Below are 57,484 nucleotides of genomic sequence, written 5' to 3'. Positions count from 1 at the left end.
CGGCGTGTCTTCGATGTCACGATTGCGACGTTTCGGTCAAATCGGAAAATCGCTGTGCCACAGTCGCTTTGCCGAATACCCCCACCCGAGAGGAGGTCATAGCGGCACGCTACCCTCGTGGCCGATGACACAGAACGGAGCGTTGTGACAACGCGGCCGCCTGCCGCAGAGGGCGACTCGTTCCAGAGCTCGAGGGACGGACGAGGGGTGGATGCACCCAGCGTGGACTCTGCGGTGACGGCGCGCGCAGCCGAAAGTCTCGAACTCGCCGCACTTCTCGAGCGTTGCGGGCAGTCCGATCAGCAGGCCTTCGCCGAGCTGTACGACCGCACCAGCGCGCGAGTGTTCGGCCTGGTCCTACGCGTGCTCCACGATCCGGGATACGCGGAGGAGACCACTCAGGAGGTCTATCTCCAGATCTGGCGCACGGCCGCCAATTTCGATCCCAACAAGGGATCGGCTGTCACCTGGTTGATGACGCTGGCCCATCGCCGCGCGGTCGACCGAGTCCGCGCCGAACAGGCCCACGCCCAGCGTGAGGTCGCGTACGGCACCAGTACCCTCGGTAATGAGTTCGACGAGGTCACCGAAGAGGTAGGGCGGCGGCTGGAACAGCAGGCGGTGCTCGCCGGGCTGGCCACCCTGACCGAGACGCAGCGGGAGGCGATCTCGCTCGCGTACTTCGGCGGTCGGACATACGCCGAGGTGGCGGCCTATCTGGGCGTAGGGTTACCTACCGTTAAGTCCCGTATTCGGGACGGACTGACACGACTCAAGAAAAGTTTGGGAGTGACGTGAGATGAACGAAAGCCAGATCGATCTCGCGCACACTGTCGCGCTCGGATCGATCGGCGACGAAGATCAGCGCGCAGTGGCGGACCTTCTGGATACCGACGACCCCGTACTGTGCGCCGCCTTCACCCTGGAAGTGCAGCAGACCCGAGAAGCGCTCGCGCTGGCCGCGTCCGTGCCGGCCATCCCGCCGCCGCCCGCCCTCCGCGACCGCCTCCTCGCCGCGATAGCCACAGACCCGGCCCCGCCGACCACGATTCACCATTCGCACACCGCTCTCGGCAACGGAAACGGCCGTTCGTCCTTCCCTGTGAGAGATTGACCCAGCGCGCGCCCCGGAGCACTCTCCGGGGCAATCTCCCAATTCCGCCCCGCCCTCACCCTTTCAACTGGTAGGGGCCCCGGGTAACACCCGAACCAAATGGGACGATTCGGACACCGTAACTCCGTCCGCGCCATGAGCATTCATGCCGCCCCTCGAACGGATCCGGCATGTACCTGCTCTCCACCCTCACCCGCGTCACACTCCGCGTCCTCGCGGGCATCGCCGCCGTCGCCCTCATCGGCATCGGCTGCTTCGTGGCCGCTCACTCCCCCGCGGCCGCGCCGGACGAGTACCCGGCCGTTCCACTGCCGCCGATCACCGCGCCACTCGATCCGGCGTCGCCGGTTCCGGCCCCCACGGCGATCCCGCCGTCGAAATGACCTGCCCCACAGCCTGAAACGCCGAGGCCCCCGGACGGAATCCGTCCGGGGGCCTCGGTTCACCGATCGATCAGTGGGAGTGGCCGGCGTGGGCGTCGGCCGCTTCCTCGACGGGCTTGTCGACGATGGCGGACTCGGTGGTCAGCACCATGCGGGCCACCGAGGTGGCGTTCTCGACAGCGGAGCGGGTGACCTTGACCGGGTCGATGACACCCTCGGCGACCAGGTCGCCGTAGGTGAGGGTGGCGGCATTGAAGCCGTTCTCGCCCTCGGTCACCTTGGAGACCACGACCGCGCCGTCGACACCGGCGTTGCTGGCGATCCAGAACAGCGGGGCCAGCAGGGCCTGGCGCACGACGTCGACGCCGACGGCCTCGTCACCGGTCAGGGTGTCGCGCAGGGCGTTCAGGGTCGCCGCGGCCTGGACCAGGGCGGTGCCGCCGCCGGGGACGATGCCCTCGGCGACCGCCGCCTTGGCGGAGGAGACGGCGTCCTCGACGCGGTACTTGCGCTCCTTGAGCTCGGTCTCGGTGGCCGCGCCGACCTTGATGACGGCGACGCCGCCGGCCAGCTTGGCCAGACGCTCTTCCAGCTTCTCGCGGTCCCAGTCGGAGTCGGTGTTCTCGATCTCCTTGCGCAGCTGCGCGACCCGGCCGTCGATGTCGGCCTGCGAGCCGGCGCCCTCCACGATGGTGGTCTCGTCCTTGGTGACCACGACGCGGCGGGCCTTGCCCAGCACGTCCAGGCCGGCCTCACGCAGGGTGATGCCCAGGTCCGGGTTGACCACGGTGCCGCCGGTGACGATGCCCAGGTCGTCCAGGAACGCCTTGCGACGGTCACCGAAGAACGGGGCCTTCACCGCGACCACCTTGAGGGTCTTGCGGATCGCGTTCACCACGAGGGTGGACAGCGCCTCGCCGTCGACGTCCTCGGCGATGATGACGACCGGCTTGCCCGACTCGGCGATCTTCTCCAGCAGCGGGAGCAGGTCCGGCAGCGAGCTGATCTTCTCGCGATTGAGCAGGATCCACGCGTCCTCGTAGACCGCCTGCATGGTCTCCGGGTCGGTGACGAAGTACGGGGACAGGTAGCCCTTGTCGAACTGCACGCCCTCGGTGATGGCGACCTCGGTCTGCAGACCCGAGGACTCCTCGATGGTGACGACGCCGTCCTTGCCGACCTTGGTCAGCGCCTCGGCGACCAGCGCGCCGATCTCCTCGTCCCGCGAGGACACGGTGGCGACCTGCGCGATGGCCTTCTCACCGTTCACCGGGGTGGCGGCGGCGTGCAGGGCGGCGGCGACCGCGTCGGCGGCCTTGCTCATGCCCTTGCCCAGGGTCATCGGGTTGGCGCCGGCGGCGATGTTCTTCAGGCCGCCCTTGATGAGCGCCTGCGCCAGCACGGTGGCGGTGGTGGTGCCGTCGCCGGCGACATCGTTGGTCTTGGTGGCGACGCTCTTGACCAGCTGCGCGCCCAGGTTCTCGAAGGGGTCCTCGAGGTCGATGTCGCGGGCGATGGTCACGCCGTCGTTGGTGACGGTCGGGCCACCGAAGGCCTTGGCCAGCACCACGTGCCGGCCGCGCGGGCCGAGCGTGACCTTGACGGCGTCGGCGAGCTTGTCGACGCCGCGCTCCATAGCGCGACGAGCCTTCTCGTCGAACTCGATCTGCTTTGCCATGTACCTACTCCTGTGAAGGTCGGGGGCGAACGCACTCCGCCCCGGGCCGGTTGCTGTATCGACAGCTGCGACTCCGGGGCGGTGTCTCTCGAAAGGGGTTCAGGGGAAGCCCCCTGGGGCCCCGAGAGTTGGTGCGTCGCTTACTTGGTGACGACGGCCAGCAGGTCGCGGGCCGACAGGATCAGGTACTCCGAGCCGTTGTACTTGATCTCGGTGCCGCCGTACTTGCTGTAGATGACGACGTCGCCTTCCTTGACGTCCAGCGGGATGCGCTTCTCGCCGTCCTCGTCCCAGCGGCCGGGGCCGACGGCGATGACGGTGCCCTCCTGGGGCTTCTCCTTCGCCGTGTCGGGGATGACCAGACCGGAGGCGGTGGTGGTTTCGGCCTCGTTGGCCTGGACGAGGATCTTGTCCTCGAGCGGCTTGATGTTCACGCTCGCCACGTTGAGCCCTCCACTTTCAGGGGATTCTTCTCGTCCGGGGCTGTTCCCCGGACGCACGGTTTCGGTCATGTGCGTGACCCTGTGCAATCAGCCCCGTCGTCGCGGGTGCCGGGACCCCTGCTCAGTAGTCATCAGCTGGCACCTGAGCACAAATACCAGTGCCACCTAGCACTCTATACACGGGAGTGCCAGCGCTCAAGGCAAGGGGCTGCCAGTGCGGCCTCCGGACCCGACTCTGACACGACTCGCCGACCCGACGGCCCGGGAATCTGAGGTCTTCCAAAGAAATCCGAAAATCTGTAACGTTCGGATAACGGATTGTGACACCATTGACGGCGGCCACGCGGCGAGACCGAATCGGTCGAGTCACGCGCGCCGTCGACAGTTACACATCTGCTTCACCCCGCTTTCCGTGCGGCAACCCCGCGCACGGGCTCGAGAAGAGAGCAAGACCGCAAGTGATCAGTGGCAGGTCCGGATGCCCCATCGGACGCGAGCCCGCCACGGTCCGTAGCTCGCCGGAATCGTCTGCTACCCGTTGGGCGCGTCCGGAGTCCGTTCGAGATGGTCGTCTCCACCAGGACCATCCGCTCGAAGGGAGGTGAACATGCGAACATCCCTCGGCATCTCCGCCGGGAGCGAAGTGGTGTGCTCGGCGACAGTCGCCACCGCGCCCAACGGCGCCCAGAGCTTCGACTACCGGGTCGTGACGGCCGATACCGCGCACTCCGACCTCGGCGATCTGGTGGCCTCCTCGATCGAGTTGATGACCACCCAGATCCCCCGTGACACCGTGCATCCGGTCGGCGCGGGCGCCCGGAACAACGGGCACCACGAGCCCGACTCCACCCCGCCCGGCGATATCGCGGTCGCCTACCGCGACCGCGAGCAGGCCCAGATCATCCGCTCCGCCATCGGGCGGCAGCGCCACGGCGTGCAACTGATTCCGGAGACCACCGCGGCCCTCGCCTATCTGCGGCACACCGGCCTGCTGGACCGCTGGGACACGGTGGCGGTCATCGACATCGGGGCCAAGGGCACCACGGTCTCGGTCGCCGACCACGCCGACGACACCGTGCTGCGTTCCGAGCGCATCACCACCATCAGCGGCAACGCCATCGACGAACTGATCCTGCAACACCTGCTGGACTGCCACCTGTCGCGTCGCGGCATCCGCCCGAACCGCGGCATCCTGCTCAATCGCAGTCGCGCCGCCAAGGAGCACCTGTCGGTGGTCCCGGCGGTGACCATCGACCATGTCGCCGGGCAGCCGCTCAAGCTGACCCGGGTGGATTTCGAGGAGATCGTCGCCGACCTGCTGCACGATCTGGCGGTGTTCGCGCGCGGCGTGTTCACGCGGGCCCCGAAGTTCCCGGAGGCGGTCGCGGTGATCGGCGGCGGCGCGAACGTGCCGATCATGGTGGTGGGGCTGGAACGCCAGCTCGACATTCCGGTGGTCACAGTGCCGGAGCCGGAGTCCGCGATCGCGAAAGGCGCGGCGCTGGTGGCGGATTCGACCGTGCCGACCGCCTTCCCGGTGATCGGCCTGGGCGCGGACGCGCCGATCGGCACCTTCACCAAGCTGGCGGGCACCCTCGCCGGGGCGATCGTGGTGGTCGGCCTGATCGTCGGGTACGGGGTCAAGGAGTTCGTGATCGAGGAACCGCAGCCCGCGCACTACTCGCCGACCTCGGCGCAGCAGCCACCGACCACGCCGCCCGTGCCGGCGACCACCGTTCCGGCGCAGGGTTCGGTCAACCCGACCGCGAACCAGAGCCCGAGCCACCGCACCACCGTCGCCGTGCCCCCGGCCCAGACCGGTTCGGCGAACAGCACTCCCGCGGTCCCCAGCGTCACCTCGCAGCAGCCGCCGCTGCGACCGGACCCGGATCTACCCCAGATCCCGTTCCCGGCGGATCTGCCGCGCCTGCTGGGCCCGCTGCTGGGCACCACGCTGCCGCCGATCGATCCGGAGCCGCACGTCTCGCCGGCGCCGCGCGCCGACGCCGATGCCGCCTCCCCGCGATTTCAGCGGCCGGCAATGAGCCGTTGACCGTTGAGCACCCGCGCCGGCGGTCGAGTGCCCGACCGATCCCGGAAGTACCCGACGAGTTGCCCAACCGTCACGAAATCAGTTGTCGCGCTGAATTACGCGGAAATCCACGTCTCCGACCACCGCGGTCGGACTCTCACAGGTAGCTGGTGGAGACCGGCAGACCGGGATCGGTGGCCACGGTCAGTTCGGAAGGCTGTGCGCCGCCCGCGATCACGTGCGCGCCCAGGGTGGCGATCATGACGCCGTTGTCGGTGCACAGGCGCGGCTTGGGGACGCGCAAGGTGATTCCCGCGGCCGTGCACCGCTCTTCGGCCATCGACCGGATGCGGGAGTTGGCGGTGGCGCCGCCGCCCAGCACGAGGGTGTCGACGCCGACATCCTGCGCCGCACGCACCGCCTTCATGGTGAGCACGTCCGCGACGGCCTCCTGGAAGGAGGCGGCGATATCGGGGATGGGCAGGTCGCGGCCTTCCCGTTGCGCCGCTTCGACATAGCGGGCGACGGCCGTCTTGAGGCCGGAGAAGGAGAAGTCGTAGCGGGGGTCACGGGGTCCGGTCATGCCGCGGGGGAAGGCGATGGCCTTCGGATCGCCGTCGGTGGCAATGGAATCCAGGACGGGTCCGCCCGGGTAGCCGAGGCCGAGCAGCCGGGCTACCTTGTCGAAGGCCTCGCCCGCGGCGTCGTCGACGGTGCTGCCGAGTTCGGTGATGGGCTGTCCGAGGTCGGTCACCTGCAGCAGGTGGGTGTGCCCGCCGGAGACGAGCAGAGCGACCGCGGGCGGCATCGGCCCGTGCTCGAGGGTGTCGACGGCGACGTGCCCGCCCAGGTGGTTGAGCGCGTAGAACGGGATATCCCACGCCGCCGCATAGGCTTTCGCCGCCGCCACGCCGACCAGCAGGGCACCGGCGAGACCGGGGCCGATGGTGACGGCGAGCGCGTCGGGCTTGCTGATCCCGGCGGTGGCCAGGGCCCGGCGCATGGCGGGCACGATGGCCTCGAGGTGTGCGCGCGAGGCGATCTCGGGCACCACGCCGCCGAAACGGGCGTGCTGGTCGACGCTGGAGGCGACCTCGTCGGCGAGCAGTTCGCAGCTGCCGTCGGGCAGCCGCCGCACGATGCCGACTCCCGTTTCGTCGCAGGAGCTTTCGATACCCATGACGATCATGACGAGACCTCGGCGTCCTTGGTGAATCCGTCCTGCGGGAATCCGGCCATGGCCGGTCGCCGCATGGTGTACGCGTCGGCCCCGCTGGGCTGGTAGTAGTTCTTGCGCAGCCCGATGATGTGGAAGCCGTGCTTCTCGTAGAGCGTGATCGCGGGCGCGTTGTCGGTGCGGACCTCGAGGAAGACGGGTCCGCCGCGGCGTCCGGCCTCCAGCAGCAGCGCCTCGAGCAGCAGGGTGCCGATGCCGCGCCGATGGTGGTCCGGGTCGACGCCGATGGTGTGGACTTCGGCCTCGGGGTGTTCGGCGGTGCCGAGCAACGCGATTCCGGCGTAACCCACCATGTCCCCGCCGGCGTCGCGGGCGGTGATGTAGCGGTTGTGCGGTCCGGCCAGTTCCGACAGGAACGACACCTCGTGCCAGGGATCGTCCTCGGGGAACAGCACCTGCTCGAGCTGTGCGCAGCGGGTGACGTCGGCGGGCCGCATCGGTTCGATGCGGATGGTCATCGGCCCACCTGCGCGTAACTCTTCTCGACGGCGTCCGGGCGGCGCAGGTACAGCGGCACCAGCGGGGCGGGGACGGCGCCGGACAGGATGTCGGCGGCGGCGCAGCGCACCAGCCCGGCCGGGGACGGCGTCTCGACCGGCAGCACGGGCAGGTCGAAATAGTCGACATGCGAGGCGGATCCGGCGATCAGGGTGGCGGCGGCCTGGTCCAGGTCGCCGGGCTTGCTCACCTCGGGGCCCTCGCAGCGTTCGAGGACGAGGCTGCCGGGGACGGCGCGGTAGCGCGCCCAGTACACCTCGCGACGGCGGGCGTCGGTGACGACCAGCAGTTCGACCGGGTCGGAGCTCTCACGCAGATAGCTCTCGGTGTCGGCGGCGATAGCGTCGAGGCTGCACACCCCGTACACGGGGATGCCGAGGGCGTCGCCGAAGGCGGCGGCGGTGGCCATGCCGACCCGCAGTCCGGTGAACGGCCCCGGCCCGATACCCGCCACGACCGCGGCGATATCCGCCCGCGAGCGGCCCGATTCGGCCAGGCAGGTCAGGATCTGGGGGGTCAGCACCTCGTTGTGCGCGCGTGCGTCCACGGTCACCTCGGCGGTGATCGTGGTGATGCGCGGTGCGTTCGACCCGGGTTGCGCCGGTTCCAGTTCCACCAGTCCCGCTGTGACGGCGGGAGTCGCGGTGTCGACAGCCAATATCAGCATGATTGCCTCAACAATACCGGGTGGTACAGCCCACTCGGCGTGGTGTCTGCCTGCGGGAATCTCGCGCCGGATCAGGTGGCGGCGACCCACTCCCATTCCGCGGTGCGGACATCGGACTCGGGTTCGCGGCGCAGCTGGATCCGCAGGTGGCGGTCGGCCAGGTGTTCGGCCACGCCGAGACCCCATTCCACCACCACGACGGCGTGGTCGAGATCCGTGTCGAGGTCGAGGGCGTCGAGTTCGTCGAGGTCGCCGCCGAGCCGGTAGGCGTCCACGTGCACCAGCGCCACCGCGCCCGGGTGCGCGCCGGCGCGGTGCTGGCGGGCGATGATGAAAGTCGGTGAGCTGACCCGTCCTTGGACGCCCAGCCCGGCGGCGATGCCGCGGGTGAGCGCGGTCTTGCCCGCGCCCAGCGGGCCGTCGAGGATGACCAGGTCCCCGGCCTGCAGCTGTTCGGCGATCTCGCGGCCCAGTGCCTCGGTGTCCTCGACGGTGGCGAGCATGCGATGGTCGTTCATCGGTCACCGCCGATGTGGTCGCGCACCACGCGGCCGCGCGGATTGCACACGATCTCGTAGTTGATGGTGCCGAGCGCGTCGGCCCATTCCTGGGCGCGCGGCTGTCCGGGTTCGCCGCCGAACAGCACCGCGGTGTCGCCCGCCTGGACTCCGGCCTCGTTATCGCCGAGGTTCACCACGATCTGATCCATGCACACCCGTCCGATCTGGGTTCGGCGCGCGCCGCCCAGCCACACCGAGAACTTCCCGCCGAGGGTGCGCGGCACGCCGTCGGCGTATCCGGCGGGCAGCAGCGCGACGGTGGTGTCGTGTTCGGCGATCCAGTCGTGGCCGTAGGAGACGCCTTCCCCGGCGGCGACCCGCTTCACCCGCAGCACGCGGGCGCGGAAGGTCATCGCCGGGCGCAGCCCGAAGTCGGACAGTTCCGGAATCGGTGACAGGCCGTAGACGGCGATGCCGGGGCGGACCATGTCGAAGGCGAGGTCCGGGCGGGTCAGCGCGGCAGCGGAATTCGCGATGTGCACGAGTTCGGGTTCGAGGCCATGTTCCTTGGCGGTGGCGATGAACTCGAGGAAGCGTTCCCGCTGCCGGTCGTTGACCGGGTGCTCGGGCTGGTCGGCGAGCGCCAGGTGCGAGAAGATCGCGCGCAGCCGGGCGGTCCCGTCGTCGACCAGCCGGCGCAGCAGCTCCAGGACCTCCGGGTATTCGGTGGCGGGAATCCCGTTGCGGTTGAGTCCGGTATCCACTTTCAGGCTGACGGTCGCGGTGCGCCCCAGCTGCCGGGCGGCCGCGGCCACCGCCTCCAGCTGCGCGAGCGCCGACACCCCGATCTCGATATCGGCGGCGATGGCGCTGCCGTAGTCGGCGTCGGAGGTGTTGAGCCAGCACAGGATCGGCGCGGTGATCCCGGCGGTCCGCAAGGCCACCGCCTCGGCGACCGTGGTGGTGCCCAGTTCCCGCGCCCCCGCCGCCAGCGCCGCCCGCGCCACCTCGACCGCACCGTGGTTGTACCCGTCGGCCTTCACCACGACCATGACCGCGGCGTCACCGGCGTGCTCGGCCAGAATGCGCACGTTGTGGGCGATGGCGTCCAGGTCGACGAGGGTTTCCACCTGTGGGTCGGGCTGCTTCACACCACCGATCCTGCCATCCGGGCAGGGGCGATTCGCGTCACACCCGAGTGGGGGCGGCCGCCGCGGGGCCGAATCAGATCGCCGCGGCGAGTGCCGCGGGCACGGCGGCCAGGGCTCCGGCGAGGGCTTCGGGGCTCGCCGGCAGCAGCGGCAGCCGCACGTTCGGGGTGGGGATGCGCCCCTGGGCGGCCAGAACCGCTTTCACCACAATGGGATTGGGTTCGCTGAACAGCGCGTCGGCCAGCGGGGCCAGCCGGTTGCCGAGGGCGCGGCCGGTGTCGAGCGCGCCGGTGCGCCAGGCCGCGACCAGGTCGGCGTAGGCCGCAGGTGCGACATTGGCGCACGCGAGAATCGCTCCGGTCGCGCCGAGCGCCAGCAGCGGGGCGGCGAACAGGTCGTCGCCCGCCAGCACCGAGACGTGCTCGGGGACGCGCGCCAGGAAGGCCACCGTGGTCTCGTCGATGCCGCCCGCCGTGTACTTGAAGCCCGCCACGTTCGGCAGTTCGGCCAGTCGGCACAGGGTTTCGGCGCTCAGGGTGCGGGAGGTGCGGTAGGGGATGTGGTAGATCAGCACCGGCACCGGGCTGGCGGCGGCGAGGACCCGGAAGTGTTCCACCACACCGTCTTCCGAGGGCCGGTTGTAGTACGGGACCACGGCGAGGGCGGCGGTGGCGCGCGGGTCGAGCGCGGACAGGGCGCGCGCCGAGTCGTGGGTGGCGTTCGAGCCCGCGCCGACGATCAGAGTGGCGTCGCGGTCGGCGCAGACCCGGGCGCAGACCTCGACGACGCGCCGCTGCTCGTCGCGGGTGAGGGTGGTGGGTTCGCCGGTGGTACCCAGTGCGACGAGGCCCGCCGCGCCGGCGTCGAGGGCTTCGTGGGCGAGCGCCTCCAAGGCGTCCGCGGCCAGTTCGTCGTCGGCGGTGAAGGGTGTGACCAGGGGAACGTAGAGGCCGTTGAATGTCATGGCACCAGCCTGGTCGAGCGGATACGTCAGGTCTATTTCACGTTTCTATCCCCGAGCATAAGATCAACTGATGCTGGATGTCCGTCGCCTGCGTCTGCTCCGCGAACTCGCGCACCGGAAGACCATCGCCGCGGTCGCCGAGGCCCTCACCTACACGCCCTCGGCCGTCTCCCAGCAGCTGACCGCCCTCGAACGCGAAGCCGGGCTCCCGCTCCTGGAACGTACCGGCCGCAGCGTCGTCCTCACCCCCGCCGCGCTGCGTCTGGTCGAGCACACCGAGACCATCCTCGCCGTGCTGGAACAGGCGACCGCCGAACTCGCCTCCGCCCGAACCGAACTCACCGGCACCCTGCGGATCGGCGCCTTCCCCACCGCCGTCCACCACATCCTCTCCCCCGCCCTGATCTCCCTCAGCCGAGACCATCCCCTGCTGGAACTCCTGGTCACCGAACTGGATCCGGCCGCCGCCCCCGCCGCCCTGCGCGCCGAAACCCTCGATGTCGCCTTGCTCCAGGAATACGACTACGTCCCCCTCACCCCCGAACCCGGTCTCGACACCGAACCCCTCTTCGAGGAGACCATCCACCTCGCCGCCCTCAGCCCCGGCCCACTCGCCGTCCACTCCGATTCCCCCTGGATCGCAGGCACCCCCGGCACCCTCTGCTACGAAATGACCGTCCGCGCCTGCCTGGCCGCGGGCTTCACCCCGCGCATCCGCCACCACGCCGACGACTTCGGCACCGTCCTCAACCTGGTCGCCGCCGCCCAGGGCGTAGCCCTGGTCCCCGACCTCGGCACCCATTCCGCCCCCGCCGCCGTCACTCTCACTCCGCTCCCCACCCGCCGCCGCACCCGCCTCGCCTACCGCCGCGGCACCGGCGACCACCCCGTCATCGCCGCCGCCCGCACCGCCCTGCACACCGCCGCCACTACCGGTTGAGGCAGTCCTCGCGCCCGAACATCGCGACTCCGGCAGCGAACATGATGATCCGGAACCACGCGCCCGCCAACAGTCACCCGTCGCCCGCCGAACCGCCGATGTCCGGAGAACCCTCCCCGGCGGGCCGTCAGATCGCGAGTTCCCGCAGCGTGCCGATGGCCTCGCGGACGTGGGAGAGCAAGGGGGAAGCGGAGATCGGGGCGCCCGCGGTGGTGGCGGAGTGGGCGGCGAGATTGGCGGCCAGAGCGTGGGCTCGGGCGGCGGAGGCGGCGGCGACGGCGGGGTGCAGGCCGCGGGCCAGGAGGGCGCCGATGATGCCGGACAGGACATCGCCGGAACCGGCGGTGGCGGCCCAGCTGCCTCCTGCCTCGCTGACCAGCACGGGGTGGCCGGGGCTGGCCACCAGGGTGGCTCGACCCTTCAAAAGGACTGTGACATGCCAGGATTCGGCGAGTTTGCGCACGGCGGCCACTCGGTCGGGTCCCGGTTCGGAGCCGGTGAGGCGGGCGAATTCACCAGCGTGCGGGGTGAGTACCGTCGGGGCGGTACGGCCGGTGATCAGATCGGGATCCGCGGCGAGCAGGGTGAGGCCGTCGGCGTCCACCACCACGGGGAGGTCGGTGGCGAGGATCTCGGCCAAACGGTCGCGGGCGGCGGAATCGGTGCCCCCACCTGGGCCGACCACCCAGGATTGCACCCGCCCGGTGGCGGAAATTGATTCCGCGGCAATCACTTCCGGAAAGTGGGCGAGCACCTGTTCGGCGCCGGCGCCCGCGTAGCGCACCATGCCCGACGTGGCCGCGATCGCCCCGCCGGCGCACAGGACGGCCGCGCCCGGAAAGGTGGCGCTGCCCGCGCACACGCCGGTGACGCCCTGGGTGTACTTGTCGTCGGCGGGCCCCGGCACCGGCCAGACCGCTCCAACCGTCCGTGGCTCCAGCGCGATCATGTTCGCGTCCGGCAGCCTTAATCCGATGGGCACCAGCACGATTCGCCCACAGTACGGCGCGGCCAGCGCGTGCACCGGCTTGAGCGCGCCGAAGGCGACAGTGACATCCGCGCGAACCGCCGGACCGTTCACGGACCCGGTGTCGGGATCGACGCCGCTGGGCAGGTCGGCCGCGATGATCGGACACCGCACGCCCGCCACCAGTCCGGCCGCCACCGGACGCAAGGAGCCGCGTCCGGAAATGCCGACGATGCCGTCGACCACCAGGTCCGGCGTGCCGAGCAGGGCGGCCACGCGGCGGGGCGCGGCGGGAACGCCCGGCCGTAATCCGAGCCGCCGCAGCGTGGTCGCGGCGGCATCGGCTTCCGGCCCCCGCCGCCGCACCGCCTCGTCGGCCGCCCCTTCCCCGGCCTCGTCGACCAACCCTTCCCGCAGCTCCCGAACGGTAGCGGGAGCGGCGGCGATGTCCCCGCCCGCGCCGCGCAGCGCCGCCAGCCCGTCCGCGTGGGCGCGCTCGGGGACGAGCAGGATCGCACGGACCGCGACCCCGCGCCGGCGCAGGAAGGAGCCCGCCCACAGGGCGTCGCCGCCATTGTCGCCGGAGCCGACCAGCAGGGTGACGGCACGGCCCGCCACACCGCCGGTGCGTTCGCGCAGTTCGCGCGCCACCACCTGGGCGAGGCCGAACGCGGCTCGTCGCATGGGCATTCCGGCGGGTACGCGGGTGAAGAGTTCGGCTTCGGCGGCGCGTACCTCGTCGGCCGTGTAGTAGTCGAGCACCGCCGGTGCGGTCATGGGTCGCCTCCCGGATCCGGACTGCCTGCCGTTGTGGAGACTACGCCGGTCGCGGCCCGGCGCGGTGCAGGTCAGGGCGATGCCCGCGAATGGTCCGCTATCGGCGGGTACTAGCCTGGCTGACATGCCGATCCGCCAGTCGTCCTCGTGTGCCCTGCTTCTCGTCGCCGTCGTGGCGGCGCTGGCGGCCGCGGGCTGCTCCTCCTCGGACACCTCGAAGCCCGCCGCCACCTCGACGGCCGCGGCTCCGGCGTCCTCGGCGGCGACCTCGACCGGTCCGGCCGCGCCCGCCGCGGTCACCGTGAACGTCGCGGACATGAAGTTCTCCCCGGCCGACATCACCGTCAAGGCCGGGGACACCGTGACCTGGAAGTTCGACGACAAGGCCCCGCACGCGGTGCAGGGCATCGGGGATGTCGCGCTCGGCATCAACAGTCCGATCATCCGCAAGGGCGAGTGGAGCCACACCTTCACCACGCCCGGCACCTACCGCTACCTGTGCCCGCTGCACCCGGACATGAAAGGCACCGTCACCGTCCAGTGATAGCCCCACTGCGGGCGGTCCCTACTCGACGGTCACCGACTTGGCCAGGTTGCGCGGCTTGTCCACGTCGTAGCCGCGCGCCTGCGCCACCTCGGCGGCGAAGATCTGCAGCGGGACGGTGGACAGCAGCGGCTGGTACAGCGTTGGGGCCGACGGGATTTCGATCAAGAAGTCGGCGAACGGCCGCACCGTGTCGTCGCCCTCCTCGGCGATGACGATGGTGCGCGCGCCGCGGGCCTGGATCTCGCGGATATTGCTGAGCAGCTTGGAGTGCAGCACCGCCCGGCCCTTCGGCGAGGGCATGACCACGAACACCGGCAGACCGTCCTCGATGAGCGCGATCGGGCCGTGCTTGAGCTCGCCCGCGGCGAACCCCTCGGCGTGTATGTACGCCAGTTCCTTGAGCTTGAGCGCGCCTTCGAGGGCGACCGGGTAGCCGACGTGGCGGCCCAGGAACAGCACCGTCGGCACGTGCGCGAACTGGCGGGCGATCCCACGCACCTTCTCGGCCGATTCCAGCACCTGCGCAACGAGTTTCGGCATGGACTCCAGTTCAGCGAACTCGCGCGCCACCTCGTCCGGGTACTTGGTGCCGCGCGCCTGCGCCAGCGCCAGACCGACCAGGTAGTTGGCGGTGATCTGGGCCAGGAACGCCTTGGTCGACGCCACCCCGATCTCCGGGCCGGTGCGGGTGTACAGGACCGCGTCGGCCTCGCGGGGGATCTGCGCGCCGTTGGTGTTGCAGATGGCCAGGACCCGCGCCTTCTGATCCTTGGCGTGGCGCACCGCCTCCAGCGTGTCGGCGGTCTCGCCGGACTGGGAGATGGCGACCACCAGCGTGGAACGGTCCAGAACCGGGTCGCGGTAACGGAATTCGCTGGCCAGCTCCACCTCGACGGGCAGCCGCGTCCAGTGCTCGATGGCGTACTTGGCGAGCAGGCCCGCGTGATACGAACTGCCGCAGGCGACTACGAACACCTTGTCGATCTCACGCAGCTCCTGGTCGTGCAGCCGCTGCTCGTCGAGCACGATGCGGCCGTTCGCGAAGTGGCCGATGAGGGTGTCGGCGACGCCGGTCGGCTGCTCCTCGATCTCCTTGAGCATGAAGTAGTCGTGGCCGCCCTTCTCGGCGGCGGCCAGATCCCAGTCGATGGTGAACGGGCGGGTTCGCGCCTCGTCGGCCGTGCCCGCGAAGTCGGTGACCCGGTAGCTGTCGGCGGTGATGACCACGGCCTGGTCCTGGCCGAGTTCGACTGCCTCCCGGGTGTGTTCGATGAACGCGGTGACGTCGGAGGCGATGAACATCTCGCCCTGCCCGACCCCGACCACCAGCGGGGTGGAGCGACGGGCGGCGACGATGGTGCCGGGGTGGTCGGCATGGGTGAAGACCAGGGTGAACGCGCCCTCCAGGCGGCGCACCACGCTCAGCGCGGAGGCGACGAAATCACCGGCGGTGTCCCCGGCCGCGTAGGCCTGCGACACCAGGTGCACCGCCACCTCGGTATCGGTGTCGCTGCCCAGCTCGACGCCCGCCTCCTCCAGTTCGCGGCGCAGCGGGGCGAAGTTCTCGATGATGCCGTTGTGCACCACCGCGACCCGGCCGGTGCGGTCGCGGTGCGGGTGGGCATTGCGGTCGGTGGGCGCGCCGTGCGTGGCCCAGCGGGTGTGGCCCATGCCGGTCGATCCGGCGTAGCGTTCCGGACCCCGCTCGACCAGTTCGGCCTCCAGGTTGGCGAGACGTCCCGCCTTGCGTTCGACCGCCAAGCCGCCCGACCCGTCCAGAATCGCGACTCCGGCCGAGTCGTAACCCCGATACTCCATGCGGCGCAACGCATCGACCACCACGCCGAGCGCGTCCCGGTACCCCACATACCCCACGATTCCGCACATGGCTCACCAGCCTAGCTGTGTTTTTGGCCTCCGCTACGCTCCGGCTGGTTCGCGGCCCCTGGTCCCGTTTCTTCCCTTCTCCGCTCCTCCGCTTCGCTCCCGCTTCCGCTCCAAACGCGAGGAGGCCGGAGCGCGTCCAGAACCGAGACGGCCGCGAACCTTGTGCGCTGGAGGCATTCGGCCGCCGGACCGACTAAGTTCATCTCCGTGTCGGTGTCTGTGAAATCGCTCCTGAGCACTCTGACCCTGCGTGGCCCGCACGAGGTGCTGCGCGGGAATCTCGGCATCGCCGGGCTGCCCGGGGTGGTGTACACACCCGGCAAGGGGCTGAACCTGCCCGCGGTGGCCTTCGGGCACGGCTGGCTGACCGGGGTCGGCAACTACCGCCGCCTGCTGGAACACCTCGCTTCCTGGGGTTATGTCGCGGCCGCGCCGGACACCGAACGCGGACCCATCCCCTCGCATCTGAACCTGGCCACCGACCTGCTCACCACCCTCGACATCTGCGCCGGGGTACGGCTGGGCACCGGCAATATCAGCGTCCGCCCCGACCGCCTGGCCCTGGCGGGTCACGGCATGGGCGCGGGCGCGGCCGTCATCGCCGCCTCCCAGCGCGAGGTGGCCGCCGTCGCCGCCCTCTTCCCGTCCCCCACCGCACCCTCCGCCGAGGCCCTGGCCACCAAGGTCGACGCCCCCGCCCTCATCCTGGCCGGCGCCGCCGACATCGACTCGGTCAGCTCCGACGCCCTCCCCCTGGCCTCCGCCTGGGGCGAAGGCGCGATCCTCCGCTCCCTCGACAAGGCCACCCACAACGGCATGGTCGAAGGCCGCCGCGCCCTCGCCGCCCTCGGTGCGGGCAAGCACGAGCCCAAGACCGAACGCCTCACCCGCGCCCTCCTGGTCGGCTACCTCAACTACACCCTCCTCGGCGACAAGAAGTACAAGCCCTTCGCCGACCCCGAAGCCCTCATCCCCCACACCCAGGTCGTCGACCCCGACGCCGTCGAGGACGAGCCGGAGCAGCCCCAGAAGCTCCCCGTCCTCCAACTCATCCAGGCCCTCCGCAAGTAACCCGACTCCCGGCGACGGTCAAGGGATCTCCACACCTGCCTCCGGAATCTCCAGCGGCACATCGGGACTCCCGAGCCCCACGCCAGGATCGGCGGGTGACACAGACACCGACGGGTCATCAGGCTGCGCCCCTCCGTCCCGTGGCAACTCGCCGCCGCCCAGCGGTGCGGTCGGCCCCGGGGTTTCGGGCACCGCCGGACAGACGGTGGACCCACCCTGCCCGACGCCGCCCAACCCATCGCACCCGGACAGGTCGCCGCCGTTCGGGAACTTTCCGGCGTCCAGCTCAGGAGTTCCGGCGCACGTGGGCGGTTCGTGCCCGCCGGAAGGCGCTGCCGGAGTGGGCGATTCAGCTGATGGCGGAGCCGTGCAGGGGACCTGAACCGGAGTGAACCCGGTCGGGACCTCCGGGGCGCACGGTGAACCTGGCGGCGTGGCAGCCTCGACCGAGGGCGAATTACCCGGTGGGCGCGGGTCTGGCGCGGCAGTCGCCGGCTCGCGGTTATCGGCAGCGGGGATGGACGAGTGTCCGACTGCGTTGTCCGGAGCGAGCGCGGGTTTGCCGGACTCGTCGATTGTCAGGCTCCAGACCTGCGTCCGGCCGGATTCGTCGGCCACCGAGATGGACATGTCACCCGTTGGTTCGCGGTCGACTACGAAATGCCGTCCAGCGAGGTCGAATTCGAGATGGCCGGACGGAAGGTTCGATGTCCCTGGGCCGCGCGGTGGTTCGGCAGGCCGGTCCGCACCTGTTGGCTTATCCGCGTCGGCGTGCGCATTCGGGTCGGCCGGCTTGTCAGGGTAGGCAGACTTCTCCTGTCCTGCAGGCGTGTCTACGTCGCCCGGGGTATCGGATGCGGGGTCGGACAGGGAGCCGAGCTGTTCGAGGACGGTGGATAAGCCCTGCCGCAAACCGGTTTCGAGCTTGCCGATGAGGCCCTCCAGCGCCTGCGCGAGCATTTCAGTCTGGGACTGGGCCTGTTTCGGCACGGCGCCGGACCCCGAATCGGACGGGGTGGGCGCACCGGGGACCGGCGGCTCCACGGCGGTAACCGATCCGACAGAGGCGGGTTCGGTGGCCTCGGCCGGACGGGTGGGCGCCACCTTCGCACACGCGTGGTCACATGGTTGCCCGGTTGCGGTGCCGGGCCGACCGGATCCCTCCTGCGTAGGTTGGGGCGCGCCCGAATCGCCCGGCCCGCAGCAGTCCCGCGACCGCGCGGACCCGGCGTCGGCCTGTGGGCATTGGCCACGGCCCACCGTCGGCGGCGAGGATTCCGGCTCGGACGGCGCGGGAGCCACGCTGGGCTGCGCCCCAGCAGGATTGGCCTGTTCCTCGGTCGAGTCTGGCTGCGCCCCACCGTGGCTGCCGAGCAGAGCTGCGGAATTCGTCTCCGATTGGGGCAGCAGGTCTTGGGACGGTTGTGGATAAGTGTGGTCGATGACCTGCTCGAAGGCCGTGATGATGGTGCGGTAATGGGATTCGACGGTGTCGGCGGTGGCCGCGCAGGTGGCGGTGAAGGCGGCCAGTTGCCGGTCGACCTCGGGCCGGAATGTGGCTGTGAGCCAAGGGTCCGCTTTCGCGAGGGCGCCGATGGCGTCGGGGGTCCTGCCGTCGATGGTGGTGTGGGCTTCGCCATCGGGGTGGGGCTCGAGGAGGCCGCGGGTTCGTTCCGCTTTGGTGAGGATGGCGGCGCGGATCGGGTCGAGGGCGGCGGCGATCGCGATGGCGGCGGTGCGGATGGTGTCGAGGTCTTCGCGGGCTTGGCGCAGTTGGGAATTCAGGAGGGCGAGGGCCTCGGTGCCGGTTGCGCCCGTCCAGGCCGCCGGAAGCGAGCTCGCTACCGAGTGGTGGGAGGTGAAGCGGGATTCGGCGTCGGCGAGCGCCTTGTCCAGTTCGGTTCGAGCGGTGTCGAATTCGTCGAGATTCAGACCGCGTTGTTCGTCGTAGCGGGCATAGAGCTCGGTCACGTTCACACCGGCCGGTTCACCGAATGCCTTGGTGTACAAGGGCAGGAACTGTTCCCAATAGCGCAGGCCGGGCGCTCCGTGGTCGAGGATCTGCTCGACGGTCTTGCCGGTGGGGTCGAAGGTCATCGGCCGACCTGGTGGAGAGCGGTGGCGCGGTCGTGGTCCAGGCGGGCGTATTCGGAGGCGGCGCGGTCGAAGACGTCGGCGGTGGCGGCGGCCGCGGCAGCCCAATGCCGGAGGCAGCCTGCCGCGCGCTCGAATCCGCGATGGATGGCGGCGCCCTGGGCGGAGTAGTCGCGTCCCGCCACGTCATTGCCGAGACCGAAGGCGTGGTCGCCGATCGCGTGGGCGTGCTGCCCCAATGCCTCGGCGTTGTCCCGCAGGGTGGTGGCCGCGGTGTGCAGGGCGGTGACGCGCACGCCGAAGTCGCCGGATTCACCCATCGATCCCCCCTCGAATCCCCACGGGCCATGGCCCGTGGCGTGAAATCCCCCGTCAGCCCCGGCTAGGTGCCGCCGAGGTGTCCGCCGTCCGTGCGCACCCACGCGGTGGTGCCGTCGGAGTTGTGGTGGAATTCCCAGGCGGCGTAGTCACCGCCGCTGTCCACCACGGTCACATGGTCGGCGTAGCCGTCGTGATCCAGATCCGTCCACACCTGCATGGCGTGTGCGGTGCCGGTGGTCACGGTGTCGGCCAGGCCGTCCGCGTCGAGATCCTGTGTGGGGTGCGACAACTCGACCGCACCTAGCCCACCCAGTTCCGAATGCGCGTCCAGTTCTGGCAAATCCAGTCCGGGCAGATCACCCGATGTGACCATGGTGTGCACTCCTCCGCAGTGGCGTGATCACCATCCTGGCACTCGCGATCACCCCTCGCACCACCTTCGACGCCGATTGTGGACAACTCGCGGCCTGGGGATGACTCAGCGCTTGGGGATGATGATCCACAGCGCGATGTAAAGCAGGAACTGCGGTCCGGGCAGCAGGCAGGAGAGGATGAAGAGGAAGCGGACGAGACCGGGGCTCCAGCCGACGTATTCGGCGAGACCGCCGCACACGCCGGCGATCCACTTGTCGTGCTGGGAGCGGGTCAGTCGCTTCGGGGCCGGGGTCGGAAACTCTGTGGTCATGTCTCCACTGTGCCGAGCCGCGGCCGCGCGCACATCGGTCCCTCGCCGGATAGCGACCCTGAACTTTCCGAGGCCCGACGTCAGGGTGCCACCCTGAACACGGCAGAATCGCCCTGGTGAGCACCACTCTGCATGCGCGCGGCCTGGCCGCCGGACACGGCGAGCGTCTGCTGTTCTCCAACCTGGATCTGATCCTCGCCCCCGGCGATGTGATCGGCCTGGTCGGTGTGAACGGGGCGGGCAAATCGACCCTGCTGCGCATGCTCGCCGACGGCGACGCCCACGAGGGCGAGATCGTGCTGAGCCCGCCGGACGCCACCGTCGGCTATCTGGCCCAGGAGCCGGAGCGCATCGAGGGCGAGACGGTGCTGGAGTTCCTGTATCGCCGCACCGGGGTGGCCGCCGCCCAGCAGACCATGGACGCCGCCGCCGAACGCCTCGCCGACGGCGGTGACGACGAGTACTCCCCCGCCCTGGAGCGCTGGCTCGCCCTCGGCGGCGCGGACCTGGAGCAGCGCGCCGAGGAGGTGGCCGCCGATCTGGGCCTCACCGACAGCCTCCCGCACGGTCTGGCCACCCCGATGACCGTGCTCTCCGGCGGTCAGGCTGCCCGCGCCGGTCTGGCCTCGGTCCTGTTGTCCCGCTTCGACATCCTGTTGCTCGACGAGCCCACCAATGACCTCGATCTGGACGGCCTGGCCCGGCTCGAGCAGTTCGTGACCGGGGTCCGCGAGCCGCTCATGGTGATCAGCCACGACCGGGAGTTCCTGGCGCGCACCGTGAATCGCATCGTCGAGCTGGATCTGGCGCAGCAGCAGGTCGGTGTGTACGACGGCGGCTACGACTCGTATCTGGAGGAGCGGGCGATCGCGCGCCGCCACGCCCGCGAGGCCTACGACGAGTTCGCCGACATCAAGGCCGGCCTGGAGGCGCGGGCCACTATGCAGCGCAACTGGATGGAACACGGTGTCCGCAATGCCCGACGCAAGTCGAAGGCGGATTCGGACAAGATGGGCCGCAAGGCTCGCGCGGAGTCCACCGAGAAGCAGGCGTCCAAGGTCAAGCAGACGCTCAAGCGCATCGAACGCCTGGACGTGGTGGAGGAGCCGCGCAAGGAGTGGGAGCTGCGTATGTCCATCGCGGCCGCGCCCCGCAGCGGCGCGGTGGTGGCCACGCTGTCCGGCGCGACGGTGTCCCGCGGCGAGTTCACCCTGGGACCGGTGACGGTGCAGGTGGATTGGGGCGATCGCATCGTGCTGACCGGCGCGAACGGCGCGGGCAAATCCACCCTGCTGTCGCTGCTGCTGGGAAAGATGAAGCCGGACAACGGTTCCGCGTCGATCGGTTCGGGCGTCGCGATCGGCGAAGTCGATCAGGCGCGCGGCCTGTTCCGCGGAACCGCCACCCTCGCGGACACTTTCAGCGCGCAGATCCCCGACTGGAACGAGTCGGATGTCCGCACCCTGCTCGCGAAGTTCGGTCTCCGCGGCCCGCATGTGCTGCGCCCCAACGACACGCTCTCCCCGGGTGAGCGCACCCGCGCCGCGCTGGCGCTGCTGCAGGCCCGCGGGGTGAACCTGCTGGTGCTCGACGAGCCCACCAACCACCTGGACCTGCCCGCCATCGAGCAGCTGGAGCAGGCCGTCGAATCCTTCGAGGGCACAGTCCTCCTGGTGACCCACGACCGCCGCATGCTGGACACGGTCACCGCTACCCGCCGCTGGCACCTGTCCGACGGACACCTCACCGAATCCCACTGACCGCCGAGTGGCACACCCTGGAGGGAAACTCGGACGAATCCCCTCCAGGGTGCGCCGCTCGGCGAAGAGTCAGACGGTCTCGACCAGTTTGGCGAGATGGTCGGCCAAGTGGTGGGCCTGCTCCGGGTCGGTGGCCTCGACCATGACGCGGACCAGTTGTTCGGTTCCGCTGGGGCGCAGCAGGATTCGACCGGTGTCACCCAGCAGCTGCTCGGCCTGGGCGACGGCTTCCAGCACCGCGGGGGCGGTGGCGACGGCGGCCTTGTCCGTGACCGGGACGTTCACCAAGATCTGCGGGACGACCTGCACGATGCCCGCCAATTCGGCCAGGCTGCTGCCGGTCTCGGCCATCCGGGCCATCAGCTTGAGGCCGGTGAGCACGCCGTCGCCGGTGGTGCCGTAGCGCGGGAACACCACGTGCCCGGACTGCTCGCCGCCGAGGGTATAGCCGCCGTTGCGGAGGTCCTCGAGCACGTAGCGGTCACCGACGGCGGTGGTGCGCACCGTGATTCCGGCCTCGCGCATGGCGATGTGCAGGCCGAGGTTGCTCATGACGGTGGCGACCAGCGTGTTCTCCACCAGGTCGCCGGAGTCGCGCATGCCGACGGCGAGCACGGCCATGATGGCGTCGCCGTCCACGACCGCGCCGGTGGCGTCCACGGCCAGGCAGCGGTCGGCGTCGCCGTCGTGGGCGAGGCCGAGGTCGGCGCCGTGCGCGCGCACGGCCGCCTGGACCTGCTCGAGATGCGTGGAGCCGCAGCCGTCGTTGATATTGAGGCCGTCGGGGTCGGCATTGATGGCGATGACGGTCGCGCCCGCCTCGCGGTAGGCGGCCGGTCCGACCTCGGAGGCCGCGCCGTGCGCGCAGTCCACCACGACGGTGAGCCCGCGCAGGTCACGGCCGGTGGCCTGGACCAGGTGCTCGACATAGCGTTCGTGGGTGCCTTCGAGGCTGTACCGGTCGTTCACGTCGAAGACGTGCCCGCCCAGGCCGGGGCGTCCGAGGATGCGGCCGATCGCCGCGCCGGTGGGCCGGGTGAAGCCCCCCTCCGCGATCAGCGCCTCGATCCGGTCCTCGACGACGTCGTCCAGCTTGTGCCCGCCCGCGGCGAAGATCTTGATGCCATTGTCCGGCATGGGGTTGTGCGAGGCGGAGATCATGACGCCCAGGCACGCGTCGTACACGCCGGTCAGGTACGCGACGGCGGGCGTCGGCAGCACGCCGACCGACAGCACGTCCACGCCCGCGGAGGTGAGGCCCGCGGTGACGGCGGCCTCCAGCATCTCGCCACTGGCGCGGGGATCGCGTCCGACGACGGCGACGGCGCGCTTCTTCCCGCGGCTCAGCACCTGCGCCGCCGCGGCCGAAACCTGTAGCGCCAGTTCCGGACTCAGCGACCCGTTGGCGAGCCCGCGCACACCGTCGGTACCGAACAAACGTCCCATTACCTCAACACCCCTGCAGTTCGGTGGATACAGCACGAGAGCAGGCTTCCCGCCCTCTCCGGGACTCTCGCACTCCGCCGTGTTCCGCGGCGGAGTGCGTCCAGGAAAGAGGTGGCAACGGTTGTAAACCGTTGTGGGGAGCCTGCTCTCGCACAGGTTGCCGTGTAGACCGTACCGTGCCCGGTCCCCACGGGGGCCGGGCACGGTAGAGCCTGACGGCGCAATATCAGCGCTTCGAGTACTGAGGCGCCTTACGGGCCTTCTTGAGGCCGTACTTCTTACGCTCGGTGGCACGCGGGTCACGGGTCAGGAAGCCGGCACGCTTGAGGGCGGGACGGTCGTCCGGGGTGACCTCGATGAGGGCACGCGCGATGGCCAGGCGCAGAGCGCCGGCCTGACCCGACGGTCCACCACCGACGAGGCGGGCGTGGATGTCGAAGGTCTCGGTGCGCTCGACGGTGACGAGCGGGGACTTCACCAGCTGCTGGTGCACCTTGTTCGGGAAGTAGTCCTCGATGGTGCGGCCGTTCAGCACGAAGTTGCCGGAACCCGGCACCAGGCGCACGCGGACCACGGCCTCCTTGCGGCGGCCGACGGTCTGCACCGGACGATCGATGATCACCGGAGCGGAGAAGGTCTCGGTGTACTCGGCCTCGGCCTCGTAACCGTCACCCTCCTCGACGACCTCCACGGCGGTGTCCTCGACGACGTAGTCGTCGTTGAATTCCTCAGGAGCGGTCACTGGGCCACCTGCTTGATCTCGAAGGGGATGGGCTGCTGGGCGGCGTGCGGGTGGTTCGGGCCCGCGTAGACCTTCAGCTTGCCGATGATCTTGTTGCCCAGCTTGTTCTTCGGGATCATGCCCTTGACGGCGCGCTCGACCAGACGGTCGGGGCGGGTGTCCAGGATCTGGCCCACGGTACGGCCCTTCAGACCACCCGGGTGACCGGAGTGGGTGTAGAGGACCTTGTCCTGCCGCTTGTTGCCGGAGATGGCGACCTTGTCGGCGTTGATGATGATGACGAAGTCGCCGCCATCAACGTTCGGGGCGTAGGTCGGCTTGTTCTTGCCACGCAGGATGTTCGCAGCCTGCACGGAAAGACGGCCGAGCACTACGTCAGTGGCGTCGATGACGTACCACTTGCGGGTCACGTCACCGCCCTTGGGGCTGTACGTAGGCACAGTGCATCCCTGTCTGTCGTAGGTTTTGCCAGCCAAGTACGCGATCGAGCTGAATCCCGGCGGCCGGTGGAGACCCGGGGCTCGTGTGACAGCCGGAAACCCGGCCGTACCGCACACCAACGAGCAACCATACCAGCGGGGACCGCGGACCCTCGAATCGGTCCCGGGAGCCGTGGCCACCGGTCCGATTCGCCCCGTCACCCGGGGGGATGCACCCGGCCGACGGTCAGATGTGCAAGGGCGGGCCGGGGTCGACCCCGCGCACCGGGCCGGGCAGCGTGTAGCGCAGCGTGTCGATGCCGGACCGCACGCAGTCCGTCTTGTGCGGGTCGCCGATGGTGGCGATGCCGGAGCCGGGCAGCCCCGAGACGAACGGGGTCACCGCGCAGCTCTCACCGACCGGGAGCAGCTCGATATCGGTGGCCCTGGTCACACCGCCGACGGGCGCCGGGGATCCGGCCGTGGGGTCCTGGCGCTGATCCGAGTGCGCGCCCAGGAGCGACAGGGCCGCCGCTCCGACGATGATGGGCGCGCCGAACGGCTTGCGCATCTTGTTCCACAGCTTGCCCTTGCGCTGCTTGCGATCACCCTCGGAGCCGGATCCGGAGTCCGAATCCGACTGCCCAGCGGTATCTTCCGGCGTTTGCGGAGTAGACCCACACACCCCCGACGACATCGACCCACCGTACATCGCGCCGGGTTGACCAGAAGCGTTTCCGCCGGATCCAGCAAAACTCCCGCGACCCGAACCGGACGTATCCCCCTCGGCCCCATAGGGACCCGCCGGGTAACCGCCGCCGCCGTGGCCACCTTGGCCGCCGTAACCGCCCGATCCGTATCCGCCCTGGCCGTACTGCACTGCGGCGCCCTGCTGGCCGCCGTACTGCCCGCCCTGGGCCGGCTGCGCGCCGCCGGGACCGTAACCGCCCTGCGCCGAACCCTCCGAGCCCGGAGCGTTCGCCGAACCGTAGCCGGTGCCGTAGCCGCCCGCCGAGCCCGGACCGCCTGTGCCGGGCCCGAATTGACCCGCCGCTCCGCCCTGCTGCGGATAACCGCCCGTGCTCGGGCCAACCGTTCCGAAACCGCCGCCCTGGCCGTAACCGCCGTGTGCACCCGGACCGTCCTGTGGGCCCTGCCCGCCGGGGCCGTAGCTCCCCGCCGAGCCCTGTTGCGCACCTGCGGAACCCGATCCCGCGCCGCCCTGGCGACCCGATCCGGCGCCGCCCTGGTCGCCCGGACCGAAGACCGTGGTCATCTGGTCATCGGCGGGTGAGCCCGGCGGCCGCGTGAATCGGCCGCCGACGCCTTCCAGACCGGGCGGCAGCGTCCCTCGTCCCCCGACGACGGGCTGCGACCCGGTAGCCGGGCCCTCGGACCCGCGCGCAACCCTGTGGCCCGCATCGATACTCGGGCCGGTCCCCGCGGCCGCGGTCCGGTTCTCGCCCGCGCCCGCCTGCGCGGTCAGCCGGGCCAATTCCTCGGGCGTCACCCGCTGGGTGATGCCGCCGGGCCCGGTGTTACCCGTGGGGCCGCCCTGAGATGCGGCCTCCTGCCCGGTGATTCGACGCGTGAGTCCTTCGGCGGCCGGATCGGCCACCGGCTGCGCGCCCTGCCCACCCGCCTGCGGTCCCTGCGCCGCGGCCTCCTCCGCTGTCAGACGACGCGTCCGGCCGTCCGGATCGCCGCCGTCCCGGTCACCGTCGGCCGCGGGCTGCGGGCCGGTGCGGGGCGCGGAACCCGGGCGCTGCGGAGCGGATTCGGGTGCCGGCGGTGAATCCATGTGCCGGGGAACCAGTTCCGGCTGCTGGGACAGCGGTTCGGGCTGGCGCTGCAGCGCCTGGTCCGCGTCGCGGCCACCGGGGACATGGCGTGGCCCCTGCTCGACGGGCCGCGCTTCCGCTCCGCCGGGCTGCTGTCCACCGCCGACCGACTGTTGTCCCGCACCGCCCGACTGCCGGCCGGAACTGTTCGACTGCTGTCCCGCGCCGGGCTGGGGCCGGTCGTAGGCCGGGTCGCCTTCGCTGTCGGCGACCAGCAGGTGGGTCGCGCCGAGGACGAGGGCGTGCATCGGGTGGTCGGCGACCTGGAAGCGGTGGCCGAGGTGGTTCTGGAAGGCCAACCGCAACGCGTCGTTGAAACAGACATTGCCGGTGAGCAGCACCGTGGAGGTATCGGCATTGATGGCGCGCGCCGCGGCCATCACCTCGATGACCACATTGTCGGCGGCATGCGCCTCGTGCAGCGCCTCGGCGGTGATGGCGACGCTGACCGATTCGGTGGGCTGGTCGTCATTGCCGTGCACCGCGACGACGAGGCATTCGCGGCCATCGGAGTAGACGCCGACGGCGCCGACGCCGGGTCCGCGGCCGGGCGCGCGCACCAGGCCGAGGGCGCGCACGTAGCCCGAGAGCGCCACCGACTCGGGCAGCGGTTCGGCGGGTACGCCGAGTTGTTCCACCAGGCGTACGAATTCGTCGACCTGCGGGTCGGGCCATTCGTCGGGGAAGGGCAGCGCCAGCACGTCGGGCGTCGCCCCCAAGTGCTCGATCACCGAGGCCAGCGGGTTGTGCATGCGCGCCCGGAACACCAGTTCGGCGGGCCAGGTCGCCCCGGCCACCACGATCTGCGGGTGCCCGATGATGTCGCGCACATCGGAGATGGCGATGCCGACATCCGGCCGCCGGTCCACGCCTGCGGTGTGCAGCCGGCCCGACGAGTCGGCCAGCAGATATGCGGGCGGCGTGTACGAGCCCTCGACCTGGACCGGGCGTATGGGTGAACCGCCGCCACCGGCGGCCACCGACACCACGTCCCAGCCGAGATGCACTGCCCCAACTCGCGCTGTCACAGTCATCAGTCTGCCTGCTCGCTCCGTTGAGCGCGCGGCCGAATCACTCTTCGCACCCCTGCGCGAGTGTGTCCCCGGTCACGCCGCCGACTTCTTCAAACGCAGGCGCGACCAGGTGAACAGGGTCAGCAGCGTCGCGATCACGCACAGCATGGCCACATCCAGCGACCACGCGGCGACCGTGTGCTTCCAGAAGCTGTCCTGCTGCGCTGCGGCCGAGATCGACAGCTCGGGCAGATTGACCGTGGACGCTCCGGCGGCATAGCCCCAGCGCGACGGGAACAGCCAGGACAGCTGGTCCAGTACGGCACGACCGGTCACCGGAATCATGCCGCCCGCCATCACCAGCTGGGCCATGATGACCACCACCAGCAGCGGCATCACCTGCTCGTTGGATTTGGCCAGCGAGGACAGCACCAGGCCCAGGATCACGCAGGCCACCGCGGTCAAGGCGACATCGAGGTAGAGCTCCACGGTGCCTAGCGAGAGCACCGCACCCGTGGCCGGTGGCTTCTTCACCGCCAGCACGATGCCGATCATCACGGCCGACTGCACCAGCGCCGCCAGGCTGAAGACCACGACCTTCGACATCAGATAGGCGCCGGAACGCAATCCGACCGCGCGTTCGCGGTAGTAGATGGCCCGCTCACCGACCAGGTCACGCACGGTGAGCGTGGCGCCCATGAAGCACGCGCCGAGGATCAGCACGACCAGCAGCTGTTGCGCCTCACCGTTGTTGGCGCGCACGAAGCTGCCGTCGGGCGCCTGCACGAATCCGACGGACTCGAATCCGCTCTTGCCCTGCACGACCAGCGACAGACCGCCGAGCACGAACGGCAGGATCCCCAGGAACGCCAGATAGCCGCGGTCGGCGAAGATGAGCCGCAACTGCCGCCGGGCCAGGGTCGAGAACTGTTTGAACGGACTGGATTTCGGCGCCTTCGCCCGTTCCACCGGTTTCACCGGCGCGGGTGGCTCCGCGAACGCCTGGCGGGAACGGAAATTCGCGAAGGCCCCATCCGGATCGGCGGCGACGCGGCCGAAGATCTCGGCCCAGTCGCTGGTGCCCATGGAATGCCCGACGCTGCCCGGATGCCCGCAGAACGCGGTCTTGCCGCCGGGGCCCAGCAACAGCACCTGGTCGCACATGTCCAGGCAGGCCACCGAGTGGGTGACCACGATGACGGTGCGCCCGGCGTCGGCCAGTTCCCGCAGCATGGTCATGACCTGGCGGTCCAGCGCCGGGTCCAGGCCGGAGGTGGGCTCGTCGAGGATGAGCAGCGAGGGGCCGGTGAGCAGCTCCATGGCCACCGAGGCGCGCTTGCGCTGACCGCCGGAGAGCCGGTCCACGCGGGTGTCGGCGTGCTGGGTGAGCGAAAGCTCCTTCAGCACATCGGCGATCACCTGCTTGCGGTCGGCCTTGCTGGTGTCCGGCGGCAGTCGCAGCTGGGCGGCGAAGTTGAGCGCCTGCTTGACGGTGAGCTGCCGGTGCAGCACGTCGTCCTGCGGCACCATGCCGATGCGGGAGCGCAGCGCCTCGTATTCGACGTGCAGGTTGCGGCCCTCGAAGGTGACCACACCCGCGGACGGAAGCGTGGTTCCCGCAATGAGTTTCGACAGCGTGGACTTGCCCGCGCCGGAGGGCCCGATGAGCGCGGTCAGCGATCCGCGCCCGGCCTGCATGTTCACGTCCACGAGCAGCTGCTTGTTGCCCTCGACGGTGAACGAGACGCCGTGCACGTGCAGGCCCTGTTCGGCGACCGGCCGCTGCCGGTGCACGAGCGTGCCTTCCTGCACGACGAAGTCGACGTTACCGATGGTGACGATGTCGCGTTCGCGCAGCAGCGCGCGCTGTTCGCGGCGGCCGTTGACGAAGGTGCCGTTGGCGGAGTTGAGGTCCTCGATGGCGAGGCCCTCACGGTCGGGCACCAGGCGCGCGTGCTTGCGCGAGGCCATCGGATCGTTGACCACGATCTCGTTGTCGCTGGTACGACCGATGTGCAGACCGTTGCGCGGAATCCGGTCGGCGCGCGCGATGGCCGCGGTGGAGGCCCGCGCGCGGATCGGCGGCAGCGCCGAGGTGTCCGCCTTGGTGGTCATATTGATGGGATCGCCGCCCTGCGGCGGCTGGTTGACCGGCGGGCGCACCACATTCGGCGTGGCCGCGTTGCCGACGGGCGGAGTCGGCCGCTGCGGCACCGGATTCGGCTGCTGATGCTGCGGACCCGATACCGGCCGGTTCGGATTCCACTGATTCTGGTTGGGCTGGGCCACGTTCGGCGGCTGCCAGGCCTGCTGGGGTCGCTGCTGCACCGGCGGGCGCTGCGCGAACGGCTGCTGCGCCTGCTGCGGCTGTCCCACCTGGGGCAGCGGGGACGGCGGCCGGTTCTGCTGCTGCGCCGGCCGCTGCTGCGGTTGCGGTTGCGGTTGCGGCGCACCACCGCCGCCGCGCGCGAGCTGCGGCAGCAGGTGCAGCAGCGGGCCGCTGATGGCGTCGCCGAGCCGCACCTGGGTGGGCCGGTTGATCACCAGCGGCGTGGTCAGCCGGCGGGCGTCCACGAAAACGCCGTTGGTGCTGCCGTTGTCGCTGAGCATCCACGATCCGGCCTCGTAGCTGAGGATCGCGTGCACGCGGGAGACCAGTGGGCTGTCGACGAACAGCGTCACCTCCGGCGCCCGGCCCATCGTGATCTGCTGAGTCGCGTCGAAGACCCGTTCGGTTCCATCATGACGCACGGTGATCTGCTGCGCCCCCGGTGAAGACATGGTGGGATGATAATTGAAGCCCCCGGAGTCCGGCGTCGCGCTTCTCGGCCGTCCGTCCGATTCCGGGACACGATCGGTATCGGTTGTCGAGGGAGAACACGTGGGGAGACGCCGGGGGGAGGCGGTGCGCACGCGCCGGTCCACGGGGATTCGCCGTGTATTCGTGACGCTGGGCGTAGTGCTCGTGGCGGTCGCGCTCTTGTCCGGCTGTACACGAAATGTTCACGGCCGGGCCGTATCGATCTACGACGACCCGTTCAAGGTGGCCGGTCTGCCTACCACCGGCGGTCCCAGCGGCCCCCGCTCCGGGGTCCCGGATTCGACGCTGACCGCGGAGAACTCCGACGGCGGCAGTATCGACAAACTGGTGCTCAACGCGCTCGACGACATCCAGACCTATTGGCGGGGCGAGTTTCCGCGTGAGTTCGGCGGCGCCTTCAGCCCCGTGGACCATTTCATCTCCTGGAACGCCAAGACGCCGCGCTCGCAGTCCGGGCAGTTCTGCGGCGAGACCAGCTACCGGCTCGTGAACGCCGCCTACTGCCGGCTGGACGGTTCGGTGGGCTGGGATCGCGGGGTGCTGCTGCCCGCGGTGGCCGACGAGTTCGGGAAGATGTCGGTGGTCATGGTGCTGGCCCACGAGTACGGGCACGCCATCCAGGAGATGGCCAAACTGGTCGGCCGCCGCACCCCGACCATCGTCAAGGAGCAGCAGGCGGATTGCTTCGCGGGCGCGTTCATCCGGAATGTGGCCGAGGGCAAGGCCCCGCACTTCACGATCAACACCTCCGACGGGTTGAACGCGGTGCTGGCCGCCACGGTCGCCTTCCGCGACGCCGACCCCGACGATCCGCAGAGCGTGCACGGTTCCGCGTTCGAGCGGGTGACGGCCGTGCAGATCGGGTTCACCGACGGCGCCAAGGGCTGTCAGGCCATCGATCAGAACGAGATCGACCGCCGCCGCGGCGATCTGCCGCAGACCCTCGGCAACGACGCCAATCACGGCCAGTCCGAGGTGACCCAGTCCAGCCTGCAGGAGCTGGCCAAGTCGATGGCGACCATCATGCCGGTGCGCGACGAGCCCGAGTACGGCTACGACACCGCGAAGCTGAACTGCCGCAACGGCGCCGACACCGTGCCGGTCACCTACTGCCCGGCCACCAATCGGATCGGCACCGATGTGCCCGCGCTGCACGACCGCGGCGTCTCCAATGCCGACGACCAGGACGCCCTGCCCGCCAACGTGACCGGCGATTTCACCGCCTACATCGTCTTCATCTCCCGCTACACCCTCGCCGTGCAGCACGCCGCCGGACTGCCGTTGAAGGGCGCGAAGACCGGTCTGCGCGCGGCCTGTCTGTCCGGGGTGATCTCCGGGAAACTGGCCGACCCGAGCCGCAAGGCGTCCGGCGGCATCTCACTGTCCGCGGGCGATCTGGACGAGGCGGTCTCCGGTCTGCTCACCGACGGCCTGGCCGCCAGCGACACCGACGGCAAGACCGTGCCCAGCGGCTTCTCCCGGGTGGACGCCTTCCGCGCGGGCGTGCTCGGCACCAATCAGGAGATCTGCTACTCCCGATACACCTAGGGGCGCGGGAGTTCTCGCGTCCTACCCGAACGGCGGCGGCGCGACCGGCTCCAATCGCAGCACCCGGTTGCCGAGCATGACCTCCGCGCCCGGTACCAGGGTGAACGGTTGATTCGGTTGCAGCCGAACCCAATCGCGATACCCGGGCGGGCGCACCCGGGTGCCGTTGGTGGAGCCGCGGTCGACGATGGTGACATCCCAGTTCACCAAGCGGATCTCGGCGTGCGCCCGGGACATGCCGCCGGAGCTGTCGTCGATGCGCAGTGGCAGCAGGCCCGCGCGGGCCGGTTCGGACAGTTCGGGATCGCGGCCCACCACGGCGTCGGCCGCCAGCATGAAGGTCATGCCGTCGTCGAGCACCAGCATGCCCAGCGGCGGCCGGATCACCTCGGACACCTGCTGGGTCTGATCCACCGGCATGCCGCACACGGTGCAGAAGGCGGCCCGCGGGTCGCTGGGATGCGCACGCGCGCATTTGAATCCGAGCACCTTCGCGGTGAGCGCGGTCGCCTTGGCGGTGGCCTCGAGCCGTCGCTGCAGGTCCGGGTCGGGTTTGGGCGCCGGGTTGGTGCCGCTCAGCTCGCTCGCGCCGCCCATCTCGGTGGGCGCGTGGTGCAGGTCCGGCGCTGCCGGAATGCCCTCGGTGACCGGATCCACCGGGGCGGGATCCAGGTTCGCGGGAATCCGATTGGAGGTGCGGGTCGGGATCAGGTCCGGGTCCACCGGCGGCGGCTCGGGTTCGGGATCGCGTTCGGCGTCGAAGGCGGCCGTGGGCGGCGGCGGTTCCGCGGCCCGGTGCCGCGCCCCCGCCGGACGCGCCGGGGTGCGCGACACCACCGGTTCGCCCTCGAACCACACCACCGCGCCCGACGCGGGCGCGAGTCCCTCGACGAGCGAGCCGATTCCACGCTCGGGCAGTTCCGGCGCCCGCCGCCGCGGTTCGTCGATGAACAGGGCCGCGGCCCGCGCGGGCGGCGCGGCGACCCGGTCCACGGTGAAGGCGGCGTCGCTGCCGCGGTAGTACTCGACGGCGGTTCCGGCCAGCACGGCCGTCACCGATCCGTGCAGGAAGATGGCCAGCCCGCCGGTGTCGGCGGTGGACAGGATGCCGAATTCGATGGGCTGCCCGGGCGAGATCCGCTCGGCCTCCTTCATCAGCCAGCGGGTGGCCTGCCGCGCGATCTGCCGCCCCGGCCCGTCCGGGACCAGATCGGTGGCGTCGGCGACCAGGTCCCCGAGCGCCCGCACCGCCGTCACGGCCCGCGATTCGGGGGTGATCGCGCCCCGCTCCCGATGCGCCACCAGGATCACCGCTCCCGCCACCCGGCTCAGCGCATGGCCGCCCGCGACGACCTCGACCTGCCGATCCATCACGGGAACCGGCCCCGGGGAAGCACGCGACAGGGATCCTTCAGCACAGCCACCAGGTTACGTGCCCGTCCGGCACCGGCTACAGTCGCGGAGAGCAGCGGGGGGAGCCGCTGCGTCCGGCGAGGATCCAGGAGTTGATGCGATGGCACTGAGTCCTGGCACCATCGTCGGCGGATATCGGATCGTTCGCGTGCTCGGCTCGGGCGGTATGGGGACCGTGTATCTGGGCAAGCATCCCGAGCTGCCGCGCATGGACGCGCTCAAGGTGCTCTCCGCCGAGTTGACCAGCAACGAGGAGTTCCGCGGCCGCTTCGAACGCGAGGCCAATGTGGTTGCGGGCCTGGATCACCCGAACATCGTCGCGGTGCACAATCGTGGCGAGGAGAACGGGCAGCTGTGGATCGCCATGCAGTATGTCGAGGGCACCGACGCCTCGGCCGAGCTCAAGCGCGATCCGGCCGCCATTCCGCCGCTGCGGGCGCTGTCCATCGTCGCCCAGATCGGCCGGGGCCTGGACTACGCGCACCGGCGCGGCCTGCTGCACCGCGACGTGAAGCCCGCCAACTTCCTGCTCTCCACCGCCGCCGGTGAGGACGAGCGGGCCCTGCTGGCCGACTTCGGCGTCGCCAAGTCCACCGAGGACACCACCGAGCTGACCCAGACCGGCAGTTTCGTCGCCACCATCGCCTACGCGCCGCCGGAGCAGCTGTCGGGGCTGCCGCTGGACCACCGCGCCGACATCTACAGCCTGGGCTGCTCGTTCTTCAAGCTGCTGACCGGCCGGAACCCGTATCCCGCAACGCAACCGGCGCTGGTCATGATGGGCCACCTGCACGAGCCGCCGCCGCGCGCCACCGATGTCGACCCGCATCTGCCCGCCGCGCTGGATCACGTCTTCGCGCGGGCGATGGCGAAGAATCCGGCCGAGCGCTTCAATTCCTGCCGCGAGTTCACCGAGGCCGCCACGGCCGCGCTGGTGCCGGGCTATAACCCGGTGTCCACCAATACTTCTCCGACCTATCCGATCCAGATCGCGCCGCCGGGCCTGCTGCCGGCCGGTGAGACCCAGACCGGCATACCGGTTTCCGCGGCCGAGCCCACCGAGCTGGTGCGGCCGCCGCGCAACCGGACCCGGCTCTACCTGGGTATCGGTGCGGCGACGGTGGCGGCCGCGGTGGCCGTGGGCATCGGCATCGTCGCCGGCGGCGGCAGCGAGACCGGTTCCGCCGCAACGACGTCCGCCGGTGCGGCCCCGGCCGCGAACACCGCCCCGAACTCGGTGGACCAGGCGCGCAAGGACAATCCCGCGTTCCAGGGCAAGTCCGTCACCGTCGTCGACGTGACCGGCGACGACTACAACACCAAATACAGCATCTACCTGACCGGCAGTGATCAGGCGAAATACCTGGAGAGCCTGGGCTTCGTCTACAACGCCCAGTACCGGCCCGCGGCCGGGGAGACCTCCCCGCGCCCCTCCTCCGGCTACGGTTCCTTGAAGGTGACCGACGACTCGTACATCATCGCGGTCCGCAGCGACGCGAAGGCGGGCGGCGGCGGCCTGCTCGGCCTGCCCAGTGAGATCACCAGCTCCCGCGCCATCGTGGTGCCGGTCGACGACGCGTCCGCGGTCGCGGCGATCCGCAATTGGACCCCCGAATCCGATCAGACCCTGCTCACCAAACTGGTGCCGGTCCTGCACAACCGGATCAAGTAGGGTTTTGCCGGTCAGTCAGCTCTGGGGAGGGGAACCCATGCGCCTGCGCGCAGCCATGTCCGCGGCTTTCGCCGTCACGGTGGTGATGACCGCCGCGTGCGGCTCGGATCCGGGGCCCGCCGCCCCCGCCGAGCCCGTCATCGACCTGGCCAAGCTCGACACCGGCAACCTGATCACCCAACCCAAGAAGTACGACAAGGCCGAGAGCAAGGAACTCGGCCGCGCCGTACAGGCCGAACGGCTGGCCAACTACCTGCCGCTGCCGGCGGAGATCAACCCGGTGGTCAAATATCCTCCGGCCGCGGTGAACGGCGCGATCCGCCCGTTCATCGATCTCGGCTCCAGCGCCATGAAGATCCGCACCAACGCCAAGGCCGCCGACCTGCGGGCCGCAGCGCCCGGCTTCCTGTCCGGCTACGTCACCACCGGCAACTCCGACAAATCACCGGGGCTGTCCTACGAGTTCGCGAACACGGTGCTGATCTTCACCGACGACGCGGCGGCGAAGGCGGCCGCGCAGGCCCTGGGCCAGGCCGATTTCGACGCCGCCCCGAGCGAGCGCCTGCACCTCGACAAATATCCGGACGCCTTCGTCTACCTGGACAAGTCCTACGACTTCAACGCGACCGTCCGATCCTGGTACGCCACCGGCCGATTCGTCATCTTCGGCTACGTGTGGGACGACGTGATGGCGGAGACCAAGGTCAGCGATCCGGCCGCCCTGCTGGCGCGCGTCCAGCTCGGCATCGACGTGATCCCGGGCGCGCTGGCGAAGTTCCCGGCCGTCGCGCCGGATCAGCTGACCGAGCAGCCCGTCGATCTGGACGGCGTGCTCGGGCGGACGCTGCGCACCGTCGTCGACGATCAGTCCGAGCGCGGCATCCCCGGCGTCTACGACCGGCACGGCGGACTCCAGATCTTCCCCGGCGACGACAACGCCGCGCTGTTCGAGAAGGCGGGCGTGGACCGGGTGGCGTTCAACGGCGGCTACGTCTTCCGCGCCCGCGACGCCGCCGGAGCCGCGGACATCGTGGCCGAGCGCGCCCGCACCTCACGCACCTTCCGGCCCGCCGACTCCCCCGCGAACCTGCCGAATGCCCAGTGCCGCAAATACACCGGGCCGCAGCGCTTCTCGATCACCTACTACTGCTACGTCACCCACGGCCGCTTCGCCGGGGAGGTTGCGGCGAGCCAGCTGCTCGATGCGCAGCAACGGATCTCGGCGCAGTACGCCCTGTTCGTCAATGCGGAAAAGTGATCGGGAGGGGACGGCAATGATCTCGCGTTTTCGGATGACCGCTCTGCTCGCGATCACCGCGGCGGCGGTGGCGGGCTGCGGTTCGGCCGTCACCGGCACGGCGACCCCGGGTGAAATCGATATCCGCACATTGGATGTCGGCAAGTACTCGACCCTGCCGCTGGACCTGCGCTATGAATACAACCCGCGCATGCGGTTGGGGATCGAGCTGGCGACGCAACGCCTGGCCGGCCACGTGGTGAACGGCGCCGACATCGACCCGGCCCTCACCTTCGGCACCGGCGTGGTGTCGATGACCAATACCGAGACCGCCACCCGGGTGCTGGCCGACGTCACCGCGCCGGTGCTCGACGCGAACAAGATGATGTTCGGGCTCTCGGTGGGCCACACCGACAAACAGCCCGACAAGTCCGGCAAGACCGTGGAGGGCAGTTCCTTCACCACGGTCACCGTCCTCCAGTTCCGTGACGCGGCGGCCGCCGCCAAGGCCGCCACCGACTTGGACGAGGCCGACTTCGCCGTGGCCCCGGACGTCAACGAACGGGTGGCGCTGCCGAAATACCCCGACGCCCACACGCATTGGCGGCCCGGGGTCGCCAGCATCGGATCGACGGTCGCGCACGGCAATTACGTCGTGAACGCCTATGTCGGTGTGAAGGATCCGGAGCTGCCGAAGTTGACCGCGCTCGCCACGAAGGTCCTCGACGCGCAATTGCCGCTCCTGGATGCCTTGCCGCCCTTGACCCCGGAGGGCGTGCTGCGCCTGCCGTTCGACGCGGATCACATGCTGCGGCGCACCCTCAATCCCGGGGAGAGTTTCCTCCCCGATTTCCAGTCGATGGCCGTGGCCGAACCGCGCGGCTTCCTGCATCGGGTCGCCGATCAGGCGTTGTGGCGGCGGATCGTCACCGACACCGGAATCGATCGATACTCGATCGCGGGCGCGAACTACGACGGTCCGTCCATGCTCTTCCGCACCCGGGACGCGCAAGCCGCGAAGCAACTCGCCACCGCCGTTCTCGAACACGGCTATTCGGGCGCCGCGGACGCACCGGCCGGATTCCCGGACGGGAAGTGCGGACAATCCACCGACGCTCCGGCCTCCGGTCTCACTCGCGCCAAACGCTTCCGGTGCACGGTCAGCTATCGCCAGTACACGGCCGTGGTGGACTCCGATCAGATCGCCGACGCCCATCAACGGGCTGCCGCCCAATACGCATTGTTCGCGAACAGCACCTGGTAGCAGCGGTTCGAGCTGCCTCTCGCGCGGAGGTGGAACCGGCGGGTCGTGACCTACGTCCAATCACTACGAGGTCGTCCGCCCGCGAATCGGAAGGAGGCACCGTGGCCGGTGCATTCGAAGCCAGTAATGAGCTCATCCAGGCCAAGGCCCAGGAGTTCCAGAAGACCCACGACATGCTCATGCACTCCATCGCCGATCTGAAGCGCGATGAGGACAGCATGGTCGCGGGCTCGAATTGGCGGGGCGGCGCGGCCGACGCGTTCAACGCGTTCATGCAGCGCTACTACTTCCAGGCCGACAAGCTCAACGACAAACTCATGCACACGGCCGAGACGCTGATCAAGGTCGGCTCGAACTACGAAGAGCACGACAAGGATTACGAATCCAAGGTCAACGCACAGATTTCGAGCCTCGACCTCCCGGCTGTCTAACCGCTCGGCCACCCCTCGTTCTTTCCGGACAATTGGCAAAGGAATTCACCATGGCAGCAGTTGACGGCCAGATCATCTCCGCCCATTTCGAGGGCGTCGCCGACGGCGCGAATTCGATCATCCGCCGCGCGGAGGCCATCCGCGACCAGCTCGAGGCCTTCCATCGCACTGTCGAGGAGTTCGTACGCAACAACTGGAAAGGTGACGCCAACGACGCGTTCGCCGACCTCCAGCGCATGTGGAACCAGCACGTCCTCCAGCTCAACACCACCTTGAACGGCGCGGCCACCCTGGTCCGCACGGGCAATGCCGAACTCCAGGCCAAGGACACCGCCCTCGCGGGCCTCTTCTGAACCGAGGCTTCACCCGGAGAGCGGGCGCGGGCACTTGTTCCCGGGCCCGCTCTCCGTCATTACGGCTCAGCGGATGGCAGCCAGCCGGTGTGGATGAGTTCCTCGCCGGACCGGGTGCCGTACGTGCCCCGGCCCGGGGGCATGAGGCCGGGGCGGGTGTTGCCGAAGAGGACGCCCTCGTCGCGGCTGCAGCTCATGATCAGGGACGCGGAGTTGAGTTCCTTGAGGCGGTTGAGGGTGGCCTCGTACATGGCCCGGCCCGCGCCGCCGGAGCGGCGGGCCAGGATCAGGTGAAAGCCGAGGTCGCGGGCGTGCGCGAGATGGTCGACCAGGGCGTGCAGCGGGTTGCCGCTGGCATTGGCGACCAGGTCGTAGTCGTCGACGATGACGTACAGTTCCGGCCCCTGCCACCAGGATCGGTCCTTGAGCTGCTGCGGGGTCACCTCGGGTCCGGGCATGCGCTGGGTGACGTAGGCGGCCAGGTCGGCCATGTTCTGGGTGAACTGCGGCGCGGTGGTGCCGTATCCCGCGAGGTAGCCCTGCGGGACGGCGCCGAGCATGGTGCGCCGGTAGTCGCCCATGATGATGCGCGCCTGATCGGTGGTGTTGGCCGCGCAGATGGACTGCACCAGCGACCGCAGCACGGTGGTCTTGCCGCATTCGGAGTCGCCGATGATCACGAAGTGCTGGCTCGTCGCCAGATCCAGGAACACCGGGGCCAGCTGCGCCTCGTCGATGCCGAGCGGGAAGCGCAGGCATGGCCGGGCGTGGTCCACGCGCGCGGGCCAGTCCCCCGCCGCGTGCAGCAGTTCCGCGCGCGGCAGCCGTTCGGGCAGCATCCGCACCGCGGGCGCGGGTCGCCCCGGAGTCAACCGCGCGATAGCCGAAACCGCCTGCGCCACCCCCGTTCCCAGCGAAGCCGGGTCCGAGTCGCTGTCCACCCGCGGGAGGGCGGTCAGCATATGCAGCCCGTCCGCGGTCATACCGCGCCCCGGCCGGCCCATGGGCACCAGCGCCGCGAACTTGCGCCCGAGATCCGAATCCATCGGGTCACCGAGCCGCAGTTCGATGCGCGTGCCGATCTGGTCCTTGAGCGCGGGCCGCGCCTCGGCCCAGCGATTGAGCGACAGCACGATGTGCACACCGTACGAAAGCCCTTGTACGGCAAGGTTCATGACGGTCTGGTCGAGCGGTTCGAATTCCTGCCGGAACGCGCCGTACCCGTCGATCACCAGGAACGCGTCCCCGAAAGGGTCTTCCGACACGCCCGCCGCTGCCCGGTGGGCGTCCGGCCCGGTGGCGCGCAGCCGCCGGAACTCGGCCATGGATTCCACGCCGAGCCTCCGGAAGCCGGCCTCGCGGCGGCGCATGATGCCCACCATCTCGGCCACGGTGCGCCGCACCTGGTCCGCCTCCATCCGGCTGGCCACCGCGCCGACGTGCGGCAGCCCTTCCAGGCCGACCATGGTGCCGCCGCCGAAGTCGAGCAGATAGAACTGGACCTGTTCGGCGGTGTGCGTCAACGACATCGCCATGACCAGCGCCCGCAGCGCGGTCGACTTGCCCGACTGCGGGCCGCCGACCACGGCGGCGTTGCCGCGCGATCCGGACAGGTCCACCACCATGGGATCGCGGCGCTGATCGTAGGGCCGGTCGACGATGCCGATCGGGGCGCGCAGGGCCGCCAGCGGATTCCAGTCGCCGGTGAGGACGGACCGCGGCAGCAGCTGATCCAGGGTGGGCGCGTCGCCGAGCGGCGGCAGCCAGATCTCGTGGGCGGGCCGCCCGTGCCCGCGCACCCGTGACACCAGTATCTGCAGGTGGGAGATCTGGTCCGCCTCGGCGGGCGTGGTCACCGGCTCCGGCCGCTCGGACAGCGGAATCCGGTCGGCGGCCCGGAATTCCACGTGGGCCGCACTGAACGGTCGCACGGTCACGTCGACCTCGCCGGAGCGGGTCACCGTCCCGTCGTCGCGCTGCGGCGCGCCACCGGTGTACGGCCCGGAGACGTAGGCGGACTGGAACCGCTGGATCTCCCCGGCGTCAGCCTTCAGGTAGCCGCCGCCGGGATTGCCCGGCAGGTTGTAGGCGTCCGGCACCCCCAGCACCTGACGGGATTCATTGGCGGAGAAGGTCTTCAGGCCGATGCGGTAGGACAGGTGGCTTTCCAGCCCCTTGAGCCGCCCTTCCTCGAGCCGCTGCGAGGCCAGCAGCAGGTGCACGTGCAGCGAGCGTCCGAGGCGGCCGATCATGGTGAACAGTTCGGCGAAATCCGGGTGCTGCGAGAGCAGTTCGGAGAATTCGTCGAGCACCACGAACAACGCGGGCATCGGGTCGAGGTCGGCTCCCGCGGCCCGGGCCTTCTCGTACTCCGAGACGTTCGCGAAGTTCCCGGCCGCGCGCAGGAGTTCCTGGCGGCGGTTCATCTCCCCGGCGAGCGCGTCGCGCATGCGGTCGACGAGGTCGGCTTCCTCTTCCAGGTTGGTGATGATGGCCGCGACATGGGCCACCCCTTCCAGCCCGAGGAAGGTCGCGCCGCCCTTGAAGTCCACCAGCACGAATTCGAGCTGATCGGGCGAGTGCGTGGCGATGAGCGAGAGCACCAGTGTGCGAAGGAATTCCGACTTGCCGGACCCGGTCGCGCCGATGCACAGCCCGTGCGGACCCATACCGCCCTCGGCCGCCTCCTTGATGTCGAGCACCACCGGCAGCCCGTCGGCCCCGACACCGAACGGCACCCGCAGTCGTTCGCGACCGTAGCGCGGCCGCCACGCGGTCTCGGGAGTGAAGGTTCCGACGTCGCCGAGCCCCAGCAGTTGCGCCCAGCTGGAGATCACCTCGCTCTCCTCTCCACCGGTTTCGGCGGCGCGCGGATGAGGGGCCCGGTAGGGCGCGAGCCGCCGGGCCGCCTGTTCGGCCTCGCGCGCGGTGATGCGGTCGATGACGGCGAAGCGTTCCAGCGCCCCGGACGGTCCGCGCCCTGCGCACTCGCCGTTCTCCACCACCATCTGGATGCCACGGGAGGCAGCCAGCCCGGGCGCGTATCCACACAGGTCGACGACGGTGACGCCCTCGAACCCGTACTCGCGCAGCGGATCTTCCTCGGCTTCGAGCAGTCCGCCGTCGACCACCAGCACGATCTGGGTGAGTCCCGGGTCTGCGGGCTGGTTGCGGGAGTACCGAACCCGATTGTGCAGCAGCGGATTCAGATCGGCGTGGGCTTCACGAATGGACCCGTACACCATGCGACCGCTGCCCACCCCGTCCCGGGATTCGGGATGCTGGCTGTGCGGCAGCCATTTGGTCCATTCCCATTCCCGCACAGTCTCCGTGGGCCCGCAGACCACGGCGATCAGTACCTGGTCGGGGCCCTGGAACATGGCCAGTTGCAGCAGCATGGCCCGGGTCATGTCGCGGGCCTGGACCCGGTCGCCGGTGAGCTGGACGGCGGCGAAGCCTTTCACGGCGAGGGCGGTCGGCAGGTCGGGGACGGTGGAGTGGGTGCGCACGAAGCGCCGCAGCGAGACCGCGGCGATGGGTTCGAGCTCTTCGACGGGCCCTGTTTCCGGGGCGACCAGTCTCGTAGCAAGTCTCTGGCTACCAAGTCCGATGCGGGCGTGACAGAAGTCCTTGTACCCCGGCCGGCGCTCCCACATCCGCGCGGTCCCGGCCAGCATCCAGATCAGTCCGGGCTCGGGGTGACTCCATTCGACGGCCGCCCGCTGCTGCCCGGCCGTCTCCTCCACGTCCCGCCGCACCTGATCGAGGTAGCGGAGATAGTCCTTGCGGTCCTCGTTGGCCTCGGCCGCCCGCTGCCCGTTGCCGCCCTGCCCCGCATACATCCCGACCATGGAGAACACCATCATCATCGGGAACATGAGGCTCATCGGATTGGACGCGATGCCGCTGCCGGAGGTGAACAGCAGCACCACCATGCCGAGCATGCCGACACCCATCACCACCGGCATCAGTTTCGCGAAAAGGTTGGCGGGCACCGCTCGCGGGATCTCCGGCGGCGGCTGCAGCGTGACTTCGCCGCCGGGCGAACGCGGCATCTCCCGGCGCGGGCGGCGGTGGAACCGTACGGTGCTCATCGCGGAAATTCCCCCGGAGTTCGGCCGGTCAGTGTACGGACGGCAACCATCATGCCGTACAGTGCGGGCGTGACGCACTCGCGGACGGATCACCTCGAGGACTTCCGCGGCACCGTGCGCGCGCCGGATCTGGCGCGAGTCACCATTCTGGCCAAGCACACCCAGGTCGACATGGCCATTCCCGTCGATGTGCCGGTGGCCCTGATCATCCCGAGCGTGGTCGACATGGTCGATCAGCACAACCGCGCCAACGACTTCGACCTCGACGGCGAACAGATCGAGCCACACGAATGGGTGCTGGCCCGCATCGGGCGGCCGCCCTTCTCCAATTCCCTGAGCCTGGGCGAACAGGGCGTGCGCGACGGGGAACTGCTCATGCTGGAGAGCGCCGAGAACATCGCGCCCGCACCGCTCTTCGACGACATCATGTACAACGTCGCCATCGCCGACGCCGATCACTTCCGAAGCTGGTCGCCGCGCACCGCCCGGCTGACCGGCTCGGTCCTGGCGGTCGTCATCATGGCGACCGGCTGCTTCGGACTGCTGGCCGCCCCCGACGCGATCCCGTCCTGGATCACCGCCACCGTGGCCACCGCCGTCACCGTGCTGCTGGTCACCGCGAGCACCGTGCTCGCCCGCATATACCGCGAGCGCGTGAGCGCCCTGGTGCTGGGCGGCTCCGCTCTGCCGACCGCGTTCACCGCGGGCCTGCTCTACGTCCCGGACCATTACGGCTGGGCCAACGCGCTTCTCGGTGCGGTGCTGGCCGGAGCCACGGCCCTGCTGACCTGGCGAGCGACGGGAGTCGGGCCGGGATTGTTCATCGGCGCCGCGACACTGGCCGCCTTCACCATCCCGGCCGCCCTGGTCGGCCTGCTCACCGATCTACCGCTGCGCGCCATCGGCGGTGGCGTCGTAACGGTCGGACTGGCCGGATTATCAGTGGCCCCAAGGCTTTCCATGCTGCTCGCCCGGCTGCCACTGCCGCCGGTGCCCGCGCCCGGCACCCCCATCGACCCCACCGAGGACGATCCCGACGACCACCGCGCCCTGCCCACGCTGGACGTGCTGCGCGCGAAATCCGAACGGGCACAAGACCATCTTGCCGGTCTCGTCGCGGCCACCGCCCTCGTGGTGGTGACCGGGGCGGTGGCGAGTGTGGATCCGGCGGCCATCCGGCCGTTCTGGCCCGGTCTGGCGCTGGCCCTGGTGTGCGCGGCGGTCCTGATGTTCCGCAGCCGCACCTACGCGGGCGCGGAACAGGCCGTGGTCCTCATCGTCGGCGGCGCGGCGATCGTGCTGCTCGTACTGATCGGCACCGCCCTCACCCAGCCGCAACCGCTCACCGTATTCGGCGTGGCGCTGGCGCTTTTCGCGGCCGCGCTGGTGCTGGGCTTCCTGGTGCCGCGGCAGCAGTCGACCCCGCCTGTACTCCGCGCGGTCGAGTTGCTGGAGTACGGCTTCGTGGCCGCAGTCGTACCGCTGGCCTTCTGGGTGACCGGCCTCTACGCCCTCGTGCGCGGACTCTGAGAGCGGTCCGCCATGCGAGGTAGGACGCTGCGCACCAACATTTTCCGATTCGCCGCGGCGACTTCGGTACTCGCGCTGGGGGTGTCGTTCGGGATGGGCTCGGAGCCGGCCGTCGCACACGCCGACCGGCCGCCGCCCATCGACGCGGGCCTGCTGCCCCCGGGCGGCCCGGCCACCCCGCCGACGCAGACCGAGCATCCCGCCAACTCCCCCTGCCTCAGCACCCAGGCGAGCGGCGACGGACCGACGGTCCCGGCGACCCAGCGCACCCTGGATCTGCCCCGTGCATGGCAATTCTCCCGTGGCGCAGGTCAATTGGTGGCGGTCATCGACACCGGGGTGTCCCCGCACCCCCGCTTGCCCGGACTCGTCCCCGAGGGCGACTACGTGGCCGCGGGCGGCGACGGCACCGAGGACTGCGATGCCCACGGCACCATCGTGGCGGGCCTGATCGCCGCCACCCAGGTGGGTGGGCAAGGCTTCTCCGGGGTCGCCCCGGAAGCCCGCGTCATGACCATCCGGCAGACCAGCGCGCTCTACCAGGCCAAGAGCGCGGGCCGGGAGAAGGGCCCCGACGACATGCCCGACGGCTACGGCAAGATCTCCGCGCTGGCCTCGGCCGTCCGACGGGCGGCCGACACGGGCGCACGGGTCATCAACATCTCCCTGGTCGCCTGCCCGACGACGGAGCCGGCGAGCGCCGAGATGGGTGCGCTGGGCGCGGCCGTGCAGTACGCGGCGGTCCAGAAGGACGTGGTCATCGTGGCCTCCGCCGGCAATACCGACACCTGCAAGGCGAGCAATCCCGGCCCCGATCCGGTGCACCCGGACCGGGATCCGTGGGATCGCGTCACGTCCTACGTGATCCCGGCCTGGTGGGATGCCTATGTGCTGTCGGTGGGCTCGGTGGACGCATTCGGCCGGCCGTCGCGGTTCACCGTCCCGGGTCCGTGGGTGGGTGTGGCCGCGCCGGGCGAGAACATCGTCTCGCTCGATCCCCGCACCACCGGGCTCACCACGGCGAAGGTCACCAATCAGGGGCAGGTGTTGCCCTATAGCGGAACGAGTTTCGCCGCACCGCAGGTCGCGGGTGTCGCCGCGCTGGTGCGGGCGCGGTACCCGGAGATGCGGGCCGACGAGGTCATCGACCGCATCGAGGCCACGGCGCACGCCCCGGGTGAGGGCTGGAATCCGTACATCGGTTACGGCACGGTCGATCCTGTGGCCGCGCTGACCGCCGAGGTACGCAAGGAACTGCGCCCCAAGCACCCCGCCGACGCACGGGATCAACAGCTCCCATTACCCGAACCCGCTCCCGCGCCGGACAACACGGCACGCGATGTGGCCTTGATCGGCAGCGGAGTGGTGGCGCTCGTGCTGGTGCTGGGATTCCTCGCATCGTTCCCGCTGCGCCGCAGGTTCGGCGGCCGCGACAGCTGACGTCAGTTCGCGCTGAGCCCTCGGGTTCTCACCGGTTCCTCGGCCGGGTTCGGATCGGGCGCGACGCCGTCGTGGGCGACCATCGCGCCCTCCCGGCTCAGGGTCGGCCCGGGCGCGAGCAGTCCGAGGATCGGCCACGGCGCGGACTCGGGCCGCACCGTGGCCGGATCCATCCCCAGGGCCTTGGCGGCATCCGGATTCCGGATGCCGAAGCGAACCCCGTAGTCGGACACGAAGAACAGGCTGTCGTGGCGCTGACTGTCCGGCTCGATCCCGGTGGACTGCACGTACACGCCCGCGCCCGGCTTCATATAGACGCTGTCCACATTCGGCCCGCTGCCGTCGGCCTGCGCCAGCGGCACCAGTCTCGCGCGGTCGGGGATCGGGACGGCATGCCCGGTGAGCACGGACAATTCGGCATGCTTGCCGCCGTCGGAGGTGTCGGCGGAACCGACCGGCCGCCAGGACAGGCAGTCGACCGGCTGGTCCTTGCCGTCCACCAGGGTCGGAGCCCGCGCCGGATACTTCGACACCCGCAGCGCCGAGGACACCGGCGCTCCCGTGCGATCGGCCTGGGCGATAAGGCTGTCGGCGGCGCTGGACCGGTGGGTATTGCGAATGATGTCGGCGGTCAGCGCCGACACCGGCTGCAACCCGTCTGCCAGCACCACGTAGTACCTGCTGTCGGTCCGCACCTGCACCACGTCGCCGATCCGATGGTCGCCGAGCGCGTAACCCGGTGCGGCCCCGGCATTCTCGATCGGCGGCGGAACCAGCGGCAACACTTCGGGGATGGCGTCGAGCAGCCCCTCACTGATCGGCCGCGGCGTCCGCCCGCTCAGGTCCAGCGCGTCGACCACGGCACGATCGTCGAGATCGATCCGGGCGCGCTGATCGTCGTAGATCAGATACGTGTGATCGCGCCCCTGCACCAGCAGCGCCCGTCCGGACTCCAGCGCGGAAGCCTTGTCCGCCAATGTCAATTCGCCGACCAGCACCGAACTGGCGAGGGTGCGGCTGCCGTCATTCGACAGCGCGTCGCACACGGTCCAGGTGCGGCCGTCCCCGCCGGTGAACCCGAGCGAGGTCGGCGCGCCCGGAATGCCGATCAGCTGGCCGCGCGGCTTCTTCGCCAGTTCGGACTCGTTGACGGTGGCCGGTTTGACCGCATCGCCCGCGGCCAGCCGGGCCGAGGCCAGGTTCAGCGCCGGGTGCACCACATTGTCGAGCACGACGTAGACCGCGCCGGTGTCCTTACCGATGACGATCTTGTTTGACCCGATCTTGTCCTGCGGCCGCAGCAGAGCCAACACTCCGCAACCAGCCAAGGCGACGCACGCGAGAATCAGTCCGGCGAGGAAGGCGCGGGACTGGGATCGCATGGGATCGTGCAGCATTCGCACGTCCCGGCGGACCAGGGCGTGCTCCATGCGACGGACCAGGAAGCGGTAGCCGCTCACCTGCCATCGGGTCGTGGGTTTCGAAGGCATCCAAATCCCCAGTGAGTCGTGGGTTTTCGCCGAACACAGTACAGTGACCTGGACATTTATTCACACGCGGCCGGCGCGCGGGGCCGATATCGGGGAGCCGGGGATCGATGATGACGATCGCATCCGGAGAGTCGGCGGGGCGGCCGTCACGGACCGGTCGAGGCGGGCGGCCGGGCCGGATCTCGGTCACGAATCTGGTCTGGGCGCAGCTCGCCGGACTGGTCGTTCTGATTGTCGCCATGGTGTGCGGACTGGCCTGGTGGGGTGCGCTCGCTCTCGGCATAGTGGTCGGTCTGGTTCTGTTGCTACCACTCGGCAAACGCACCCTCTCGGACTGGATCGCCACCCGCGGCCGCTTCCGCGCCCGCCGCGGCCACCCGCCCGCCCACACCATCGACTTCCGCGCCTCCGACGGCCGCCCGCTCGGCCTCTACCGCGACGGCAGCCGCGTGGTCGCCGTCGTGGAGGTGCTGGCCCCGAAGGGTGGCCTCACCCGGCTGGGCCGCGCCACCGTGCACGCCACCCACCTGCTGCCGCTGCCCGAACTCGCGAAAAGCCTTACCCAGCACGATATTCTGCTGTCCGGCATCGACATCGTCTCGCACGGCTTCCGCAGCCGCTCCGGTACGCCCGCGGGCGCCATCTACGAATCCCTGCTCGGGCCACTGCCCGCCACCGCGCACCGCACGGTCTGGCTCGCCATCGCCTTCGACCCCGTCACCTGCCCCGATGCCACGGCCCGGCGCGGCGGCGGCCTGCCCGGCGCGTACCGCGCGGTCACCATCGCCACCGAACGCGTCGTGCGGGTGCTCGAGGACGGCGGCTGCGCGGCCCGCCTGCTCACCGCCCCCGAGATCCGGCAGGCCGCGTTGCAGGTCACCGCCGGCGTGGACCCCGGGCAGCTGACCCAGCACTGGCGCTACGCCGAACTCGGCAACAGCGTGAACATCGGCGCCGCCGTAGATCCCCGGCAGCTGGCCTCCGATCTGCTCGCCCAGCTCTGGGTCCCCGCCTCGCGCGGCACCACGGTGGCCGTCAAACTGCGCCCGGGCCGCAGCACCGACACCGTGCGCATCGGCGCGGCCTGGCGGCGCACCTCCCGGGAACTGCCCGAGTTGCCGGTGCGGCACATGATCTCCATGAACGGCCGCCACCGCGAGGGCCTGCTCGCCCACCTGCCGTTCGCGGTGCCCGGCCTGGACGACACGGCGCCCGCCGAGCTCCGCGAGATCGACGAGCTCGGCACGCTGCACCTGCCTTCGGCGGGCTGCGGGCAGTTGCTCGGCTCCGACGACGACGGCAACGGCGTCGCCATTCGCCTGGTGGGCCAGGGTATTTCGAGTGTGTACGTGGCGGGCGAGTTGTATCTCGCACAACAGTTGATCTTCCGCGCCCTCGCCGTCGGCGAACGCGTCCTGATCCGCACCGACCGCCCCGCGGCCTGGCAGCAGCTGGTCACCACCATCGGCAATCCGGAACGCCTCGCCCTCGCCGTCGAAACCCACCAGTCCGACGCCGATTTCACGGCCACCCTGGTCGACGGCGTCCTCGCGCCCGCCCCGCACGCGGGCCTGACGACCGTCTATCTGACAAGTGACCCGCTCGGCTGGCCCGGCGCCGCCCCCGACCTGTCCGTCCACCAGCCGGGTGCGTCCGGGAACCGAATCATTCTGCGCACCGGCGTCACCGAGGTTCCGCTGACCCTGGTCTCCATCCCCCGCGAGTCCACCTACATCGGCCGGCCCCGCGCGGCCGCCGCCGTCACACCTCAGCTCCCCGGGTAGGGGTTGGTGGCGCGGGCGGTGCGCAGAGTTGCCGCCCACCAGGCGAGTTGACGCAGCATACGGTCCGCGGCGTCGAGCGCGGCCCCGTCCCGGGTCTCGCCCTCGGCGTCGAATTTGCGTTTGGCCTCATGGAAACTGACGGTCTCGCGCACCGAGACCATGTGGATCTCGGCGACCACCTGCCGCAGCTGCTCCACCGCGCGCAGACCGCCGGACAGCCCGCCGTAGCTCACGAAACCGATGGGCTTGCCCCGCCATTCGCGCTTCACACTGTCGAAGGCGGTCTTCAACGACGCCGGATAGCCGTGGTTGTACTCGGAGGTGACCGCCACGAACGCGTCCGCGGCCTCGACCCGCCGCTGGAACGCTCGCACATCGTCGTTCTCGGTGAGATCCACCGGCAGCGGGGTGTTCATCAGATCGATGACCCCCACGTCGAACGCGGCGTCCGCCCGCGCCCGGCGCAGGAACCAGTCCGCGACGACCGGCGCGAACCGTTTGGGCCGCACGCTGGCGACGATGACCTCGAGCCGGAGCGGGGTGTCCATGCCGAGAGCCTATCGGGCTCGCTCAGCGCCGCCCCGCGCCGTGCTCGGCGTACTCCGTGAGCCCGGTGGCGGGCGTGGTGGGAGCCGTGAAATTCAGGACGTGCCGGGCTCTTTCCGGATGCGCGACCACATGCCGGACATCGGTGGCCCGGCACTGCCCGGTCACCACCGGCGACGGCCCGTCCACCGCCTTGGCCATGGTCGAGGCGACCTCCCACAGGGTCAGCGGCCGCCCCGAGGCGATATTCAAGGGCACGAACCCGGGCACCGGGCGCTCCACCGCGGCCACCGTCGCCAGCGCCGCATCGCGCACATGCAGGAAATCCCGGACCTGCCCACCGTCCTCGAACACTCGCGGCGGGCGGCCCGCCGCCAGTTCGGCCCGGAACCGTGCCACCACACCGGTTTCCGCGGACCGCACGCGCCGCCCGTCGGCCACCGCGTCGCCGTAGAGATTGTGGTAGCGCAGCACCGCGGCACTGCCCCCGGTATTGGCCACCCACGCCAAGGCGTAATGCTCCTGCGCGACTTTGCTTGCCGCGTAAGCGCTCCGGGGCCGCAGCGGGGCGTCCTCCCCCATCGGCTCCCAGGTCAGCACCTCCCCCGAACGCGGTGCACGATGATCGAACAGCCCCCGGTCCAGATCCCCCCGCCGCCGCAGTCCCGGATAGAACGGTCCGCCGCGCAATCCTCGATACCGGCCCTCGCCGTACACCGCCACCGAGGACCCGAGCACCAGCCGCGGCACGCCCTCCCGTTCCATGGCTGCCAGCAGCACGGCGGTGCCGACGTCATTGTGCGCGGCGTAGAGGGCGGCCCAACGCATCCCATCCGCCCCCGGCCGCTCGGTTCCGCCCCGCCCCGCCCCGACCGGGGCACGCACACACGGCCCGGCGCCATGCCCGGAATCGTCGCGCCCACGCTGCCCGTCCCCGGCCACCCGCCGGGAATGCCGAACATCCGGCGGGGCAGCCGGATTGGAGGGATCCCCGCGCACCGGCTCGATCGCGCCGCGCACATGCGGCAGCGGCACCGCCGTCGCGAGGTGACAGACCGCGTCCACCTCGGCCAACAGGGTTTCGAGCGCACCCTGATCACGGATGTCGATGCGCGAGACATTCTCCGGAACAACGGGATTCGGACCGTGCACGGTCTCGAGCAGGGCGTCGATGGCGATGACCTCGTGCCCCGCGGCCACAAGGGCGCGATGGACATAGGAGCCCAGGTAACCGGCCGCCCCGGTCACCAGGACACGCAGGGGGTCACGACCGCCCGCCTTCATGAATCCAGCGTAGGGCATGGCCGGCCGTAACCCGAAGGCCTATCGATGGATAGACGGGGCGGGGCGGGGCGGCTGGACGCCACCCGCGGATGCCGCCACGAGCAGGCGCAACGACGCACCAGGGGCACAACGAAGTACCCCGGCCGCTCGGGCGGCCATCACGCGTGACCGGCCGCTACGGCCGGGACCGCATCAGGGCAGCTCGAACGGGAGCTGCACGCCGGTGCCGGTCAGCACGCGGCACTTGTCGCAGGTGTCGTCGCCCTCGACGGCGGCGACGGCGCGGCGCACCATGGCCTTGAACGGCACCAGATTGCGCTCGAACTCGGCGAACACGTCGGCGGCGCTGACGCCCTCGCCGGACTCCAGCCCGGCGTCCAGGTCGGTGACCAGAGCGATTGCGGAATAGCACATTTCGAGTTCACGGGCGAGCACGGCCTCCGGGTGCCCGGTCATATTGACCAGCTCCCAGCCCTGCCCGGCGAACCAGCGGCTCTCGGCGCGGGTGGAGAAGCGCGGGCCCTCCACCACGACCATGGTGCCGTAGTCGTGCGCGGGCAGGTCGTCGCCGATCGAGGCGATGGCGGCAGTGCGCAGCTCGTCGCAGTACGGGTCGGCGAAGGACACGTGGACGCCGCCGACGTCGTAGAAGGTCTGGGGGCGACCGGAGGTGCGGTCCACCAGCTGGTCCGGCACGGCGATGGTGCCCGGCCCCCAGTCCGCGCGCAGGCTGCCGACCGCACAGGGGCCGAAGATGCGGCGCACGCCCAGGGTGCGCAGCGCCCACATATTGGCGCGGTAGGGCACGGTGTGCGGCGAGAACTCGTGCTTGCGGCCGTGCCGGGGCAGGAACGCCACCGAGCGTCCCTCCACCTGGCCGATGGTGATGGGCGCGCTGGGCGCGCCGTAGGGGGTCTCGATCTCGACCGTGGTCGCGTCATCGCCGAAGAAGTCGTAGAAGCCGCTGCCTCCGATGATGGCGAGCGTTGCCCGTGCGTCCGAACTCATGCTCCGATTCTTGCGTACGCGGCCGTGAGTGGTGGTAGCAGGGCGAAGCATGTACCCTAGGGGGGTATTTCCCCCGGGAGTGAGGACAGCGCAGGTGACCAACGACAAGATCGCGACCCAGGACGCCGCCGGGCACGACACCGCCGAGTCCTGCCACGACACCGCCTCGCACGGCTACATCACCGCCAAGGACGACTACCTCAAGCGCCTGCGCCGCATCGAAGGCCAGGCCCGCGGCCTGCAGCGCATGGTCGAGGAGGAAAAGTACTGCATCGACATCCTCACCCAGGTGTCGGCCATGACCAAGGCGCTCCAGGCGGTCGCCATGGGGCTGCTCGAGGATCACATCAGCCACTGCGTGGTCGACGCGGCCGTCGCGGGCGGCCCCGAGGCCGAGGCCAAGATCAAGGAAGCCACCGACGCCATCGCGCGCCTCGTGCGGAGTTAGCACCTCTCAGGGGCTTCCCCTGAAACTCCTGTCACGCCGCCGACTCCGCCGGCAACCCACCGCTCTACACGGGGCCCGCCTGACGGAGACCGCGGCGGCCGCTCGCGTCAGCAGGCCGCGGTGCCGCCGGGGTAGGCGCCCAGGGACGCCGGGAGGGCCCAGCGGTCGGGGCCCGACTGCCAGCCCGCGGCGACGCGACGGGAGCCGCGGCGAGTGGGTGCGCTGTCCTTGCGAGTGTTGTCCCTGCGATCCCGGGTGGTGCGAATGGAGTCGCAGGGCTGGTTGTCCGCGAGCGTCACGGCGATCTCGAGGTCGGCGTAGAGGATGCCCTCCTCGCCCTCCGCGAGCGAGGCCACCACTTCGCCGCCGTCGACGCCGTAGATGCGGGCGCATCCGGTGGGGCCGCCATTATGGCGCTGCGCGCTGCCCACACCGCCGAACGCGGCGTCACCGATCACGGCGGTAGGGGCGATCACGTACGCGCCGACCTCGAGCGCGTACATCCGGCTGAGCGTGGCGCTCGACTCCGGTCCGACCGCGTCGCCGTCGGGGCTGGCGGGCCAGGCGGCCACGTGGATCTGCTCCTCGTCGGCGCGCAGCGCGCGGGTGAGCAGTGGCCGCTGATTCTCCTGACCGGACAACGCGCCGTACTTGCCGATCGGGGTGTGGTGCACCGCGGGCAGATTCGGAGTTCCGGAGGCGAATATCTTGCGTTCCACGCTGTTCAGACCAGCTTTGCGGCGGACCGACAGCAACTGCCCGGAATCATCGATCACGGCCTGCGACATATAGATTCGCCGTTCCTGGCGCTCACCGAATCCGAGTACGACATGAATGTCGTGCGCGGCGGCGGCAGCGGTGATCGCGCGCATTTCCGCGCCGTCCCGCGTCATCGAATTCTCGCGGCATCTGGTCGAGTATTCGACATTCCACTGATTGGTATCGATCCAGCGCCACCACGGATAACCCGGGAGAAACGCCTCCGGGAATGCGACCAGCCGCGCCCCCTGCACCGCTGCCGCCCGGATCAGTTCGACCACCTGATCGACGCCGTCGGAGAGCCGCAGCCAGCTGGGTTCGGCCTGGACGGCGGCGACTCGCACCGTAGTCCTCATCGCTTTTCCCTCATGCAAGAGGAGCCTTGCCAAGTTATAGCGATCGAACAATGGCGACGAGTGCCGAATGACCGACTGATCATGCCAGGGTGCGGAATGCCCCCGGAGTTGTGCCCATTTCCAAACGGAAGCTTCGATAGAAGCTACGCTCTGTGAGGAATCCCGCCGCTTTCGCCACCGCCGAAAGCGGCAACTGTGGTGCATTTCTCAGTAGGTCGCAAGCACGTTCGATGCGCATGCGGCGCAACACCGTTCCCGGCCCGCCCTCGAACTCACCGAACACTCGATACAGCGTACGCCGAGACATTCTGCAGCCCTCCGCGATTCGATCCACTCCGAGATCGGGATCGGCGCAGTGGTCGCGCATGTAGTTCAGGACCCGTTGCCGATTGAGCGCGTCCGCCGACTGGTCACGCGGCGCGCGGCCGGACGCGGCGATCGCGGCGGCGGCCAGCAGATCCATTCCGGGCGCGGACAACAGCGCGGCGCTATCGGGATCGGTGTGCTGCAATTCGGCCAGCCCGCGAAAGAAGCTGCCCACGATTCCAGGCGCAGTGTTTGCCGAAAATACTGTGGCAGTGGGCAATTCGAGATTGTCGATGCCGTAGCGCTCGCGTAGTCGGCTGAGCGGGACCTGCACCACGACTTGTTCGAACCGCTCCGGCGCGTCCCAGCGGTAGGGACGGGTGCTGTCGTAGAACACGATTCCGCCGGGACCGACATCGGCGACGCGATCGTCCTGACACAAGCGCGCGGTGCCGACGGTCGGAATACTGGCGAGGAGATATTCGTCGGCACTGCGGCCGATGAGTGCGCCGGTGCGGCGAATGACTTGCGGTGTCGATCCGATTACCGACACATCCATCTCGCCATAGCTCGCGGATTCGATATAACCTACAAAGCGACCACTCGGTATAGGTTCAACCGCCAGCGGCACGTAGGCAGCACTCACCTGCGCCTCCCAGCGCTCGAATGCCTCCGTCGACGTCTGTTCCTGGCCGGACCGAACCTCGATCCGGTTGACCGGTGGTAACCCTTCCACTCCCCATCCCTCGATGACAATGGCGGCCACGTGTACGGCCGAATACTGGGGAGAGTGTGTCAGATCGGACGAATTCCGGCCAATGGGCCGAACTGGTACGAACCAGTAACCGGTGCGGACCGGTTGACGAATCAGGCGGCGGACTCGAAGCTCAGATCGAGTTCCAGATCGGCATACAGCAAACCCTGTTCGTGCGCGCCCAAAGGCGACGCCAGTTCCTCACCGCCCGGCGCGAAGATCCGCGCGTGCCCGCCCGGCCCCGGCACCAGCTGCTTGGCCGGCTCCGCGCCGCGGCGGCTCTCACTGCCAGCCACGTCCATCACCGAGCACGCCGCGATCACGTTCAGCTGACCGACCACCGCGTACCAGAGCGTGGCCGCGTTGTTCACCCGCACGCCCCAGTCCACGTCCCGCGCCACGATGAAACCCGGCCAGGACACCACGTGGATCTGCGCCCCGGTGCGCTCCAGCTCCCGTCGCGCGGGCAGATGCAACTGCTCGGAGCCGCCCTGCACCGCGATGCGGCCGATGCCGGTGCGGAACACCTGCGGCTCGCCGGGCTCGCCGGAGCGGAAGATCTGATGCTCCAACGGCGTCAGCTCGGGCTTGCGGCGGACTCCGAGCAGTACCCCTCGGTCGTCGATGAGGCACTGGGACATATACAGCGCGCTGCCACAGCGTTCGCTGAAGCCGAGCAGCACATGGATGCGATGCCGGCGTGCGGCGTCGGCGATGCGCCGGAACTCGGTGCGCCCCACCGTCATCGAATTGGTGCGATAACGTGCGAAGAAGCCCTCGCCCCAGCTCACCGATTCCAGCCACAGCCACCACGGGTAGCCGGGAAGGAAGGTCTCCGGGAAGGCCACCAACTGTGCACCACCCGCGGCCGCGTCCTCGATCAGCCCGATGGCCTGCCCGACTCCGGCGGGCAGATCCAGCCATCGCGGCTCGGCTTGGACAGCCGCGACTCGCACCTTCGTGGGCACCTCGGCTCCTTCGACGGATCGGATGATGTGCAATCACCCTTCGCCGAACGCCAGCCGGTCACAGCGACATACCGTGCCGAGCTACCGACAGCGCGTGCCTGTGTCCAATTGCGACCGGAATTGTCCCGGCGTCACGCCGGTTTCCTGCCTGAATGCCCGGTAGAAATGCCGATCCGTGGCGAAACCGGACGCCGCGGCGATCACCGAGAGCGGCCGGGTCGGGTCGGCTCGCAACAGCCTGCGGGCGTGCTCGACCCGCATCTGCCGCACCAGCGCGGCCGGGCCGCCGATCTCCTCGCAGACCCGGTAGAGGGTGCGCCGCGAGACCAGGCAGGCGTGCGCCACCTCGTCGACGGTCAGGTCCGGATCGGTGTACCGCTTCCGCAGCACCGCCAGCACCTGCTGGCGGGTGAAGACCGAATCGGCGGGCCCGGGCGAGGAGTGCCCGTTGGCCAGCAGCAACGCCGACGAGAGCATCGAGGTGACCTGCGACTCGAGAACGTCCGCCGCACGGCCGGTCTCCTCCGCGCCGAGCCGGGCCATACCCCGGAAGAAGTCGGCCACCACACCCATGGCCCCGGTGGCGGGCAGCGCCTTGGCGATCGGCAGCTCCTCACGCACCAGGCCGGCGTGGTCGAGCACCGCGTCCATGGGCGCGCGCACGATGGTGGACACCGCGTTCTCGGTGGTCCGGCTCTCGATCGGGCGGGCACTGTCGTAGAAGGCGATGGTCCCGGCCCCGCCCTCGGTGATCCGGCCGCTCTGCTCGGTCCAGTTCGAGCCATCGACGATGATGTTCACCAGCAGGAAGTCCCCGGCGGCCTGCTCGAGCTGACGCTTGGTGCGCACCACCCGCTGGGCGCTCGAGGTCATCAGCGTGAGGCTGGACCGATCGAACTGGGTGTAGCGGAGTTTGCCGTGCCAGGGCCCGGCGCCGATCGGTTCGACGATCGAAGGCAGCACGGCATCGGCGACGAGGGCCTCCCACTGCTCGAAGGCTTGCCGCGCGGAAACCTCTGAGGTCGTACGGACTTCGGCACTGGCCGTGGAAGCGCTACCCACACCTGCATCATTCCACTAGCGGACGCCGGGAGAACGGGAATGGGGCCGACTGATCCGACAAAACAGACCAATCAGCCCGATTGCTCCGGGAACTCGCCGACCCGGTCGCCGGCGGCTCGAGGCGGCGACCGGGCGGCGCGTCCCCAGTATGCCGCGCCGACGCGGCTCTGTGACTGCCCAGCCGTGCCAGTTCACTGCCCATTCAGGTCAGCCATGAAATACCCCCTGATCAGGCATGATTTATCCGGAATTCGCCAGGGGTCATACCGGTTTCGCGTTTGAAGGCCCGATAGAACTGCCGCTCGGACACGAAGCCCGCCGACCGCGCCACCGACAGCAGCGGCCGCGTCGGATCGGTGCGGATCAACGACAGCGCCCGCTCCACCCGCATCCGCCGCAACATGGCCGCCACGCCGTCTCCACCCTCTTCGAACAGCCGGTACAGGGTGCGCCGCGACACCGAACACGCGCCCGCCACCTGATCGATGGTCAGCTCCGGATCGGCGTAATTCCGCTGAATGAACGCCAGCGCACGCTGTTTGGCCAGCGCGTGCGCGGGCTCGTCGCGCGGCAGGTCGCCCGCCGCCAGCTGCACCACCGAGGCCAGCAGGCCCGTACCGTGTTTGGCCAGCACCGCGGCCTGTTCCGGTGCGGTGTACTGCAATTGCGCCATGCCGCAGAAGAAGCGGCCCACGATCCCGGCCGCGCCCTCGGGCGGGAAGCGCACCGCGGTCGGCATCCGGTCCGCCGGCACCCCCGACGCGCAGACCACCTCGGCCAGCGGCACCTGCACCGCCACCACGCCCCAGGAACTCTCGAAATGCGCGCTGAAGGGCCGGGAACTGACGTGCAGGGTCAGTCCGCCGTCGGCCAGCTCCCCCACTCGCCCATCCTGCTCCAGCCAGCCGTGGCCGTGCGTGGTGATGCTGGCGAACAGCACCGGTTCCTCGGGATCGTGAAGGAGTTGCGGTATCCGGCTCAGATGCTGCCCGCTGGCGGTCACCATCGACACGTCGATGCCGTCGAATCGCGATTGCACTATGCGCGCCCGGAATTCCCCCGACCGCACGGGTGTCACCACCAGCGGAACGTAGGCGGCCGCGACCACGGCCTCCCATTCCTCGAAAGTCTCCTGCTGCGAAACCTCCGGCGTGGAGCGAACCTCCATCACCGAGGGCTCGACGCCGCCCCTCATTGCCCGATTCTCGCATCCCGCCCCCACCCCGAACCCCGAATTCCCCTAACAACCTCCAACTTTCATCCAACCGCCCGAATTGGCGCATTGCCCGCAACTCGCACAGCGAATCTTCATCCCGGACTTGCACTTTCATCCGCGCGACCAGTCCGCGATCACGGGCGCGGCATCACACCCGCGACCTCGGCGGAGACGTGGTCGCGGGTGCGGAAGATCGGGGTGGGGCCGGAGGATTCGAACGACGCGCCAGGCGGGCGGCACGCCAGAAAGGGGGTCAGTCCCCGCAGCAACCCTCGGGGTCGGCGGCGCTGCTCTCGAGATCGGTGGCACCGCCCGCGGGACCGGGAACGGTGCGAACCTCGCGGGTCTGGATATTGCGGGCGGCCAGATCGGCGTCGGCCGGATAGTCGACGGCGATCAGTGACAGCCCGTGGGCCGGGGCCACGGTCACCGCGCTGGCGCGTTCGCGCTCGTTCAGCAGTCCGGCGATCCAGTCGGGCGTACGGCGGCCCTCACCGACGGCCAGCACGCCGCCGACCAGACT

Annotated in this window: 49 protein-coding genes (1 of these 49 running past the window's edge); 18 read left to right on the top strand and 31 right to left on the bottom strand. The window is 69.9% G+C overall.

Annotated features, from left to right (window positions below; genetic code table 11):
- Positions 1-222: 222 nt before the first annotated feature.
- The 3 genes from ACFYTS_RS24155 to ACFYTS_RS24145 all read left to right on the top strand — a co-directional run bounded on the left by ACFYTS_RS24155 (position 223) and on the right by ACFYTS_RS24145 (position 1,497).
- On the top strand, positions 223-798 hold the full coding sequence (locus ACFYTS_RS24155; RefSeq protein WP_357089901.1) for a sigma-70 family RNA polymerase sigma factor: 576 nt from the start codon (positions 223-225) through the stop codon (positions 796-798).
- A 1-nt stretch (position 799) separates the two neighbouring features.
- Positions 800-1,114 carry a hypothetical protein gene (locus tag ACFYTS_RS24150; RefSeq protein WP_387307331.1) on the top strand — a complete coding sequence of 105 codons (315 nt, stop codon included), beginning with the start codon at positions 800-802 and terminating at the stop codon, positions 1,112-1,114.
- Between the two features lie 170 nt (positions 1,115-1,284).
- Positions 1,285-1,497 (top strand): hypothetical protein, encoded by a 213-nt coding sequence (locus ACFYTS_RS24145; RefSeq protein WP_357282256.1) that lies wholly within the window; start codon positions 1,285-1,287, stop codon positions 1,495-1,497.
- Between the two features lie 70 nt (positions 1,498-1,567).
- Here ACFYTS_RS24145 and groL read toward each other — a convergent pair whose 3' ends face one another.
- Positions 1,568-3,175: a chaperonin GroEL gene (gene groL / locus ACFYTS_RS24140; RefSeq protein WP_357282257.1), complete on the bottom strand. Its 1,608-nt coding sequence runs from the start codon at positions 3,173-3,175 to the stop codon at positions 1,568-1,570.
- 140 nt (positions 3,176-3,315) lie between these two features.
- A complete protein-coding gene (gene groES, locus ACFYTS_RS24135) occupies positions 3,316-3,618 on the bottom strand; it encodes a co-chaperone GroES (protein ID WP_033086015.1) in 303 nt (100 codons plus the stop codon).
- A gap of 607 nt (positions 3,619-4,225) precedes the next feature.
- Between groES and ACFYTS_RS24130 the strand changes: the two genes are divergently transcribed.
- Positions 4,226-5,671, top strand: coding sequence for an Hsp70 family protein (locus ACFYTS_RS24130; protein WP_357282258.1), 1,446 nt, complete (start codon positions 4,226-4,228; stop codon positions 5,669-5,671).
- A gap of 136 nt (positions 5,672-5,807) precedes the next feature.
- Here ACFYTS_RS24130 and tsaD read toward each other — a convergent pair whose 3' ends face one another.
- From tsaD to dapA, 6 genes are all read right to left on the bottom strand, one after another.
- Positions 5,808-6,839: a tRNA (adenosine(37)-N6)-threonylcarbamoyltransferase complex transferase subunit TsaD gene (gene tsaD, locus ACFYTS_RS24125; RefSeq protein WP_357282259.1), complete on the bottom strand. Its 1,032-nt coding sequence runs from the start codon at positions 6,837-6,839 to the stop codon at positions 5,808-5,810.
- Positions 6,836-7,345 (bottom strand): ribosomal protein S18-alanine N-acetyltransferase, encoded by a 510-nt coding sequence (gene rimI, locus ACFYTS_RS24120; RefSeq protein ID WP_357282260.1) that lies wholly within the window; start codon positions 7,343-7,345, stop codon positions 6,836-6,838. Before rimI ends, tsaD begins: the two co-directional genes overlap by 4 nt.
- Entirely contained in the window at positions 7,342-8,052 is a 711-nt protein-coding gene (gene tsaB, locus ACFYTS_RS24115) for a tRNA (adenosine(37)-N6)-threonylcarbamoyltransferase complex dimerization subunit type 1 TsaB (RefSeq protein ID WP_357088841.1), read from the bottom strand. Before tsaB ends, rimI begins: the two co-directional genes overlap by 4 nt.
- A gap of 71 nt (positions 8,053-8,123) precedes the next feature.
- Entirely contained in the window at positions 8,124-8,570 is a 447-nt protein-coding gene (tsaE, locus tag ACFYTS_RS24110; protein WP_357282261.1) for a tRNA (adenosine(37)-N6)-threonylcarbamoyltransferase complex ATPase subunit type 1 TsaE, read from the bottom strand.
- Positions 8,567-9,703, bottom strand: coding sequence for an alanine racemase (gene alr / locus ACFYTS_RS24105; protein ID WP_387307326.1), 1,137 nt, complete (start codon positions 9,701-9,703; stop codon positions 8,567-8,569). Before alr ends, tsaE begins: the two co-directional genes overlap by 4 nt.
- 73 nt (positions 9,704-9,776) lie before the next feature.
- Entirely contained in the window at positions 9,777-10,667 is an 891-nt protein-coding gene (dapA, locus tag ACFYTS_RS24100; protein WP_357282263.1) for a 4-hydroxy-tetrahydrodipicolinate synthase, read from the bottom strand.
- Positions 10,668-10,737: 70 nt separating this feature from the next.
- On the opposite strand from dapA, the gene ACFYTS_RS24095 reads away from it, so the two are divergent.
- Entirely contained in the window at positions 10,738-11,607 is an 870-nt protein-coding gene (locus tag ACFYTS_RS24095; protein ID WP_387307323.1) for a LysR substrate-binding domain-containing protein, read from the top strand.
- Positions 11,608-11,734: 127 nt separating this feature from the next.
- On the opposite strand, the gene ACFYTS_RS24090 is transcribed toward ACFYTS_RS24095, so the two are convergent.
- The gene (locus tag ACFYTS_RS24090; protein WP_357282266.1) at positions 11,735-13,351 is read right to left on the bottom strand and encodes an NAD(P)H-hydrate dehydratase; all 1,617 of its coding nucleotides are present in this window, start codon (positions 13,349-13,351) and stop codon (positions 11,735-11,737) included.
- A 124-nt stretch (positions 13,352-13,475) separates the two neighbouring features.
- Between ACFYTS_RS24090 and ACFYTS_RS24085 the strand changes: the two genes are divergently transcribed.
- Positions 13,476-13,895 (top strand): cupredoxin family copper-binding protein, encoded by a 420-nt coding sequence (locus ACFYTS_RS24085; RefSeq protein ID WP_387307321.1) that lies wholly within the window; start codon positions 13,476-13,478, stop codon positions 13,893-13,895.
- 21 nt (positions 13,896-13,916) lie between these two features.
- Here the strand turns inward: ACFYTS_RS24085 and glmS are convergent, their stop codons facing one another.
- Positions 13,917-15,785 (bottom strand): glutamine--fructose-6-phosphate transaminase (isomerizing), encoded by a 1,869-nt coding sequence (glmS, locus tag ACFYTS_RS24080; protein WP_387307319.1) that lies wholly within the window; start codon positions 15,783-15,785, stop codon positions 13,917-13,919.
- A 207-nt stretch (positions 15,786-15,992) separates the two neighbouring features.
- Here glmS and ACFYTS_RS24075 point away from each other — a divergent pair, with 207 nt between their 5' ends.
- Complete coding sequence (locus tag ACFYTS_RS24075; protein ID WP_357282271.1) at positions 15,993-16,856, top strand: dienelactone hydrolase family protein; 864 nt, start codon at positions 15,993-15,995, stop codon at positions 16,854-16,856.
- 18 nt (positions 16,857-16,874) lie between these two features.
- Here the strand turns inward: ACFYTS_RS24075 and ACFYTS_RS24070 are convergent, their stop codons facing one another.
- From ACFYTS_RS24070 to ACFYTS_RS24055, 4 genes are all read right to left on the bottom strand, one after another.
- A complete protein-coding gene (locus tag ACFYTS_RS24070; protein ID WP_387307317.1) occupies positions 16,875-18,953 on the bottom strand; it encodes a hypothetical protein in 2,079 nt (692 codons plus the stop codon).
- Positions 18,950-19,270, bottom strand: a complete 321-nt coding sequence (locus ACFYTS_RS24065) for a hypothetical protein (protein WP_357282274.1) — start codon at positions 19,268-19,270, stop codon at positions 18,950-18,952. Before ACFYTS_RS24065 ends, ACFYTS_RS24070 begins: the two co-directional genes overlap by 4 nt.
- 62 nt (positions 19,271-19,332) lie before the next feature.
- The gene (locus ACFYTS_RS24060) at positions 19,333-19,644 is read right to left on the bottom strand and encodes a DUF6802 family protein (RefSeq protein WP_379105280.1); all 312 of its coding nucleotides are present in this window, start codon (positions 19,642-19,644) and stop codon (positions 19,333-19,335) included.
- A 105-nt stretch (positions 19,645-19,749) separates the two neighbouring features.
- Positions 19,750-19,956: a PspC domain-containing protein gene (locus ACFYTS_RS24055; RefSeq protein ID WP_357088867.1), complete on the bottom strand. Its 207-nt coding sequence runs from the start codon at positions 19,954-19,956 to the stop codon at positions 19,750-19,752.
- A gap of 116 nt (positions 19,957-20,072) precedes the next feature.
- On the opposite strand from ACFYTS_RS24055, the gene ACFYTS_RS24050 reads away from it, so the two are divergent.
- Positions 20,073-21,716, top strand: a complete 1,644-nt coding sequence (locus ACFYTS_RS24050; RefSeq protein ID WP_387307314.1) for an ABC-F family ATP-binding cassette domain-containing protein — start codon at positions 20,073-20,075, stop codon at positions 21,714-21,716.
- Positions 21,717-21,785: 69 nt separating this feature from the next.
- Here ACFYTS_RS24050 and glmM read toward each other — a convergent pair whose 3' ends face one another.
- From glmM to ACFYTS_RS24025, 5 genes are all read right to left on the bottom strand, one after another.
- On the bottom strand, positions 21,786-23,162 hold the full coding sequence (glmM, locus tag ACFYTS_RS24045; RefSeq protein ID WP_387307312.1) for a phosphoglucosamine mutase: 1,377 nt from the start codon (positions 23,160-23,162) through the stop codon (positions 21,786-21,788).
- Between the two features lie 226 nt (positions 23,163-23,388).
- Positions 23,389-23,904, bottom strand: a complete 516-nt coding sequence (gene rpsI / locus ACFYTS_RS24040; RefSeq protein WP_357282280.1) for a 30S ribosomal protein S9 — start codon at positions 23,902-23,904, stop codon at positions 23,389-23,391.
- On the bottom strand, positions 23,901-24,344 hold the full coding sequence (rplM, locus tag ACFYTS_RS24035) for a 50S ribosomal protein L13 (RefSeq protein WP_357088878.1): 444 nt from the start codon (positions 24,342-24,344) through the stop codon (positions 23,901-23,903). The genes rpsI and rplM overlap by 4 nt, the downstream gene beginning before the upstream one ends.
- 226 nt (positions 24,345-24,570) lie before the next feature.
- Positions 24,571-27,192 (bottom strand): hypothetical protein, encoded by a 2,622-nt coding sequence (locus tag ACFYTS_RS24030; RefSeq protein ID WP_387307309.1) that lies wholly within the window; start codon positions 27,190-27,192, stop codon positions 24,571-24,573.
- Between the two features lie 78 nt (positions 27,193-27,270).
- A complete protein-coding gene (locus tag ACFYTS_RS24025; RefSeq protein ID WP_387307307.1) occupies positions 27,271-29,958 on the bottom strand; it encodes an ATP-binding cassette domain-containing protein in 2,688 nt (895 codons plus the stop codon).
- Positions 29,959-30,127: 169 nt separating this feature from the next.
- Between ACFYTS_RS24025 and ACFYTS_RS24020 the strand changes: the two genes are divergently transcribed.
- A complete protein-coding gene (locus ACFYTS_RS24020; RefSeq protein ID WP_387307493.1) occupies positions 30,128-31,546 on the top strand; it encodes a metallopeptidase in 1,419 nt (472 codons plus the stop codon).
- 21 nt (positions 31,547-31,567) lie between these two features.
- On the opposite strand, the gene ACFYTS_RS24015 is transcribed toward ACFYTS_RS24020, so the two are convergent.
- The gene (locus tag ACFYTS_RS24015) at positions 31,568-32,917 is read right to left on the bottom strand and encodes an FHA domain-containing protein (RefSeq protein WP_357282284.1); all 1,350 of its coding nucleotides are present in this window, start codon (positions 32,915-32,917) and stop codon (positions 31,568-31,570) included.
- 142 nt (positions 32,918-33,059) lie between these two features.
- On the opposite strand from ACFYTS_RS24015, the gene ACFYTS_RS24010 reads away from it, so the two are divergent.
- The 5 genes from ACFYTS_RS24010 (at position 33,060) to ACFYTS_RS23990 (ending at position 37,916) form a co-directional block, all read left to right on the top strand.
- Positions 33,060-34,631: a serine/threonine-protein kinase gene (locus ACFYTS_RS24010; protein ID WP_387307305.1), complete on the top strand. Its 1,572-nt coding sequence runs from the start codon at positions 33,060-33,062 to the stop codon at positions 34,629-34,631.
- Positions 34,632-34,668: 37 nt separating this feature from the next.
- Positions 34,669-35,889, top strand: a complete 1,221-nt coding sequence (locus ACFYTS_RS24005) for a hypothetical protein (RefSeq protein ID WP_387307303.1) — start codon at positions 34,669-34,671, stop codon at positions 35,887-35,889.
- Between the two features lie 34 nt (positions 35,890-35,923).
- Positions 35,924-37,132, top strand: a complete 1,209-nt coding sequence (locus ACFYTS_RS24000) for a hypothetical protein (protein WP_387307301.1) — start codon at positions 35,924-35,926, stop codon at positions 37,130-37,132.
- A gap of 101 nt (positions 37,133-37,233) precedes the next feature.
- A complete protein-coding gene (locus ACFYTS_RS23995) occupies positions 37,234-37,563 on the top strand; it encodes a WXG100 family type VII secretion target (protein WP_357282291.1) in 330 nt (109 codons plus the stop codon).
- Between the two features lie 50 nt (positions 37,564-37,613).
- A complete protein-coding gene (locus ACFYTS_RS23990; protein ID WP_387307299.1) occupies positions 37,614-37,916 on the top strand; it encodes a WXG100 family type VII secretion target in 303 nt (100 codons plus the stop codon).
- Positions 37,917-37,975: 59 nt separating this feature from the next.
- Here the strand turns inward: ACFYTS_RS23990 and eccCa are convergent, their stop codons facing one another.
- Positions 37,976-42,010, bottom strand: coding sequence for a type VII secretion protein EccCa (eccCa, locus tag ACFYTS_RS23985; RefSeq protein ID WP_387307297.1), 4,035 nt, complete (start codon positions 42,008-42,010; stop codon positions 37,976-37,978).
- Between the two features lie 69 nt (positions 42,011-42,079).
- On the opposite strand from eccCa, the gene eccD reads away from it, so the two are divergent.
- Both eccD and mycP read left to right on the top strand, forming a co-directional pair.
- Positions 42,080-43,540 (top strand): type VII secretion integral membrane protein EccD, encoded by a 1,461-nt coding sequence (gene eccD / locus ACFYTS_RS23980; RefSeq protein ID WP_387307295.1) that lies wholly within the window; start codon positions 42,080-42,082, stop codon positions 43,538-43,540.
- Between the two features lie 12 nt (positions 43,541-43,552).
- A complete protein-coding gene (mycP, locus tag ACFYTS_RS23975; protein WP_387307293.1) occupies positions 43,553-44,980 on the top strand; it encodes a type VII secretion-associated serine protease mycosin in 1,428 nt (475 codons plus the stop codon).
- 2 nt (positions 44,981-44,982) lie between these two features.
- On the opposite strand, the gene eccB is transcribed toward mycP, so the two are convergent.
- Positions 44,983-46,470, bottom strand: a complete 1,488-nt coding sequence (eccB, locus tag ACFYTS_RS23970; protein WP_387307291.1) for a type VII secretion protein EccB — start codon at positions 46,468-46,470, stop codon at positions 44,983-44,985.
- 110 nt (positions 46,471-46,580) lie between these two features.
- Between eccB and eccE the strand changes: the two genes are divergently transcribed.
- A complete protein-coding gene (gene eccE / locus ACFYTS_RS23965; RefSeq protein WP_387307289.1) occupies positions 46,581-48,254 on the top strand; it encodes a type VII secretion protein EccE in 1,674 nt (557 codons plus the stop codon).
- On the opposite strand, the gene ACFYTS_RS23960 is transcribed toward eccE, so the two are convergent.
- The 3 genes from ACFYTS_RS23960 to ACFYTS_RS23950 all read right to left on the bottom strand — a co-directional run bounded on the left by ACFYTS_RS23960 (position 48,239) and on the right by ACFYTS_RS23950 (position 51,092).
- Complete coding sequence (locus ACFYTS_RS23960; RefSeq protein WP_387307287.1) at positions 48,239-48,802, bottom strand: NADPH-dependent FMN reductase; 564 nt, start codon at positions 48,800-48,802, stop codon at positions 48,239-48,241. The two genes, eccE and ACFYTS_RS23960, sit on opposite strands and share 16 nt — an antisense overlap.
- A 22-nt stretch (positions 48,803-48,824) precedes the next feature.
- Positions 48,825-50,084, bottom strand: coding sequence for an NAD-dependent epimerase/dehydratase family protein (locus ACFYTS_RS23955; RefSeq protein WP_387307285.1), 1,260 nt, complete (start codon positions 50,082-50,084; stop codon positions 48,825-48,827).
- Between the two features lie 192 nt (positions 50,085-50,276).
- The gene (locus ACFYTS_RS23950; RefSeq protein WP_357282304.1) at positions 50,277-51,092 is read right to left on the bottom strand and encodes an S-methyl-5'-thioadenosine phosphorylase; all 816 of its coding nucleotides are present in this window, start codon (positions 51,090-51,092) and stop codon (positions 50,277-50,279) included.
- A gap of 94 nt (positions 51,093-51,186) precedes the next feature.
- Here ACFYTS_RS23950 and ACFYTS_RS23945 point away from each other — a divergent pair, with 94 nt between their 5' ends.
- A complete protein-coding gene (locus tag ACFYTS_RS23945; protein WP_379105240.1) occupies positions 51,187-51,540 on the top strand; it encodes a metal-sensitive transcriptional regulator in 354 nt (117 codons plus the stop codon).
- Between the two features lie 107 nt (positions 51,541-51,647).
- Here the strand turns inward: ACFYTS_RS23945 and ACFYTS_RS23940 are convergent, their stop codons facing one another.
- The 6 genes from ACFYTS_RS23940 to truA all read right to left on the bottom strand — a co-directional run.
- On the bottom strand, positions 51,648-52,655 hold the full coding sequence (locus tag ACFYTS_RS23940; RefSeq protein ID WP_387307282.1) for a nitrilase-related carbon-nitrogen hydrolase: 1,008 nt from the start codon (positions 52,653-52,655) through the stop codon (positions 51,648-51,650).
- A 79-nt stretch (positions 52,656-52,734) separates the two neighbouring features.
- Positions 52,735-53,727 (bottom strand): AraC family transcriptional regulator, encoded by a 993-nt coding sequence (locus ACFYTS_RS23935; RefSeq protein ID WP_387307280.1) that lies wholly within the window; start codon positions 53,725-53,727, stop codon positions 52,735-52,737.
- 101 nt (positions 53,728-53,828) lie between these two features.
- A complete protein-coding gene (locus ACFYTS_RS23930) occupies positions 53,829-54,683 on the bottom strand; it encodes a nitrilase-related carbon-nitrogen hydrolase (RefSeq protein WP_387307278.1) in 855 nt (284 codons plus the stop codon).
- A gap of 81 nt (positions 54,684-54,764) precedes the next feature.
- A complete protein-coding gene (locus ACFYTS_RS23925; protein WP_387307276.1) occupies positions 54,765-55,745 on the bottom strand; it encodes an AraC family transcriptional regulator in 981 nt (326 codons plus the stop codon).
- A gap of 229 nt (positions 55,746-55,974) precedes the next feature.
- Positions 55,975-56,940 carry a helix-turn-helix domain-containing protein gene (locus tag ACFYTS_RS23920; protein WP_387307272.1) on the bottom strand — a complete coding sequence of 322 codons (966 nt, stop codon included), beginning with the start codon at positions 56,938-56,940 and terminating at the stop codon, positions 55,975-55,977.
- Between the two features lie 274 nt (positions 56,941-57,214).
- A protein-coding gene (gene truA / locus ACFYTS_RS23915; protein WP_357282312.1) for a tRNA pseudouridine(38-40) synthase TruA crosses the window boundary here: on the bottom strand, positions 57,215-57,484 show its final stretch. Its footprint extends 687 nt past the window's final position; the window shows 270 of its 957 coding nt (coding positions 688-957); its start codon lies off the right edge, out of view; the stop codon is at positions 57,215-57,217.

It is taken from the genome of Nocardia sp. NPDC004151 (assembly GCF_042874235.1).
In the GTDB taxonomy this organism is placed as follows: Bacteria; Actinomycetota; Actinomycetes; order Mycobacteriales; family Mycobacteriaceae; genus Nocardia.
The sequence above is the reverse complement of the archived record's forward strand: the minus strand, read 5'-3'. Positions and strand labels throughout refer to the sequence as shown.

Bases quoted from the DNA above. Each gene is read 5' to 3' on its own strand.
- ACFYTS_RS24150 (WP_387307331.1), top strand. From the start codon at position 800: ATGAACGAAAGCCAGATCGATCTCGCGCACACTGTCGCGCTCGGATCG.
- ACFYTS_RS24145 (WP_357282256.1), top strand. From the start codon at position 1,285: ATGTACCTGCTCTCCACCCTCACCCGCGTCACACTCCGCGTCCTCGCG.
- groL (WP_357282257.1), bottom strand. From the start codon at position 3,175: ATGGCAAAGCAGATCGAGTTCGACGAGAAGGCTCGTCGCGCTATGGAG.
- ACFYTS_RS24130 (WP_357282258.1), top strand. From the start codon at position 4,226: ATGCGAACATCCCTCGGCATCTCCGCCGGGAGCGAAGTGGTGTGCTCG.
- tsaD (WP_357282259.1), bottom strand. From the start codon at position 6,839: ATGATCGTCATGGGTATCGAAAGCTCCTGCGACGAAACGGGAGTCGGC.
- rimI (WP_357282260.1), bottom strand. From the start codon at position 7,345: ATGACCATCCGCATCGAACCGATGCGGCCCGCCGACGTCACCCGCTGC.
- tsaB (WP_357088841.1), bottom strand. From the start codon at position 8,052: ATGCTGATATTGGCTGTCGACACCGCGACTCCCGCCGTCACAGCGGGA.
- tsaE (WP_357282261.1), bottom strand. From the start codon at position 8,570: ATGAACGACCATCGCATGCTCGCCACCGTCGAGGACACCGAGGCACTG.
- dapA (WP_357282263.1), bottom strand. From the start codon at position 10,667: ATGACATTCAACGGCCTCTACGTTCCCCTGGTCACACCCTTCACCGCC.
- ACFYTS_RS24095 (WP_387307323.1), top strand. From the start codon at position 10,738: ATGCTGGATGTCCGTCGCCTGCGTCTGCTCCGCGAACTCGCGCACCGG.
- ACFYTS_RS24090 (WP_357282266.1), bottom strand. From the start codon at position 13,351: ATGACCGCACCGGCGGTGCTCGACTACTACACGGCCGACGAGGTACGC.
- ACFYTS_RS24085 (WP_387307321.1), top strand. From the start codon at position 13,476: ATGCCGATCCGCCAGTCGTCCTCGTGTGCCCTGCTTCTCGTCGCCGTC.
- glmS (WP_387307319.1), bottom strand. From the start codon at position 15,785: ATGTGCGGAATCGTGGGGTATGTGGGGTACCGGGACGCGCTCGGCGTG.
- ACFYTS_RS24070 (WP_387307317.1), bottom strand. From the start codon at position 18,953: ATGACCTTCGACCCCACCGGCAAGACCGTCGAGCAGATCCTCGACCAC.
- ACFYTS_RS24065 (WP_357282274.1), bottom strand. From the start codon at position 19,270: ATGGGTGAATCCGGCGACTTCGGCGTGCGCGTCACCGCCCTGCACACC.
- ACFYTS_RS24060 (WP_379105280.1), bottom strand. From the start codon at position 19,644: ATGGTCACATCGGGTGATCTGCCCGGACTGGATTTGCCAGAACTGGAC.
- ACFYTS_RS24055 (WP_357088867.1), bottom strand. From the start codon at position 19,956: ATGACCACAGAGTTTCCGACCCCGGCCCCGAAGCGACTGACCCGCTCC.
- glmM (WP_387307312.1), bottom strand. From the start codon at position 23,162: ATGGGACGTTTGTTCGGTACCGACGGTGTGCGCGGGCTCGCCAACGGG.
- ACFYTS_RS24025 (WP_387307307.1), bottom strand. From the start codon at position 29,958: ATGTCTTCACCGGGGGCGCAGCAGATCACCGTGCGTCATGATGGAACC.
- ACFYTS_RS24015 (WP_357282284.1), bottom strand. From the start codon at position 32,917: ATGGATCGGCAGGTCGAGGTCGTCGCGGGCGGCCATGCGCTGAGCCGG.
- ACFYTS_RS24010 (WP_387307305.1), top strand. From the start codon at position 33,060: ATGGCACTGAGTCCTGGCACCATCGTCGGCGGATATCGGATCGTTCGC.
- ACFYTS_RS24005 (WP_387307303.1), top strand. From the start codon at position 34,669: ATGCGCCTGCGCGCAGCCATGTCCGCGGCTTTCGCCGTCACGGTGGTG.
- ACFYTS_RS24000 (WP_387307301.1), top strand. From the start codon at position 35,924: ATGACCGCTCTGCTCGCGATCACCGCGGCGGCGGTGGCGGGCTGCGGT.
- ACFYTS_RS23990 (WP_387307299.1), top strand. From the start codon at position 37,614: ATGGCAGCAGTTGACGGCCAGATCATCTCCGCCCATTTCGAGGGCGTC.
- eccCa (WP_387307297.1), bottom strand. From the start codon at position 42,010: ATGAGCACCGTACGGTTCCACCGCCGCCCGCGCCGGGAGATGCCGCGT.
- mycP (WP_387307293.1), top strand. From the start codon at position 43,553: ATGCGAGGTAGGACGCTGCGCACCAACATTTTCCGATTCGCCGCGGCG.
- eccB (WP_387307291.1), bottom strand. From the start codon at position 46,470: ATGCCTTCGAAACCCACGACCCGATGGCAGGTGAGCGGCTACCGCTTC.
- eccE (WP_387307289.1), top strand. From the start codon at position 46,581: ATGACGATCGCATCCGGAGAGTCGGCGGGGCGGCCGTCACGGACCGGT.
- ACFYTS_RS23960 (WP_387307287.1), bottom strand. From the start codon at position 48,802: ATGGACACCCCGCTCCGGCTCGAGGTCATCGTCGCCAGCGTGCGGCCC.
- ACFYTS_RS23955 (WP_387307285.1), bottom strand. From the start codon at position 50,084: ATGAAGGCGGGCGGTCGTGACCCCCTGCGTGTCCTGGTGACCGGGGCG.
- ACFYTS_RS23950 (WP_357282304.1), bottom strand. From the start codon at position 51,092: ATGAGTTCGGACGCACGGGCAACGCTCGCCATCATCGGAGGCAGCGGC.
- ACFYTS_RS23940 (WP_387307282.1), bottom strand. From the start codon at position 52,655: ATGAGGACTACGGTGCGAGTCGCCGCCGTCCAGGCCGAACCCAGCTGG.
- ACFYTS_RS23920 (WP_387307272.1), bottom strand. From the start codon at position 56,940: ATGAGGGGCGGCGTCGAGCCCTCGGTGATGGAGGTTCGCTCCACGCCG.